This is a genomic window from Ectopseudomonas composti, from assembly GCF_900115475.1.
GTDB classification, from domain to species: Bacteria; Pseudomonadota; Gammaproteobacteria; order Pseudomonadales; family Pseudomonadaceae; genus Aquipseudomonas; species Aquipseudomonas composti.
Window position 1 is genome coordinate 227,319 of sequence record NZ_FOWP01000006.1, and the last position, 54,917, is coordinate 282,235.

The window sequence follows — 54,917 nt, forward strand, 5'->3', positions numbered from 1 at the left end:
GTACAGATCGTCGGCGTCGTCCGGGCTGTAGCCTGGTGTGGCCGAGCGCGAGGCGGCGGCCATGAAGTCGTAGCTGGTCGGTGACGACAGCTGGACGACGTGGAAGCCAGCGCCGTAGAACAGCTTCTTCAGGTACTCGGTAGTGCCGCTGGCATAGTGCGCACCGGTGCCGGAAATGATGAAGATCAGCGGCGCACGTCCGTTTTGCTGGGCCAGGCGATAGCGCAGCTTGGTCACTGGCCAGAAGTTGTCCAGCAGCTCGAACTCACGGTCCGGGCGCAGACGCACCGAGTAGTCGCTTTGTCTGATGTCGCCATCGGCCGGCAATTCGGGGCGCAGCTCCGGCGGCGTGGTCGCGATGGTCGCCTCGAACGGGTTGGCCAGTGGATAGCCATAGCTTTCCGCATCCACATCGGCGGCCATCGCGGAGGCACAGAAGACCAGGCCGCCGAGCAAGGCGGCGAGTCGGGCAAGGCTGGGCATGTATTAAGTCCCTTTGAATAAGAGAACGTCTGGATTGAACAGCTGGCTTATGACAGCAGCAAGCGGGGCAAAGTGCCAGACTATCCTGCCTTATCTCAGGGAAACATGCGTAGCTGTAATAAGAGATGCGCGCGCCCGATTGACCACAGGCTTTTTCAATCAGGCGTGATGATGCAGCCACGCATGCTTGGGGCGTTCTGTCGTGGGCTGTTGACGACGCTCGAAACGCTGCCAGACCTTCTCGTGGAAGTAGAAACCCACGGAGTTGCACAGAGGCTCGATGGCCGCCACCAGGCCACTGGCTGCGACACTGCCGGTCAGGGCGTAGGTGACGCCGAAGGCGATGCAGAAGTGCATGAGGGTGAAGGTCAGGGTCTTGAGCATGATGCACCTCGTTGAGAATCATTTCGTCTTGTATGAAAGGCTAGCCCTGTCCGTTCGAGTCGGGAAATGTGGCGTTTGCATGGCTTTGATAGTTGTTTTGAATTGATCTCTAGGTTTTTAGAGTATTTATCTATTTACTTGGTCCTTGGGCGGTTGCGATAAGGTGGCGCTCTATTCAGATGGAGGCGGTTCATGCAGATCAGTGATATTCCCTTCGGTGTGACGGACTGGGCTGCGATACCTGCGACCGAGCATCCGGGCGAACGTGGGGTGGCGCACTGGCGCACCTGCCAGTTTGGTTCGCTGCGTGTGCGCATGGTCGAGTATTCCGCGGGCTACCTGGCCGACCACTGGTGCCACAAGGGCCACGTGTTGTTGTGCCTGGAAGGTGAGCTGAGCACTGAACTGGAGGATGGCCGGGTATTCGTGCTCAAGCCCGGTATGAGCTATCAGGTGGCGGATGGTGCTGAGGCTCACCGCTCCTCGACGGCGTCCGGCGCACGCCTGTTCGTGGTGGACTGAGCACCGTGGGTTGGCGCCTGGCTGCCGATGCTTTGGTGGTGCTCCACCTGGGCTTCATTCTCTTCGTGCTGTTCGGAGGCCTTTTGCTGCTGCGCTGGCCGCGCTTGCTCTGGCTGCACCTGCCGGCCGTGGCGTGGGGCGCGACGGTGGAGTTCTTCCATCTGCTATGTCCGCTGACGCCCTGGGAAAACCAGCTACGGCAGCCGGCCGGTGATGCCGGCTATGAAGGCGGTTTCATCGAGCATTACCTGATTCCGCTGATCTATCCGGCCGGGCTCACGCCGCAGATCCAGCTTTGGCTGGGCGGGATCGTCCTGCTGATCAACGCCACGGTTTACGCCTATCTGCTGATACGTCGGTTTAAACGCACGTAGCAGTGATTTGCCCTGCTCATTCATAAGTCTGATGAAGGCGTTGGGCCTTTATGTCCTTCGCTACACTGGCAGCCATTGCAACCAAACACTGAAGGCAGGGCTGCTATGCAAAACCGCATGATGATCACTGGCGCGGGCTCCGGCCTGGGACGCGAAATTGCCCTGCGTTGGGCGCGCGAAGGCTGGCGCTTGGCGCTGGCCGATGTCAACGAAACCGGCCTGGCGGAAACCCTGAAGCTGGTACGCGAGGCCGGGGGCGATGGTTTCACCCGACGTTGCGACGTGCGCGACTACAGCCAGCTGACCGCCCTGGCGCAGGCCTGCGAGGAGCAGTTCGGCGGGATCGACATCATCGTCAATAACGCTGGTGTCGCGTCCGGCGGCTTCTTCAGCGAGTTGTCGCTGGAGGACTGGGATTGGCAGATCTCGATCAACCTGATGGGCGTGGTCAAGGGTTGTAAGGCGTTCCTGTCGTTGCTGGAGCAGAGCAAGGGCAAGATCGTCAACATCGCTTCGATGGCGGCGCTGATGCAGGGACCGGGCATGAGCAACTACAACGTGGCCAAGGCCGGCGTGGTAGCCCTGTCGGAAAGCCTGCTGGTGGAACTGCGCCAGTTGGAGATTGGCGTGCATGTGGTCTGCCCATCCTTCTTCCAGACTAATCTGCTGGATTCCTTCCGAGGCCCGACGCCGGCGATGAAGGCGCAGGTTGGCAAGTTGCTGGAAAGCTCGCCGATCAGCGCGGCGGATATCGCCAACTACATCCATGATGAGGTGGCCAAGGGCAGCTTCCTGATTCTGCCGCACGAAATGGGTCGTATGGCCTGGGCGCTGAAGCAGAAGAACCCGCAGGCGCTGTACGACGAAATGGCCAGCATGGCCGAGAAAATGCGCGGCAAGGCCAAACCTGCCAGCTGACCGCTGGGTCAGTTATTTGCACCTGCAGGCTTGCCTGGCGTGGCCTGCAGGGGTAGGGTGGCCGCCCCGGCCTGCCTGCCGTAATGACCTCGGATACCTCGTGAAACCAGTCCCTCGGGCCCTGCTGTTGGTGGCCCTGGTGCTGGCGGCGATCAATTTGCGCCCCGGCATCACATCCCTCGCGCCGCTGATCGAGCGCATCGCTGCGGAGCTCTCGCTGAGCCGCAGTTTCATCAGCCTGACTACCGCCTTGCCAGTGCTGTGCATGGGCCTGCTCGCGCCACTGGCACCGCGTCTGGCAATGCGTTGGGGGCTCGAACGCACCATCGTGCTCTGCCTCGGGCTGATCGGCCTGGCGCTGCTGGCACGTCTGGCTGCGCATCAGAGTGCGGTACTGATCGGCAGCGCCATTGCTTTGGGGGCCGCTATCGCGGTCGCCGGGCCATTACTGTCGGGTTTCATCAAGCGTCACTTCGCCAGCCAGATGGGCCGAGTGGTGGGTTGGTACTCACTGGGCATGGCCATCGGCGGTGCCGGTGGCGCGGTGCTCACTGCGCCGGCTACCGCACTGTTTGGGGATGCCTGGCACCTGGGCCTGGCGGTCTGGGCGACACCAGCGTTGCTCGGGGTCATGCTCTGGCTGTGGCTGCCCAATCAGGTGGGCGCTGCTGACGAGCAGGAAAGCGGTGGCTTGCCCTGGCGGCAGCCGCGCGCCTGGTTGATCAGCTGCTTCTTCGCCATTCAGGCGGGCTTGTTCTATGCCATCGCGACCTGGGCCGTGGCGCGCTATCACGAAGCCGGGCTGAGCATGCTGCGCAGTAACTCGTTGCTCAGTCTGGCCATGCTCATGGGGCTGCCCAGCTCGTTCCTGCTGCCCTGGCTGGCGCAGCGCTACAACGCACGTTATCCACTGCTACTAGCCTGTGGCGCGATTACCTGCGGTTGCCTGGCGATGGTCACCTTTGTGCCGCGTTTCGTTCCCGAATTGTGGGCGGTGATTCTGGGCTTTTCGCTGGGCGGCTCCTTCGCCCTGTCGCTGGTGCTGCCGCTGTACGAAGCCGGCTCGCCATTGGCGGTCAGCCGCTGGACGGCGATGATGCTGTTCACCGGCTACAGCCTGGGTTGTCTGACGCCGATTCTCACCGGCTTGGCGCGCGACCTGTCTGGCAGCTACCGCCTGCCGTTCGCGGTGCTCACTGCGTTGGCGCTGGTGATGACGCTGGTGGCCTGGTTGCTGGGGCGAAACCGTCGCCAGTCGCGCTAGCAGACTGTTGAAATACTACCCAGGCTTTGGCCTCCTGCATCCACGCAGTCTTCGCCTGCGGTTTTCAGCGGCCGGTTAGAAGATTTCGTGCCAGTTCCTTTCTTGCCCTGGCGTGCTGTGTTAGAAGGCTTTCTGCTTTTTCAGGAGTGCCGGTGTGGAGTCCGAATCCATCGTCTATGGCTGCATCCGCGACTGGCCCTCGGATGACCCCGAGCAGCGTCGTCTACGCCGTGAAACCAATCACGGCGTGCTGGCCGAATTACCATCGGGTGATCTCTGGCCCTTTCTTGGCCGCGAGATGTTCTCGTTCTGCGATCTGCCCGGTGCAGGCCTCTATCAAACTCAGGTGATCCACTTCGGCGCCAGCTACTGCGCGGTGGAATATGAGTGGAACCTGTGGATCGAAGCCTTCGAGGCGTTGCTCAAACGCCTGTATTGGGCCAGTGCCGTGGTTCATCTGGAAACCGAACTGGGCGGTATACACACCTTCCGTTGGGAGTCCGACAGCGGCTTCCACAGCCCGCAGGAGGGCGCACTACGCGTGCGCTGCGCCTGGGAGCGTGAGGGCGCCTTGCGCGGTTAGGGAGCGAGGATGATCAACTACCTATGGTTTCTGCTGGCGGCTCTGTTCGAGATCGCTGGCTGCTATGCCTTCTGGATGTGGCTGCGGCTGGATCGCAGTGTCTGGTGGGTGCTGCCGGGACTGTTGAGCCTCGCGTTCTTTGCCCTGATTCTGACTCGCGTCGAGGCATCCTTTGCCGGCCGTGCCTATGCCGCCTACGGAGGCGTGTACATCGTCGCTTCACTGGTGTGGCTGGCGCTGATCGAAAAGACCCGGCCAATGCTCAGCGACTGGTTGGGTGCGGCACTGTGCGTGGTTGGCGCCACCATCATCCTGCTGGGGCCGCGGCTGCATTCCTCCTGACCTGCTTATAAGCAGTGGAAGTAAAAAGTTCCGCTGTCATCAAATCTTTATATATCGGCAACTGCTCTGAAATAAGCCCTCGCCAAGATTCCCCCAGCACGAACGAGCCACTCGCTCGGGTGTTTTCAACACTTAAAGTCCAACAGGGGAATTTCTCGATGATCCGTAAGCACTTCGCCGGTTTCGTAGCCAGCGCCCTGGCTCTGGCCGTCTCCGCCCAGGCTTTCGCCGGTACCGTCAGCACTGACGGCGCCGACCTCGTGATCAAGACCAAAGGCGGCCTGGAAGTCGCTACCACCGACAAGGCCTTCAGCTTCAAGCTGAGCGGCAAGCTGCAGTGGGATGCCACTCAGTTCGATGGCCTGATGGCTGCCGATCAGAACAAGCCGTTCGACGATACCTTCAACACCTTCATCCGTCGCGGTGAGTTTGGTCTGGAAGGCACTGCCTACAGCGATTGGGACTGGGGTCTGCGCCTGAGCTACGACGAAGGTGATGACACCAGCGTCGACCGTGCCTTCATCGCCTACACCGGGCTGGATATCGGCACCTTCACCGTCGGCCGGTTTGGTGTCGACTACGGTCTGGAGAACTCCACCAGCTCCTCGTGGATCACCGCCATCGAGCGTCCGTTCATGTACGACTTTCTGAACGGCGACGAAGACACCCAGTTCGGCGTCAACTTCAAGCACTCCGGCGATAACTACGGCCTGATGGCTCAGGTTGCCACCTACGAAGGTGACAACAACTACAAGAGCGAAGACAACGACGAGCTGTACGGTTACACCTTGCGTGCCCACTGGGCGCCTTACCTCAATGGCACCGACGTCATTCACCTTGCTGCCAACTATCACAACAGCGAGTCCGACGATAACCGTGCCCGCGCTCGTACCCGCATGGGTATCCGTAGCGACAACGATTTCCGCCTGACCTTCGGCGACGTGCGCGTGGCTGACAAGGATGTTGAATGGGTGCTGGAGTCCGGTGCTCAGTTCGGTGCCTTCCGTGCTCAGGCCGAATACTTCCAGCGTCAGATTAGCGGCGAAAACCTGGCCGGTGCCAAGTCCGATGTCGACCTCAGCGGCTACTACGCCCAGGTTTCCTACATGTTCAATGGCGTGCGCCAGTACAAGGCTGCTGATGGCAAGTGGGACAAGCCGGACAACATGAAAGGCTCCTGGGAAATCTTCGCTCGTTACGAGAGCACCACCATCGACTCCGATGCCGGTGCCATTCCGGGCAACCTGGGTCTGGCCGGTATCGTCGCTGACGACGTCAACGACGAGTTCGAGACCAAGGCCATGGTGGTGGGTGTGAACTACTTTGTTACCCCGTCCGTGCGCACCAGTCTGAACTACGTCGATTACCAGGTGGACAACATCAACACCTCCAACCAGGTCGGTGGCAAGAGCGTGCAGGATGACGGCAAGGCCATCGTAGGTCGCCTGCAGTACGTGTTCTAAGTAACACCTTCATCCGTTGCTCCTGATTGAGCCCCGCCACTGGCGGGGCTTTTTTATCGCCAAATCCTTTGGAGATTCTTCGATGCGTCAAATCACCTTGCTACTGGTTGCGTTAGGGCTGAGTTCGGCCACCCTGGCTCAGGATTACAGTGCAGCCAAGCCCGGCGAGCTGCTTCAGGTGCCGCTGCAGGCATTGCATCCGACCCAGTCCGCGGTCGGTTACGACCAGATCTACTACAAGCTCGGCCGCTTTGCACAGGAGCGCAACAAGCTGTTCGACGAATACTGCGAGGCCAACGGGCAGGGCGAGAGTGCCAATGTGCCGGGTGACGCCGACCTGCATAAACCGGAGAGCTTCACCTGCCAGGACAAGGTCGGTGCTCGTGGCAGCGAGATGAAAACTGTGGTCATCGGTCCCGAGGGCAGGTTGTTCCTGACCGATGGTCATCACACCTTCACTGTGTTGTTGGAGCACCCCAAGGGCGGCGAAAACCTCAACATGTGGGTGCGGGTGACCGACAATTTCAGTGACAGCACGGACATGGCTAGCTTCTGGCAGCGCATGGCGCAGGCGCGCAAGGTCTGGCTCAAGGACGGCAACGGTCAGGTCATCGACCCCCAGCAGATACCGAGTCAACTCGGCTTGCAGCACTTGGCTAACGACCCCTATCGCGCACTGGTGTACTTCACCCGTGAGGTGGGCTACGACAAGCCACGCTCCGGCGAAGTGGCCCCGGAGTTCCTGGAATTCTACTGGGGCAACTGGTTGCGCTCGGTGCTGCCGCTGGATGGCTATGACTTGAGCGACCGTGGCGATTACCGCGATGCGGTCGAAGCGGCTGCGAAGAAGATGGTGGCGCTCGCGCCGGAAGACGAAGTCGGCAACAGTGGCTTCAAGGCCCGTGAGCTGGGTGGTTATTCGTCGATGGATCGCAAGGAGCTGAACAAAGTAGCCGGTCGCAAGCTGAACTATGCCACCAGCTACAAGAAGGCTCTGGCCGGGAAAAGTTGAAGGCTGTAATTGAAAAGGCCCAGCACTTGGCCGGGCCTTTTTCGCGGTTACTCAGTTGTTCTTCTTGTAGTTGTCGAGGGCCTTCTGAATCATCTGGCGGGCTTCGGCGGCGTTGCCATAGCCATTGAGTTCGACTTTCTTGCGGCCTTCTGGCAGTTGCTTGTAAACGCGGAAAAAGGCCTCGATGCGCTGGCGCTCGATCAAGGGCAGGTCATCGATGTCCTTGATGTTGTCGTAAGTCGGATCGATATCGCTGCTGGGCACGCCAATGATCTTCTCATCCGCTTCACCGCCGTCGATCATCTTCAGATAGCCGATCGGACGGAACTTGATGAGGACGCCTGGATGAAGAGGCTCGCGAGTTAGCACCAGGCCGTCCAGCGGGTCGTTGTCGCCACCCAGCGTGCGAGACAGCGAACCATAGTTGGCAGGGTAGACAACAGGCATGGACTGGAAGCGGTCGACGAAAACCAGGCCTTCTTCGTTGATCTCGTATTTGGTGAAGCTGCCTGCTGGAATTTCCACCGCCATGTGTACGTTGTTCGGTGCGTCTTCTGCCTGGCTCGCGTGAAAAGGATGAATGATCGACTGCTGGGCGATGGCAGTACCGCTGCCGAGCAGTAAGGCGATTCCGAGGGCGAGAAGGGACTTTTGCATGGGTAACTCCTTTACAGAGCTCAAAGTTATAAGGGTTGGCCTTCTCATATTGCGGGTGCATTGTTAGAGATATATTGCAGTCTGGCTTCTGGAACTCAGCTCATGTCCGTCACCATCATCGACTCCCTTCACGCAGTGTCAGCAGAGGCCTGGGATGCTCTGTTGCCGCAGCAACAGCCGTTCCTGCGACATGCCTTCCTCTCAGCGCTGGAGGACAGCGGCAGCGTTGGCGGGCGCACAGGCTGGCAGCCGTCGCACCGACTGTGGTGCGATGAGCAGGGCGAGGTGCACGCAGCGTTGCCGGCTTATCTGAAGCTGCACTCCTATGGCGAATACGTGTTCGATCACGCCTGGGCCGATGCCTGTCGGCGTGCCGGCATCGGCTACTACCCCAAGCTGCTGGGCGCCGTGCCTTTCTCGCCGGTCACTGGGGCTCGCTTGCTGGGTGATGCCCAGGCAGTCGGGCAACTGCTTGACGCCCTCACGGCAGAGTTGCCTGCACAAGGGCTGTCGAGTCTGCATATCAACTTCACCAGCCCGACCTGTGATGCGCTGATGACGCAGCGACAGGGCTGGCTGGAACGCCTCGGTTGCCAGTTCCACTGGCACAACCGCGGTTACCGTGATTTTCAGGACTTTCTCGATACGCTGAGTTCGCGCAAGCGCAAGCAGATGCGCAAGGAACGCGAACAGGTAGCGGCGCAGGGCATCGAATTCGACAGACGCCTGGGGCATGAGTTGAGCGAGGCCGACTGGGATTTCGTCTACCACTGCTACGCCAATACCTACCATGTGCGCGGCCAGGCGCCTTATCTGACGCGGGATTTCTTCAGCCTGCTGGCTGAGCGCATGCCCGAGATGATTCGTGTGGTCTTCGCTATCGAGCATGGTCGTCCGCTGGCCATGGCTTTCAGCCTGGTCGATGGCGACACCTTCTATGGCCGCTACTGGGGCTGTCTGGCCGAGTTTGATCGGCTGCATTTCGAAACCTGCTTCTATCAGGGCATGGAATTGGCCATCGACGAAGGGTTGCAGCGCTTCGATGCGGGGGCTCAGGGTGAGCACAAGCTGATCCGGGGTTTCGAGCCGGTGATTACCCACTCGTGGCATTATCTTTGCCACCCGGGACTGCATGCCGCGGTTGTCGAGTTTCTTGAGCAGGAGCGCTCTGGCGTGCGGGTTTACGCTGAAGAGGCGCGCAGTTATCTGCCTTTTCGTCAGGCCGGCAACGGCTGATCGAGTGATCAGATTATGCTCGGCAGGCCGAAACAGCTGTTTGCCGGAAGTTCCCCAAGTCGGAGATTTCTGCAAAAACTCCAGAGCTTTCAGCAAGAAGCTCGCTCGCCTCTGCCACTAAATTCCGCCCTTCACTTTCGTTACGACCGTTTTTGTCTGCATGGATTGGTCAGACCAGCATTGCTGGGCTAGACCGATAAGAGAGGTTCTTGCAGTCGAAACGTGGTGGTAACGCGATTCGGTGGCCGCGGGCGTAAGCCAGGGAGGTCAGGGAAAGTGCCCAGGTACTTGCCGATGCAGTGACGAGGTGGTGGAGATTTCACCGCGCCGGTATCTGCCCCTGATCGTGCCATCCGATGTCGGTGTGACGAGGAAGAGAGACCGGAGCCCGCATCCGCAAAAACGGGTGCACTTTGCCAATCAGGGCACAGTGCCCGAGAACAACAAACGAGAGGGGAGCCCCCCAATGACAGCTAGTACTCCAATGCTCGTCACCTTCGTGGTGTACATCGCAGCCATGGTGCTGATCGGCCTGATCGCCTATCTGCGTACCAAGAACCTTTCCGACTACATCCTTGGTGGCCGCAGCCTCGGTAGCTTCGTTACCGCGTTGTCCGCTGGCGCCTCCGACATGAGTGGCTGGCTGCTCATGGGCCTGCCAGGCGCGATCTTCGTCGCCGGCATCTCCGAAAGCTGGATCGCCATCGGCCTGGTGATCGGCGCCTACCTCAACTGGCTGTTCGTCGCCGGCCGCCTGCGTGTGCAGACCGAGCACAACGGCAACGCCCTGACTCTGCCGGACTACTTCACCAACCGTTTCGAAGACAACAGCCGCATCCTGCGCATCTTCTCGGCGCTGGTGATCCTGGTGTTCTTCACCATCTACTGCGCCTCTGGCGTTGTGGCCGGCGCCCGTCTGTTCGAGAGCACCTTTGGCATGTCCTACGAGACCGCGCTGTGGGCGGGTGCTGCGGCGACCATCGCCTACACCTTCATCGGTGGTTTCCTGGCGGTGAGCTGGACCGACACCGTGCAGGCCACGCTGATGATTTTCGCGCTGATTCTCACCCCGGTCGTGGTGATGATCGCCACCGGCGGTTTCGATCCGGCCATGGTCGCCATCGAGGCGGTCGACGCCACCAACTTCGACATGCTCAAGGGCGCCACCTTCGTTGGCGTGATCTCGTTGATGGCCTGGGGCCTGGGCTACTTCGGCCAGCCGCATATCCTGGCGCGCTTCATGGCCGCCGATTCGGTCAAGTCGATCCCGGCTGCCCGCCGCATCTCCATGACCTGGATGATCCTGACCCTGGCTGGTGCCGTTGCCGTTGGCTTCTTCGGTATTGCCTACTTCGCGGCACACCCGGAAGTCGCCGGCCCGGTAGGCGAGAACCCGGAGCGTGTGTTCATCGAGCTGGCCAAGCTGCTGTTCAACCCGTGGATCGCCGGTATCCTGCTGTCCGCCATTCTGGCCGCAGTGATGAGCACCCTGAGCTGCCAGCTGCTGGTGTGCTCCAGTGCCCTGACCGAGGACTTCTACAAGGCCTTCCTGCGCAAGGGTGCTTCGCAGACCGAGCTGGTCTGGGTCGGTCGTGGCATGGTGCTGCTGGTCGCACTGATCGCCATCGCCCTGGCGGCCAATCCGGATAACCGCGTTCTGGGTCTGGTGTCCTATGCCTGGGCCGGTTTCGGCGCGGCGTTCGGTCCGGTGGTGATTCTCTCGCTGCTGTGGAAGGGCATGACCCGTAACGGCGCCCTGGCCGGTATGCTGGTCGGTGCGGCCACCGTGATCGTGTGGAAGAACTGGATCGGTCTGGGTCTGTACGAGATCATTCCAGGCTTCATCCTCGCCACCCTGGCCATCGTGATCTTCAGCCGTATCGGCAACGGCCCGAGCCAGTCGATGCTGAATCGCTTCGACAAGGCCGAGAGCGAATACAAGTCGGCGTAACCCTGCTGGCTTGACCTGAAGGCGATGACTGCTTGGCAGTCATCGCCTTTTTTGTTGTTGGGGCTCTAAGATATGCCCACCACTTTTCGACGGATGCTTTCATGACCAGCAACGACCCGCTCCACGGCCTGACCCTGCAGGCGATTCTCACCGCTCTGGTGGACAGCATCGGTTGGGAGGGGTTGGCCCGTCAGGTCGATGTGCGCTGTTTCAAGCACGAGCCGAGCATCAAATCGAGCCTGACCTTTCTGCGCAAGACGCCCTGGGCGCGGAGCAAGGTCGAGGAGCTCTATGTACAGCAATTCAAGTCCTGAGGTGGCCCAGGCCATCAGTTGAGTTCGAGTCCCAGCGCTTGCAGCGCTTGCCGATAGCTATTACCGGCCATGCGCAGGCTGTTGTTGTGGTTGGCGCCGTCGATCAGCAGCAGCTGTTTGGGTTCGTTGGCCGCATCGAATAGCGCCTCGCTGAAGCGCGACGGTACGTAGCGGTCATCACGGCCATGAGCGATCAGCACCGGGATGCCGACCTCAGCGATCTTGCCCAGCGAATCGAATTCTTGCGACAGCAGCCAGCGCACCGGTAGCGAGGTGTTGGTGACCGCGGCCGCCACATCGCCCAGGTTGGTAAAGCTCGATTCGACGATCAGGCCGGCAGCTTGCGCGGCTTCCTCTTCACTTGCCAGTTCGTGCGCCAGGTTGACGGCCACGGCGCCGCCCAGTGAGTGGCCGTAGATGAAGCGCTTGTTCGCTTGTGGCTGCAGGCGCACCAGATGTTGCCAGGCGATCAGGGCGTCCTGGTAGACGCTGCGCTCGGAGGGCAGGGCGCCACGGCTTTCGCCGAAACCGCGGTAGTCCACCGCCAATACCGAGAAACCCATGGCGTGCAGCTGCTCGATGCGAAACAGCTGGCCGGTCAGGTTCCAGCGTGAGCCGTGCAGGTAGAGCAGCGTCGGGGCATCCTTGCGGGCGGCCGGCCACCACCAGGCATGCAGGCTTTCATCGGCCAAGAGGTCGGGGGATTGCAGTTGCACGCTCTCGACGCCGGCCGGCAGGCCGCTGAACCAGCGGGCGGTGCCGGACTCGATACGAAACACCAGCTCGCGTTCGGTCTGCTCCAGTTTGGCGCAGCCGAACGGCAGCAATACCAGCAGGCAGGCCATAAACATCAGGCTCAGGCGACGACGGCGCAGCAGGGCTAACCAGGATGAGGGCATTGGCGTACTCATGAACGGCAACGGATGATGCAGCCATGGACTGCACATCCGATGCCGGGTTTCGCCAGAGCCCGGCCGCTGTGGTTACCAGGTATTACCGCCGGCTGATCTGCGGTGCGCTCAGCGGCGTGTCACAGAGCGTGGCGCTGCCCGGTTCGAGGTAGGGCGCAAGGATGGGGGCCATGCCCTTGAGCACCTGCACCGGCAACGCCGAGGTGAAGGTGAACCGTTCGGCTTCGCGTCCTGGCACGAATGCGGTGAGGGTGCCGTAGTGCCGCGGGCCGAGGAAGAACACGAAGGTCGCCGTACGGTTCATCGCACGTGAGCTGATCACCCGGCCGCCAGGGCCGACGCTTTCGATGCGGTTGTCGCCGGTACCGGTCTTGCCGCCCAGCGTCAGGCTATGGCCATCCTGCAACTGGAAGGTACCTTGCAGGCGCCGCGCGGTGCCGCCTTCCACCACTTGCGAGAGGGCATTGCGCAATGCCGCGGCCACTTCGGATTGCATCACCCGCTTGCCGCTGCTGATCTCGCGTTCGACCCGTGTGTCATAAGGCGTGTCGGCGGCGAAGTGCAACTCGTCGATGCGCAGAATCGGCTGGCGAATCCCGTCGTTCTGGATGATGCCCATCAGCTCGGCCAGAGCCGCCGGCCGGTCGCCGGAACTGCCCAGCGCGGTGGCCAGCGAGGGCACCAGATACTGGAAGGGGTAGCCGAGGTTCTTCCAGCGTCGATGAATATCGGAGAAGGCTTCGACCTCGAGCATGATGCGGATGCGGCTGTCGCGGGCGCTTTTGTGCCGACTGCGGAACAACCAGCCATAGACTTCCTGGCGCTCGTCGATGCTGGCGGCCACAGTGTCGCTGAAGCTGGCCTGCGGGTTGCTGATCAGATAGCCCAGTAACCAGAGCTCCAGCGGGTGTACGCGGGCGATATAACCCTGGTCCGGCAGGCTGTAGGCGCCGGGGCCGTATTCCTGGTAGAGGCGGGCGATGCGTTGGTCTGTGAGTTTTTCCTGTGGCAGTTGCGCCCGTAGGAACGCAGCGAAGGTGGCTTCGTCGGCCTGTGGCAGCAGGTAACGATGCACGGCGCTCAGGCGCACTGAGGTTTGGCGCAGGCCGCTGATGAAGGTTTCCAGACGCTGCTGCTGTGGCTGGCCCTGGTACTTGCGCCAGAAGCGCAGAAGGAAGGTGCGCCCTTCCTGATCGGCGAAGCGCTGCAGGTATTCCTGGCGGCGCGGGTCCTTGTCGTCCTTGAGCAGTTCGGCGCTGTTCTGGTAGGTGCTGTAGCGCACCAGATCGCGCATCAGGCGGACGAAGGGTAGGTTGATCGACTCGCGCAAGGATTCGCGCAGCGTCGGGTTGCGGCCGTTGTCCTCGCGGCGGAAGTTGCCGAAGGTGTGCAGCCCGCCGCCAGTGAAGAAGCGCTCATTCGGGTTGGCCGAGTAGCGCCGCTCCAGCGCGGCGTCAAGCATGCTGGCCAGATCCGCCCCCGGGTTGGCTTGCAGGTAGCCCACAGCCCAGCGGCTCAGAGGGTCCTGCTCGGCGATATCCACTTGGCGCAGCTCGGCTGGATTCTTGCCAGCGTGGCGTTGGTACAGTTCGGCGATGATTTCCAGATAGGTGGCCAGCACGCGCAGTTTGGCGGTGGAGCCAAGCTCCAGCTTGCTGCCTTCGTTGATGTCGAAGGGCTGGTCGGTGCTGTCGGTCTGCACCCGCACCCGGCTACCGGTCGGGGTGCGTTCGAACAGGGTGAAGCTGTAGCGCACTTCCGCGGTTTTCTCGGGTGACAGCAGGCGCTCGCCGAACAGGCCGATCTTGCCGGCGAACTCCGGGTCGGCCAGGTTTTGCAGGTAGGTACTGGTCTGCTGTTGCAGGTCGCGCTGCAGGGTGCTGCGCGCGGACAGGTCGAGGCGATCGAGGTCGTAAAGTGGCATGCCCAACAGGTTGGACAGCCGCGAGCGCGCCACGCTGATGCCTTTGTCGCTTTCCACGGCGCGCAGGTTGGGCTCCTGTTGCCAGTCGCGGTACTGCGATTTCTGCGTGAGGGCGGCATCGCGCAGGTCGGCATCGATCAGACCGCCGCTGGCGAGCAGGCGGATGTGGCTTTCGGTCAGTGCCTCCATGTCGCGGCGCCCTTGTGCCAGGTAATAGGAGGGCCGGCGTTGGGCGATCATCAACGACAGCATCTGCCGCAGGGCCAGACCGCGCTCGGCAAGGCTGGCGTCGGGCGATCGACGCGGGTCGAGCAGGGCGTTACTGCGTTCGAAGTCGGCGCCGTACCAGATGCGCAGGCCGTCAGCCAAACCGTGCACTTCACCGTGACCCGGTGCGGCGGACAGCGGCACGCTATTGAGGTAGTCGCGGACGATGCGCTGACGCGCCTCGAGCGTTTCCGGGCCATGCTGATAGGCACGCACGCTGGCGGAAATCATCTGCCGCAGCTTTTCCCCGGCGGACAACGTCAACCCATCGGGGGAGTGACGGTACTTCTCCAGTTGCGTGGCCAGGGTGCTGCCTCCGGCGGACTGGTCCTGCACGTCGAGCATCTTGCCAAGCTGCGACAGCGCCGCCATGGCAAAGCGCGGCCAGTCCACCGCAGGGTTGGCCAGCGGTTGTGCGGGGTCGAGCAACTGACGGTTTTCGATGAACAACAGGCTGCTGACCACCAGCGGCGGAATGCTGGCGAAGTCGGCATAGCCCTGTTGCGGGTAGTAAAATTCGTAGAAGGGCGTGCCACGGCAATCGCTGATGCTCAGGCCGCTCTGGCTCTTCTCGGTGAATGGTGGGAACAGACCGCGGCGGCTGTAGGCCATCAGCTCCTCGGAGAAGCGTGACTGCTCGGTGACCTGGTAATCGCGCTGCTGCAGGCGCTCCAGCATCAGTGGCAGGTAGGCATAGCCTTGGCGTTTGTCGAAGGGGCCGTCGGTCGGGTAGATGATGCGCTCGCTGGGGCCTGGTTCGACCTTGTAAGTGAGGTCCGCGGCATAGCGGCTGAGTTCGCGCGACTGAAAGTGGGCGCTACGTGATTCGAATACCAGCAGTGCGGTGGCAACCAGTACCAACAGGACCAGCAACAGATAGACAGTCAGGCGCCAATGATGCCCGGCAGCAGCGGTTCTGCCCTGAGTGCCCGCCGAGGAGGCGAGGTCAGGTTGTTGCGGATTACGTTGCCATGATGCGCCCATAAATCACCAGCCTGTCAGCATCATTCAAAGCCGCGAGATGGCCTCTTGCCGGATACTGACCTTGGGCCAGCTGGGCTGCGGTCTTCTCGTCTGTCTCGTTATCAGCTTAGACGCTTGCGCGCCGTCTGGCAGGCCGTTTCTGCTCCGTGCTTGGGTTGTACCTGGATGTTGGGCATGCCTGCTAGACTCGCTGCAACGCACAAATGCAGGGAGTCGGCATGCAGCGCGACCACCGAGAACAGCTCCAGCAAAGCTGGCAGGCCAATGCCGATGCCTGGGCTGCCGCGGTGCGTGAGCAGCGCATCGAAAGTCGCCGCCTGGTAACCGATGCCGCGATCATCCAGGCCGTGCTGGCGCTGCAACCCAAGCGCGTGCTGGACATCGGGTGCGGCGAGGGTTGGCTGTGCCGTGGCCTGGCCGAGCATGGTATCGAGCCGGTCGGTGTGGACGCTTCTGCACCGCTGATCGAGGCTGCTCGCGCGGCGTGCGACGGGCGCAGTCAGTATCGCGTCTGTGGTTATGCCGAGCTGGAGGAGCATGCCGAGCAACTCGGCCGTTTCGAGGTGCTGGTCTGCAACTTCGCCCTGCTCGAAGAGCCGTTGCAGCCGATTTTGCGTAGCTTGCAAGGGTTGCTCGCACCCGGTGGCAGTTTGCTGATCCAGACCCTGCACCCGTGGCGCGCCAGCCATGGCGAGCCTTACCAGGACGGTTGGCGGGTGGAAGACTTCGTCGGTTTCGGCGAGGGCTTTCAGGCGCCCATGCCCTGGTTCTTCCGCACCCTGCAATCCTGGTTGGCGCTGATCGGTGAAACCGGCTGGCGGCTCGAATGGCTGCAGGAGCCGCTGCATCCGGAGAGCGTTCAGCCGGTATCCCTGCTGTTATTGCTCAAGCCACTCTGACCATGCAACTGCTGCTCAATCTCGACGTTCCCGATCTGCCAGCGGCGGTTGCCTTCTACCAGCAAGCGCTCGGCTTGAGCGTCGGGCGCAGATTGTTCGACGGGACCGTGGTGGAGATGCTCGGCGCTGCCGTGCCGCTCTATCTGCTGTGCAAGGCGGCTGCCACCCAGGCGTGCCCAGAGGCGCAGGTGCTGCGCGATTACCGTCGTCACTGGATGCCGCTGCATCTGGATCTGGTGGTCGATGATCTTGACGCTGCGTTGGTGCGGGCAATCGCTGCCGGCGCTCGGCAGGAAGGCGACATTCACGAATACGATTGGGGACGGCTGGTAACGCTGAGCGACCCCTTCGGCCACGGGCTGTGCTTCGTGCAGTGGCGTGGTGAGGGGTACGATCTGGTCACGATCCATAGAGGAGAAATTGATGCGCAGAATTGACTTGGCCGGCGTGCAGGTACCGGTGGTAGGCCAGGGGACCTGGCGCATGGGGGAAGATCGGCACCAGCACGCGCGGGAAGTGGCGGCGCTGCGTGAAGGCCTGGACCTGGGGTTGAGCCTGATCGACACCGCCGAAATGTATGGCGAGGGTGGCGCCGAGCAGGTGGTGGGGGAGGCTATTGCCGGGCGTCGTGATGAGGTATTTCTGGTCAGCAAGGTTTACCCGCATAACGCCAGCGCGCAGGGTGTTCAGGCAGCCTGTGAGCGTAGCCTGAAACGCCTGGGCTGCGAGCGTATCGACCTCTACCTGTTGCACTGGCGCGGCCGTTACCCGCTTGCCGAGACGGTCGAAGGTTTCGAGCGGCTGCGAGAGCAGGGCAAGATCGGCGCTTGGGGTGTTTCCAACTTCGACCTGGATGACCTGCTGGAGCTGGATCAGCCGGCGTGCCGCACCAACCAGGTGCTGTACAACCTGGAGGCGCGTGGTATCGAGTTTGACCTGCTGCCGTGGCAACAGCGCGCCGCTATGCCGCTAATGGCCTACTGTCCGCTCAGCCAGGCTGGGGCACTGCTGCACGAGCCGGCGTTGCTCGAGGTAGCCCAACGCCATGGCGTCACACCGGCTCAGGTCGCGCTGGCCTGGACGATCAGGCAGGACGGAGTGATTGCCATCCCCAAGGCCGTCGGTAGCGCGCATCTGAGCGACAACGTGGCGGCGGCCTCGCTAACCTTGAGTGCGGATGACCTGGCCCTGCTCGACACGGCTTTCCCGCCGCCGCGCCGCAAGCAAGAATTGCAGATGGTATAGCGAGCAACACCGCCCTGTAGGGTGCGCCGCACGCACAGGTTTCACGGAAGAGCTGAAGTCCTCCGCACCCACGACAGGCGCGTGCCGTTCGAATGGTTGCTGTGCATGGGCCAGACGGCCCAGCGGGAACCTACGGAGCCGGATGCACTCAGTTGGCTGGATCAGCAGCCAGACGCCCGGCATCCTTGAGCAGCGCCTTGAGGAAGGCATCCTGCAATTCAGGGTCGTTGCGCGTCAGTTCGATCAGGCTCTGTTCCAGCTCGCTGGCTTCCTCTTCCAGGCCCAGATCGGAAAGGCGCTTGACCCGGTGTACCCACTGGGCCACATCACCACCCTCGAGGTCGTCGAAGATCAGGTCATGTGCTTCGCGCAGCTTGCCGCGCAGGGTATGGCTGACCATAAGAGTCGTTTCTGCTCGTGCGACATCGTCACCGAGGCGGTCTTCGACGCTCAGCTGCAGCATGTTCAGGCGCGTGATGTCCTGCTCGGTGAAGGGGCTGTCCAGCAGATTGAGGCGCAGCACACCGGTGTTGTCAGTGAGCAGCTCGAACTGCTGATCGCTTGCCTTGACCTGCACCGGGCGCTCGGACCATGGCAGGTTGGTGTATTCCATGCGACGGTCGCGCTGCAGCTCCTCGATACTCGCCAGGTTCTGTTCCGCGCGACCATTGGACTCAACGTTCATGAACGGATTGAGGCCGGCCATGCCGTAGCTGATCCAGTCACGGGTCGCAGTTTCCGGCAGGCTACCGAGCAGCACCACGTTGAGGATGTTGGCCCCCACGCCGGCCACCACAGCGACCGCGCCCATCGGCACTTCGTAGATCTCGCGCCAGGGTTGGTAAGGCGTATAGCGGTCGTAGCGACGGGTCACTTCGAAGGCCGTGACCTCGTAGCTCTTCTGGTCATGCACACGCACACGGCGTTGCGGCAGCTCCAGCACCTTGGGTTCGCCGGCATCGATCTGCAACTGGTGATCCAGCAGTTTGCGTTCGATGCGCTCCTCATGCTCGCTGCGTTGCGGCAGCTGGTTGGCGCAGCCGCTGATCAAGAGGGCGCCGCACAGGGCGGCGCCGATGAGGCGAAAGTTGTTGCTCGTGTGCATGATGGCTCGGTAAGGCGTGATCAGCGGCTGATACGGGCTTGCAGGAAGGACAGGATCTCGGCCAGCGGCACGGCTTGCGGGTCGGTTTCGGCACGGCTCTTGTACTCGAGGTTACCCTCGGCCAGGCCGCGGTCGCTGACGACCACGCGGTGCGGAATACCGATCAGTTCCATGTCGGCGAACTTGATGCCGGGGCTGGTTTTCTTGTCGCGATCGTCCAGCAGTACTTCGTAGCCAGCAGCAGTCAGCTCGGCATACAGCTTGTCGGTGGCTTCGCGAACCTGCTCGGTTTCGTAGCGCAGCGGTACCAGGGCGATCTGGAACGGTGCCAGGGCATCGTTCCAGCGGATGCCGCGTTCGTCGAAGTTCTGCTCGATGGCGGCAGCCACCACGCGGGAAACGCCGATGCCGTAGCAGCCCATGGTCAGGGTCACCGGCTTGCCGTTCTCACCGAGCACCTGGCAGTTCATCGCCTCACTGTACTTGGTGCCGAGCTGGAAGATGTGACCGACTTCGATGCCGCGTTTGATTTCCAGGGTGCCCTGGCCATCCGGGCTGGGGTCACCGGCGACGACATTGCGCAGGTCGGCAACCTCAGGCAGCGGCAGATCGCGCTCCCAGTTGACGCCGAAGTAGTGCTTGTCTTCGATGTTGGCACCAGCAGCGAAATCGCTCATCAGCGCCACGCTGCGGTCGATGATACAGGGGATCGGCAGGTTGACCGGGCCCAGCGAGCCGGGGCCTGCACCGATGGCGGCGCGAATCTCGGCTTCATTGGCCATCTGCAGCGGGTTGGCGACCAGCTCCAGGTTGGCAGCCTTGATCTCGTTCAGCTCGTGATCGCCGCGTACGATCAGGGCGATCAGTTTGCCTTGTTCGGCCGCGTGCACCACCAGGGTCTTGATGGTTTTCTCGATGGCCAGGCCAAACCCCTGAACCAGCGCGTCGATGGTCTTGGTGTCGGGCGTGTCGACCAGACGCATGTCTTCGGTCGCAGCGCCGCGCGCGCTCTCGCGCGGGATGGCTTCGGCTTTCTCGATATTGGCCGCGTAGTCGGAAGCATTGCTGAAGGCGATATCGTCTTCACCGGAGTCGGCCAGTACGTGGAACTCATGCGAGCCAGTGCCGCCGATGGAGCCGGTATCGGCCTGCACCGGACGGAAGTTCAAGCCCAGGCGGCTGAATACGTTGCAGTACGCCTGGTGCATGCGGTCGTAGGTTTCCTGCAGGGACGCCTGATCGGCATGAAAGGAGTAGGCATCCTTCATGATGAACTCGCGACCACGCATCAGACCGAAGCGCGGGCGAATCTCGTCACGGAACTTGGTCTGGATCTGATAGAAGTTGATCGGCAGTTGCTTGTAGCTGTTCAGCTCGTTGCGGGCCAGATCGGTGATCACTTCCTCATGGGTCGGGCCGACGCAGAACTCGCGGTCATGACGGTCCTTGACGCGCAGCAGCTCGGGGCCGTACTGCACCCAGCGACCGGATTCCTGCCACAGTTCGGCCGGCTGAATGGCTGGCATCAGCACTTCCAGGGCGCCGGCGGCGTTCATTTCTTCGCGCACCACGTTCTCGACCTTGCGCAGCACGCGCAGGCCCATCGGCAGCCAGGTGTACAGGCCGGAGGCCAGCTTGCGGATCATACCGGCACGCAGCATCAGCTGGTGGCTGATCACCACAGCATCGGAAGGGGTTTCTTTCAGGGTCGAGAGCAGGAACTGACTGGTACGCATGTTTGGCCGTTCTGTCGGTTGCTAGGGCTTGGAATAGGCCGGCATTGTACGGTGCCTATACAGTGGCGTACAGGACGGGTGCAGGCGCGAAAGTGCCACCGAGTCTACCGGGAGGAACAAATAGTGGGATTGACTGCGCTTGAGGTTCAGACCCTGATCCGGGCTGGACTGCCGATGGCCGAGGATATCGATCTGCGGATCGACCGGCTGAACGAGGAGGGCGTGCTGGCACGCGTCCCCTTTCATGCCAAATTGGTGCGCCCAGGCGGCACACTCTCGGGCCCGACCATTATGGCGTTGGGTGATGCGGCGATGTATGCGGTTGTGCTGGGGCGTCTCGGCCGAGTGGAAATGGCGGTGACGTCCAATCTCAACATCAACTTTCTGGTCAAACCCAAACCGGTCGACTTGTTGGCCGAGGCGCGAATATTGCGTTTGAGCCGGCGCCAGGCAGTTTGCGAAGTTTCGCTGTATTCGGTTGGTAATGAGAATGAATTGGTTGCGCATGTGACGGGGACTTATGCGCTGCCGCTTTAAAATACTGAGGCACAAAATAAAGAAACCCGGCCAAGGCCGGGTTTCTTTTATACCGCTATCGAGTAGCGCTGAAGTTACAGAACGCTCAGCGGGTATTCGACGATCAGGCGCAGGTCGTTCACGTCGCCTTGAGCGTTATCGCGATAGAAGGCGTTACGAACGCGGAAGGACAGATCCTTGGCCGCACCTTCCTGGATTACGTACTTGGCTTCGATATCCAGTTCACGCTCGGTGTAGCTATCAGCAGCAGTACCACGGATGTAACGGGTCATGAAGCTCAGGCCCGGTACGCCGTAGGATGCCATGTTGATATCGTAGCGAGCTTGCCAGGACTTTTCGTCTTCCTGGTTGAAGTCGGAGTACTGAACCGAGTTGGCCAGCCAGATGGTGCCGCCGCCGTCTACGCCGTACTCGTAACCACGGTCGCCGGACGCACGTTGGTGAGCCAGGGTGAAGGTGTGAGCACCCAGCGAGTAGGCAGCTGCAAGGCTCCAGATGGTGTTGTCTTCGTCGCTAGCAGTGTTGGTGTACTGCTTGTCGTAGTCGGTCTTGTAGATGTTGAAGTCGAAGTTCAGAGCTTGTTCTTCAGCCAGCGCCAGGTTGTAGTTGACGTTGCCGTAGTACTTCTTCCAGTAATCTTCCACATCGGAGGCGTGGAAAGCTGCGCTCAGATCGTCAGTGAAAGAGTAGGAGGCACCCACGATGTTGGCGTACTTCAGGCCAGCTTCGCCTTTGCCGTTGATGTCATCACGGCTGGTTCCAGTTTGGCTGCTCATGGCAGTGAAGCGACCGGCGCTCAGTTCCAGGCCTTTAATCTCGTTGCTGACCAGATAAGTACCAGTAGCAACTTCAGGCAGGATGCGGCTATCGTCGGTGGAGAATACCGGGCTTGCCACGAACTGGCTGCCGTATTTCAGGACGGTATCGGAGATGCGAAACTTGATGGCGCCGCCGACTTCAGTTTGGGTGTCGTCTGCACGACCATCGTCAGTTTGGGAGAACAGGCCGTTACCAACGCGACCACGACCGCTATCAATTTTGATGCTGCTCAGGGAGTGAGCGTCAAAGCCGACACCTACGGTACCTTGGGTGAAACCAGACTCGTACAGCAGGCGGATGCCCAGACCTGTCTCTTCACGGTAACCGGCAGGATTAGCGGAAGTGCTGTTGCTGTTCGGGCCATTACGGAAATCGCGGTTCATGTACAAAGCGCGATTGAAGATGTTGAAGCTGCTGTCTTCGATAAAGCCATTCGACTCGGACTGGCTGGACGCCACGGCCATTTGGCTGGTGCCCGCGGCTACTGCCAGGGCGATTACGCTCCACTTCATCACTTGCATCGTGATTGCTCCTTGGGTTTAGAAGAGTTGCGCTGCCCACTGTTTTGTTATATGGGCGGCTCTTTCTTTTTGTGTCGGCGGTAACTTATAGCACGCAGCCAATATTGGCGATAGTTGCAGTCTATTCATTACGACTTCGTTCATGCTTGTGTCGCATCGCATTAGGAGGAATGTCGCAAATCTGTAGCTCTGTACTTGCGCTTCGTTATGCCAACGCTTTCGCGGCTCTGAGGTGCTTGGGCCGCTGTTATTGGTCGACTGCACGGCTCGCCGGCATTGTTCTCACAGATAGCAAAAGTCGTGCTCAAAACCCGAATTCCTCTCCAAAACCTTGATTTTCTGGCGCGCAATGCTCTGAATGGCAGCGCCGATCCCGCTTCCTGCGCGGGTTTGACTGAGCAATGCCTTGTTCTCGCGAGCAGTCGTCAAAAGGTGTCACCACTTCCGTTCAGATCGCTGCCACGGTAACGCTTGAGGGCGTCTATTACGGGAAGAAACAAAATGGTGCACGCCGGCGGTGCGTGTTGGGGTGGGGTGCCTTGCCTTGGTGCGCGGCGTGTCGGTGAATTGTCCACTGAGGCGGCGTATGCTGCGCGCCATCGCCTGGCGCCTCTTGGCGCTACGCTTGAGTGATCCGTTTATAAAGGAGAGCCTTCATGTTCGCTCTGGATTCACGTCTGCAGCAGGATTGCCTGCTGGTCGGGGACTTTCCCCTCTGTCACCTGCTGCTGATGAATGACGCCAGTTATCCCTGGTTCATCCTCGTGCCGCGCCGTGAAGATGTCAGCGAGTTGTTCCAGCTCGATGCCACCGACCAGCGTCAGCTCTGGCATGAGACCACGCTATTGGCTGAGACCTTGAAGGACACCTTCGCGGCCGACAAGATGAACGTGGCCACGCTCGGCAATGTCGTCAGCCAGTTGCATATGCATGTGATCGTGCGCCGACGTGAAGACGCTGCCTGGCCTGCGCCGGTGTGGGGGCGGCATCCGGCGCAGTCTTACAGCGAGCAACAGGTGCGGCAGATCATCGACAAGCTGCGTCTGGTGCTGACCGAAGATTTTCAGTTTGCCGGAGCTTTTGCATGAGCCTCGAGTCGCGGATCATGGAGCTGGAGAGTCGTCTGGCGTTTCAGGATGACACCATTCAGGCGTTGAGCGATGAGCTGGTCGAACAGAATCGGCGCATCGAGCGGATGCAGTTGCAATTGACGGTTCTGGCGCGACGTCAGGAAGAACTGGGTGGCCAGGCAGGTATTGCTGAAGACGAAGCGCCGCCACCGCATTACTGATATGAAAAAGCCCGGTTTCCCGGGCTTTTCTTTGCGCGCTGTTCAGCGTCGCAAGGGGGCGGCAGCGATCACATCTTCTGCCTGCAGGCCTTTGTCGCGCTGCATGACCGAGAATTCCACGCGTTGACCTTCGATCAATACGCGGTGGCCCTCGCCACGAATGGCGCGAAAGTGCACGAAGATATCCTCGCCCGAGTCGCGGGAAATAAAGCCGAAGCCCTTGGACGTATTGAACCACTTGACCGTGCCGGTCTCGCGGTCTTCCTGGGGCGCGCTGGAGCTGGTTTGCAGGAAGGGCTCCAGTTCCTGAGTGCGAGGCTGCGTGCCCAGTTGCGCTGCAAGGCTCAGGGCCACGGCAACGACGATGGTCAGCAGCGGCAGCCAGATGGCAGGCTGACCGCCAATGCTAGGCAGTGGGGCAAGCAGGATCAGGCTCTGTACCACGGTGGCCAGTATCAGCAGGGCAGAGGACAGGCCCAGTAGCTGCTGGCGCGCAACTGGCGCGTTCTGTTGCTGCGATGCGGCAAGCAGGTTGAGCAAACCGGTCAGGGCCAGGTAGATGGCATCCGGCGTGGTGAGAAACGAAGCGGAAAAACCGGGTACGACGGACAGCAGCAGGGCGGCGAACCCTGTCACGAGATGGGCAATTTTCAACATCTTTGATGAACTCACTGATTAAATGATGACTCAAGGTGCTGCGGAGGGAGCGCACTTTGCTGGTGGCCAGCTGAACGGCCATGGCGCGCGCCTGTAAACAAGGTTAATGGCGCCGCATGATGGTAACGCGGCGCGCGGGGCTATTTAACAGCAAAGCCGAGGGCTTCTCAAATCAAGCGCTTAGCATCGTTTCGCTGGCCATCGGGTGCACCTGATTACGCCCGGCTCGTTTGGCCTGATAGAGCGCATCGTCGGCGCGCGTAAGCAGGGATTCGAAGGTGTCGTTGGCTTCGGCCATGGCGCAGCCAAAGGAGGCGGTGATGCTATCGAGGACCTGATCGGTACGGCGTACCTTGACTCTCAGCGACTGGATCTTGTGGCGCAGTTGTTCGGCGAAATCGAGCACTTCGTTGAGATTGGCGCAATTGCGTAGCACCACGCAGAATTCTTCGCCACCGTAGCGCGCAGCGAAGGCTCCAGGTGGCAGGAGGTCACGCAGCAGCTGTCCGACATGTTGCAGCACGCGGTCACCCAATGGATGGCCATACTGATCGTTGAACTGCTTGAAGTGGTCGATATCCAGAATCACCAGCGCAAGGCCTTGCTGTGACTCGTTGAGCGCGCGTTCCAGCAGGCGGGTGAAGGCATGACGGTTGAAGACGCGGGTCAGGCTGTCGAGCGTGGCGGCTAGGTGCGCGCGTTCCAGCTGACTGCGCAGGTGAGTGATCTCCTGCTGCGCGGCGCGCAGGCGATAGAGGAACTTCTCCTGCTGATCCTGCATCAGCTGGGTGCTTTCCTGCAGCTCGCTGAGCACATTGGGCAGGTCGTCGATGATCGGCTCCTGCAGTGCGCTGAGGCCCTGGTTCAGGCTTTGCTGGTAGTGCTGGCTGCCAAGCACGCTACGTGACACATCGCCTTCGATATCGTCGACCAGCTCGATGACCTGCTGCTGCCCGGCGCGTGCTTCTTCCAGTTCGCCACGGATGATGTAGTCGCGAAACAGTCGGCTGGCGGTTTCCGGGGGGAATACGTCGAAATCCTCGACCACCTTGTCCAGGCGGCGATTGAGTTCTGGTTCGCTGCCTCTGCTATAGGTGTACCACAGCGCATAGTGCACGGGATTTGGCGGGATATCGTGACGCATCATCAGCGGCACAGCCTGTTTCAGGAGCTCGGCCGCTTCGCGGGTTTCCTCCGGATACAGTTCGATGATGCTGGTCGGTTTGGCTGGCTGACTCATGGATGTTGGAACTCACTGGCGAATGGCCAGAGCATAGATCAGGGCGGGGCTGCGTGCCTAATGAAAAGGCCCGGATAACCGGGCCTCTGAGTATCTCAAGCAGCGAGCAGGCTGCGCAGCATCCAGGCGGTTTTCTCATGCACCTGCATGCGCTGGGTCAACAGATCCGCGGTAGGCTCGTCGCTGACCTTGTCCAGCAGCGGGAAAATGCCGCGGGCAGTGCGCACAACGGCCTCCTGGCCCTGTACCAGTTGCTTGATCATATCCTCGGCGCTAGGCACGCCTTCCTCTTCTTTGATCGAGGACAGGCGGGCGTAGGCGGCGTAGGTACCCGGAGCCGGGAAGCCCAGTGCGCGAATGCGCTCGGCAATTGCGTCGACGGCCAGAGCCAGTTCGGTGTACTGACCTTCGAACATCAGGTGCAGGGTGTTGAACATCGGGCCGGTGACGTTCCAGTGGAAATTGTGGGTCTTCAGATACAGCGTGTAGGTGTCGGCCAGCAGGCGCGACAGGCCTTCGGCAATGGCGGCGCGGTCCTGTTCGGCGATTCCGATATTGATTTCCATGGTTTTTCTCCTTTCAGGTGAGCCCGGGGTGTCTGTCCCGCAGTGTTGGAGAGAGCCTAACACGCAGGGCTTGGTGATGATCTTGGCTTATATCAATGAAAGCGATGTTTAGAAGCTATTGATAACTTGCGGTTCAATTTTGGCCAGAAAATCTTACCGCTCGTCGAGGGCTTCAGCGGCGGGCCAGTGTCGGTCTTTGCTGCAGGGTGTGGTTGAAAATCTCTACCCAGCGGGCGCTGAATTGCTGGCCGGATAGGTTGTTGATCTCGAGAATGGCGCGCAGCAGCGGGCGCTTGCTCAAGGTCTGGTGCGCGCGCTCGTGAGTCCTTGCATCGAAGGTGTCGACGATATGCAGGATCAAGGCGCCGGGCGTGATCTCCGCTTCGCTGAGCCCTTTCGGGTAGCCACTGCCATCGGCGTGTTCCTGATGCTGCAGGATGATCTCCATGGCGGCTGACCAGCCGGGCATGCGTTTGAGCAGATCGCTGGCCAGGCGTGGGTGACCTTGCATCATGCGCCGTTCTTCGCGGCTGAAGTGGCTCTGTTTGTGCAAGAGCTCCAGTGGCAGAAACGCCATTCCCAGGTCATGCAGGCAGACTGCTGCGGCCAACTGCTCAGGCTGCTCGGCGTAATCGCCCGTGGCGTTGATGCTGAGTGACAGCTCCAGTAGGCGCCGAGTACGTCCTTGCCAGTAAGGCGAGCGCTGCTCGGCGGCCTCGGCAAGGGCGCAGAAGAATTGTAGGTCGGATGTGGCAGGGATGCTGTGGCGGGCCAGCAGTGCTTCTATATGACTGGGCTCTGCCGCTTCAGGTGTTTGCAGGCGAGTGCTTGGGTCCAGTTGCTGTAGCAGCACGCTACGCAGCTCGGTCTGTTCTGGCGGAGAGGCGATGGCCAGCGCTTGCAGTGCGCTGCAGAGTTGCCGGGTCTGAGAGTCGTCTGATGCCGAGTTGGAGCCAGCCAGTGCCTGGGCTACCAGCGCTCGCAGGTGGTCGAGGCTGAGCAGCAATATGTCGCCGAGCAGGCTGTCGAAGGCCATACGGCCCGAACGCAGGGCATCGAGCACATCCTCCATGGCTTGCGGTACTGGCATCAGCTCATTGAGGTCGACGTACCCGAGGTTGCCTTTGAGCGTATGGATAAGTCGAAACAGCTCGCGCAGACGTTCTGCACTTTTTGGCGCTCGCTCCAGCTCGATCAACAGTTGTTCGCAGCGGGGAAACTGCTCGGCGGCATCAAGGCGAAAATCTTCCAACAGATCGCTGGACAGGTCACTGCGATGGGGCTGGGTCATAGTCGTTCTCCAGGTAGGAGCCGCTCTTCATTATAGAAGCCATCTGCCGGGCGGCTGCGTCACGACGATTTACGCTATATAATCCCGCTCTTTATCGAAGCGCGGCGTGCGGTTGGACGTTCTCCGCGTTGTGGCTCCTGCCCAGGGCGTTGGGGGCTGCCTGACCTATCCAAGACCTTAGAGAAGCGAAACACGATCATGATGCGCAGCCACTATTGCGGCCAACTGAACGAGAGCCTGGATGGCCAGGAAATCACCCTTTGCGGCTGGGTACACCGTCGCCGCGACCATGGCGGGGTGATCTTCCTCGATATCCGTGATCGTGAAGGCCTGGCTCAGGTGGTATTCGATCCGGATCGCGCCGAGACCTTCGCCAAGGCCGACCGCGTACGCAGCGAGTACGTGGTCAAAATCACCGGTAAGGTACGTCTGCGTCCGGCCGGTGCAGTCAACCCGAACATGGCGTCCGGCGCCATCGAGGTGCTGGGCTACGAGCTGGAAGTGCTCAACGAGGCGGAAACTCCGCCGTTCCCGCTCAACGAATACACCGACGTCGGCGAAGAAACCCGCCTGCGCTATCGCTTCATCGACCTGCGCCGTCCGGAAATGGCCGAAAAGCTCAAGCTGCGTTCGCGCATCACCTCGAGTATCCGTCGTTACCTCGACGAGAACGGCTTCCTCGACGTCGAGACGCCGATCCTGACCCGCGCCACCCCGGAAGGCGCACGCGACTACCTGGTGCCGAGCCGTACTCATGCTGGCAGCTTCTTCGCCCTGCCGCAGTCGCCGCAGCTGTTCAAGCAACTACTGATGGTGGCTGGCTTCGACCGCTACTACCAGATTGCCAAGTGCTTCCGTGACGAAGACCTGCGTGCCGACCGCCAGCCGGAATTCACCCAGATCGACATCGAGACCAGCTTCCTCGATGAAAAAGACATCATGGACATCACCGAGACCATGGTGCGCAACCTGTTCAAGGAAGTCCTGGATGTCGAGTTCGGCGAACTGCCGCACATGACCCTGGCCGAAGCCATGCGCCGCTTCGGTTCGGACAAGCCGGATCTGCGCATCCCGATGGAACTGGTCGACGTTGAAGACCAGCTCAAGGATGTCGAATTCAAGGTCTTCGCCGGCCCTGCCAACGACCCGAAATGCCGCGTTACCGCGCTGCGCGTTCCGGGCGGAGCGAGCATGCCGCGCAAGCAGATCGACGACTACACCAAGTTCGTCGGCATCTACGGTGCCAAGGGCCTGGCCTACATCAAGGTCAATGAGCGCGCTGCCGGCGTCGACGGTTTGCAGTCGCCGATCGTCAAGAACATCCCGCTGGATAACATCAACGTCATCCTCGATCGCGTGGGTGCGGTCGATGGCGATATCGTGTTCTTCGGTGCCGACAAGGCCAAGATCGTCAGCGAAGCCCTGGGCGCGCTGCGTATCAAGCTGGGCCATGACCTGAACTTGCTCACCTGCGAGTGGGCGCCGCTGTGGGTCGTTGACTTCCCGATGTTCGAGGAAAACGACGACGGCAGCCTGACTGCCATGCACCACCCGTTTACCTCGCCGAGCTGCAGCCCCGAGGAACTGGAGGCCAACCCGTCCGCCGCGCTATCGCGCGCCTATGACATGGTGCTCAATGGTACCGAGCTAGGTGGCGGTTCGATCCGTATCCACGACAAGGCCATGCAGCAGACCGTGTTCCGCGTGCTCGGCATCAGCGAAGAGGAGCAGCAGGAGAAGTTCGGCTTCCTCCTCGACGCGCTCAAGTACGGCGCACCGCCCCATGGCGGTCTGGCCTTCGGCCTGGATCGCCTGGTGATGCTGATGACCGGTGCGCAGTCGATCCGCGAAGTGATTGCCTTCCCGAAAACCCAGAGCGCGGCCTGTGTCATGACCCAGGCGCCGGGTGTGGTGGACGGCAAATCGCTGCGTGAGCTGCACATCCGCCTGCGCGAGCAACCCAAGGCCGAATAAGCCTGTGCAAGAAGCCTGGATTTCCAGGCTTCTTCGTTATTGGGCGGAGAGACTCGAATTCTCACACCTGTGAACTTGAGTGTGTTCAGGTGGCACCTTTTACCGCCACTCCCGCGAAGGCCGGAGTCTAGGTGCTTCGAGATATCTGGATGTCCGCCTGCGTAGGGCAGCGCTTGCGCTGAACGCACTTCAGTGCGGTCTGAAGTAGGGCGGGCGCAGCGAGTAATGACGACTGTTTTAGATCATCCCCCGAAGTAGAAAACTGGAGTTGAATATGGCCGGTCATTCCAAATGGGCCAACATCAAGCACCGCAAGGGGCGTCAGGACGCCAAGCGCGGCAAGATCTTCACCAAGCTGATTCGTGAGCTGACGGTCGCCGCCAAGCATGGCGGCCCGATCCCGGCGGACAACCCGCGTCTGCGTCTGGCCGTCGACAAGGCGCTGACCAACAACATGTCGCGTGACGTGATTGACCGCGCCATCGCTCGTGGTGCCGGTAACAACGAAGCCGACAACGTCGTCGAGTTCAGCTACGAAGGGTATGCGCCGAGCGGCGTGGCGATCATCGTCGAGGTGATGACCGACAACCGCAATCGCACCGCCGCCGAAGTGCGCCATGCCTTCACCAAGTGCGGTGGCAACCTGGGTACTGACGGTTCGGTTGCCTACATGTTCGACCGCAAGGGGCAAATCAGCTTCGCGCCGGGTGTAGATGAAGATGCCCTGATGGAGGCCGCGCTGGAGGCCGGTGCTGATGACGTGGAAATGGGCGAGGACGGTTCGGGCCTGGTGTCCACCAGCTTCACCGATTTTCATGCCGTCAACGAAGCGCTGAGCTCGGCTGGTTTCAAGGCCGAGGAGGCGGAAATCGCCATGATCCCCTCGATCAGTGCGCCGATCACCGATCTGGAGACCGCGCAGAAGGTGTTCAAGCTGATCGACATGCTCGAAGATCTGGACGATGTACAGAACGTCTACCACAACGCTGAAATTGCCGACGAGATCATGGAGCAGTTGGGCTGAGGCTCGGGCCTCTAACGAACTGGATTCAGGATTCGACAAAGCCGGAAGCGCTGCATGGCGCTTCCGGCTTTTTTCATCAGGCGAGCGCGTGGCGGATGACGTTGCCGAGGGCGGCCCGTATACTCGCCAACTGGATAAATAGACAGTTGCTGATATGACCCTGATTCTAGGAATCGATCCAGGCTCGCGCATTACTGGTTACGGTGTGGTGCGTGACACCGGGCGTGGCTGCGAGTACGTGGCGTCGGGCTGCATTCGCACCGGCAACGGACCGCTGGCCGAGCGCCTGCAGATCGTCTTTCGCGGGGTCAGCGAGGTGATTCGCACCCATGGCCCGGTGACCATGGGTATCGAACAGGTGTTCATGGCGCGTAATGCCGACTCGGCGCTCAAGCTGGGGCAGGCACGTGGTGCCGCCATCGTCGCCGCCGTGGAGGCTGGGCTGGAAGTCAGTGAGTACACCGCCACCCAGGTCAAGCAGGCCGTGGTCGGTACGGGCGCGGCGGATAAACAGCAGGTGATGATGATGGTCATGCACCTGCTCAAGCTGGTGCAGAAACCGCAGATCGACGCCTCCGATGCTCTGGGTATCGCGTTGTGCCATGCGCACCACCGGCAGAGTCTCATTCCTCATGGGTTGGCCGGCGCCAAGCGGCGTGGCGGTCGTCTTCGTTTGTAATCGAATCAAAGGAAAACAGCGGTGATCGGACGTTTGCGCGGCACCCTGGCGGAGAAGCAGCCGCCGCATTTGCTTCTGGATGTGAATGGCGTCGGTTATGAGCTGGAAGTCCCGATGACCACCCTTTATCGTCTGCCGGCAGTGGGTGAGCCGTTGTCGCTGCACACCCACCAGGTGGTGCGTGAGGATGCGCATCTGCTGTATGGCTTCTTCGAAAAGCGCGAGCGCGAGCTGTTTCGCGAGCTGATCCGTCTCAATGGGGTTGGCCCTAAGCTGGCGCTGGCCTTGATGTCGGGGCTGGAAGTCGATGAGCTGGTGCGCTGCGTGCAGGCCCAGGACACGGCGGCGCTGGTCAAGGTGCCCGGTGTCGGCAAGAAAACCGCCGAGCGTTTGTTGGTCGAGCTCAAGGATCGCTTCAAGGCCTGGGAGTCGATTCCGTCCATTGCTCCCTTGGTGGTTGAACCTCAACTGGCTCAGGCAGTCTCAAGCGCGGAGAATGACGCCGTCAGTGCCCTCATCTCCCTCGGTTACAAGCCGCAGGAGGCCAGTCGAGCCGTTGCTGCTGTCAAGGAGGATGGTATGAGCAGTGAAGATTTGATCCGACGCGCCCTGCGCGGCATGGTTTAGTGGAACCCTATTGATGATCGAAGCTGATCGCCTGATCACCGCCAGCCCACGCGAGCGCGAAGAGCAGCAGGACAGGGCCATTCGTCCACTGCGCCTGGCCGACTACATCGGTCAGCCCGTCGTGCGTGAACAGATGGCGTTATTCATTCAGGCTGCACGGGGCAGGGCGGAAGCGCTCGACCATACGCTGATCTTCGGTCCGCCAGGTCTGGGCAAGACCACCCTGGCCCATATCATCGCCGAGGAAATGGGCAGCTCGATCAAGAGCACCTCCGGTCCGGTACTTGAGCGTCCCGGCGATCTGGCGGCGCTGCTGACCAACCTGGAAAGCGGCGATGTGCTGTTCATCGACGAAATTCATCGCCTTTCCCCGGTGGTCGAAGAAGTGCTGTATCCGGCCATGGAAGACTTCCAGCTCGACATCATGATCGGCGAAGGCCCTGCGGCGCGCTCGATCAAGCTGGATCTACCACCCTTTACCCTGGTTGGTGCCACTACGCGTGCCGGCATGCTGACCAACCCGCTGCGTGATCGCTTCGGCATCGTCCAGCGCCTGGAGTTCTACGGCATCGACGACCTGGCCACCATCGTCTCTCGCTCCGCCGGGATTCTCGGCCTGCCCATCGAGGCCAAGGGTGCCTATGAAATCGCCCGTCGCGCGCGTGGTACGCCGCGTATCGCCAACCGTCTGTTGCGCCGTGTGCGTGACTTCGCCGAAGTGCGTGGTAACGGTCATATCACGCAGTTGATCGCTGATCAGGCGCTGAATCTGCTGGACGTCGATGAGCGCGGTTTCGACCATTCCGACCGTCGTCTGCTGCTGGCCATGATCGAGAAGTTTGACGGCGGTCCGGTGGGGCTCGATAGCCTGGCGGCGGCCATTGGCGAAGAGCGTCATACCATCGAGGACGTGCTCGAGCCTTACCTGATTCAGCAGGGCTACATGATGCGCACGCCGCGAGGTCGCGTGGTCAATCGTCATGCCTACCTGCACTTCGGGCTGAATATCCCGAAGCGTGCCGGAGAGCAGCCAAGTGGCGATCATTTATCGGCAGGTGACGAATGACGAAAAAATTGTTACCAGCCCGGATTGGCAAGCAGCAGGCCGGGGACTAGAGTATGCGCGCGCCAAACGAAGTGCAGCCGTTCAGCCACCGCTGCCGGGTCTATTACGAAGACACCGATGCGGGCGGCATCGTCTACTACGTCAACTACCTCAAATTCATGGAGCGGGCTCGCACCGAGCGCCTGCGTGAGCTGGGTTATGCCCAGTCGACGCTTGCTGGTGAGGGCCTGTTGTTCGTTGTGCATTCTGCCGAGGCGCGTTATCACGCGCCGGCGCGTCTGGATGACGAACTGGTGATCAGCGCCGATGTGATCGAATTGAACCGTGCCAGCCTGCGTTTTCGTCAACAGGTCAGGCGGGCTGCGGATGATGTGCTGCTCTGTGAAGGGCAGTTTCTGGTGGCCTGTGTGCGCGCCGACAACTTGAAACCCCGGGCCATCCCCGACACCCTGCGACATGCGTTCGCCGGGACGCAGGCGCCGGGTTTAATTGCAGCAGGAGAGTAAGCGTGGAAGCTAACGCCGTTGACCATATGTCGATGTGGAGTCTGATCAGTAACGCCAGCTTCGTGGTGCAGTTGGTGATGCTGACCCTGGTGGCCGCTTCGGTCATTTCCTGGGTGATGATCTTCCAGCGCAGTAATTCGATTCGCGCCGCCAAGCGTGCCCTGGACAACTTTGAGGATCGTTTCTGGTCCGGCATCGACCTGTCCAAGCTGTATCGCCAGGCGGGCAGCAACCCTGATCCGGACTCCGGTCTGGAGCAGATCTTCCGTGCAGGCTTCAAGGAGTTCTCCCGTCTGCGTCAGCAGCAGGGCGTTGACCCGGATGCCGTGATGGACGGTGTGGCCCGTGCCATGCGTGTGGCCATCTCACGCGAGGAAGAGAAGCTGGAAACCGCGTTGCCATTTCTCGCCACTGTTGGTTCAACCAGTCCGTATATCGGTCTGTTCGGTACCGTATGGGGCATCATGAACTCCTTCCGCGGTCTGGCTCAGGTGCAGCAAGCCACGCTTGCCACCGTGGCACCGGGTATTGCCGAAGCGCTGATTGCTACCGCCATCGGTCTGTTCGCAGCGATTCCGGCTGTTATCGCCTACAACCGCTTCTCTGCCCGCAGCGAGATGCTGATCGGTCGTTACTACACCTTCGCCGACGAGTTCCAGGCCATCCTGCACCGCAAAGTGCACACCTCGGAAGACTAAGGCGAGCGAAGAGGACAGGTTTTAACCATGGCGAGAATTCGCAACAGACGCAAACCGGTCGCCGAGATGAACGTGGTGCCCTACATCGACGTGATGTTGGTACTGCTGGTCATCTTCATGGTCACCGCACCGATGCTCAATCAGGGGGTCAAGGTCGACTTGCCCAAGGTCAGCAGTGAAGCGCTGCCGCAGGACAACGACGCGCAGGTACTGACCATCTCGATCAAGGCCGACAAGACCTACTACTGGAACATGGGTAGCGAGGTCGACGTCGACACCGAACAGGAGCGCGCCTCCACGCTGCCGCAGATGACTCAGGCAGTTTCGGCGATCATTGCCGAGAATCGTCGTCAGGGTAAGAAGGTGCAAGTATTCGTGCGTGGCGACAAGTCGGTGGATTACGGCACCGTGATGGCGGCCATGGGTGGCTTGCAGCAGGCCGACGTCGGTAACGTCGGATTGATTACCGAGGCTCCCTGATGCAGCAAACCGAGCGTCCGCAATCGGAAAGCTATTTCTGGCCAATCGTCTGGGCCGTGGGTTTGCACGTCCTGATGTTCGCCATGCTGTTCGTCAGCTTCGCCTTCACCCCGGAACTGCCGCCAGCGCGCCCGGTGGTACAGGCTACCCTGTATCAGTTGCAGTCGCAGAGCCAGGCCACCACGCAAACCACGCAAAAGGTGGCGGGCGAAGCGCAGAAGACTTCTGCTCCGCAGTTCGAGACCGAAAGGCTGGAACAGAAGAAGGCTGAAGAGCAGAAGCAGGCTCAGGCCGAGGCACAGAAGGTAGCCGCGGCCAAGAAAGCCGAGGAACAAAAGCAGGCTGAAGAGGCTCGAAAGGCCGACGCAGCGAAGAAAGCCGAGACCGAGAAGGCCGCCGAGCAGCAGCGCCAGGCGGATATCGCCAAGAAGCGTGCCGAGGAAGAGGCGAAGAAAAAAGCCGCTGAGGACGCCAAGAAGAAGGCTGCCGAGGACGCGAAGAAGAAAGCAGCGGAAGAGGCCAAGAAAAAGGCTGCTGCCGAGGCTGCGAAGAAGAAAGCCGCCGAGGATGCCAAACGCAAGGCTGAAGATGCACGGCGCAAGGCCGCCGAGGATCAGAAGGCGGCAGCGTTGGCAGAATTGCTGTCGGACAACGTGCAGAACCAGCAGGCCCTGGCCGAGACGCATGGCGACCAGGTAGCCGGCAACCTTGATGATCTGATCATCAAGCTGATCACCGAGAACTGGCAGCGACCGATGTCGGCGCGCCGTGGCATGAGCGTCGAGCTGCTGATTCAGATGCTACCCGACGGCACCGTGACCAACGCCAGCGTATCGCGCTCCAGTGGCGATGCGCCGTTCGATAACTCGGCCGTGGCTGCAGTGCGTAACGTCGGGCGTATTCCCGAGATGCAACAATTGGATCGCGCTACCTTCGACCGTATGTACAGGCAGCGTCGCGTTATTTTCAAACCGGAGGATTGAGCTCTGTGAATACCCTGATTCGTATCGCCCTGCTGGGGCTGGTCATGCTGGTCGGTAGCGTCCAGGCGGCCGATCCGCTGGTGATTTCCCAAGGCGCTGACCGTGCCACCCCTATCGCCGTCGTGCCTTTCGGCTGGCAGGGTGGTTCGGTACTGCCCGAGGACATGTCGCAGATCATCGGCAATGACCTGCGCAACTCCGGCTACTTCGAGCCCATCCCGCGGCAAAACATGATCAGTCTGCCGACCCAGGCCGGCGAAGTCATTTATCGCGACTGGAAAGCACTGGGAGCCCAGTACGTGCTGGTGGGTAACATCGTGCCCAACGGTGGTCGCTTGCAGATTCAATATGCGCTGTTCAACGTCAACACCGAGCAGCAGGTCATGACCGGCAATGTCGGTGGTGGTACCGACCAACTGCGCGACATGGCTCACCATATCGCCGATCAGTCGTTCGAGAAGCTCACTGGTGTCAAGGGTGCGTTCTCCACGCGCATGCTCTACGTCACTGCAGAGCGCATGGGGACCAACAACACCCGTTATACCCTGCAGCGCTCCGACTACGATGGTGCTCGTGCGGTGACCCTGCTGCAGTCGCGTGAGCCGATCCTGTCGCCATCTTTCGCGCCCGATGGTCGTCGTATTGCGTACGTGTCGTTCGAGCAGCGCCGTCCGCGCATCTTCGTGCAGCACATCGATACCGGCCGCCGCGAGCAGATCACCAATTTCGAAGGTCTCAATGGTGCGCCCGCCTGGTCTCCGGATGGCAGTCGCCTGGCCTTCGTACTGTCCAAAGATGGCAACCCAGAAATTTATGTGATGGATATGGGCAGCCGGCAGACACGTCGAGTCACCAACCATTACGCCATCGATACCGAACCCTTCTGGGGCAAGGATGGTCAGACCCTTTACTTCACCTCGGATCGTGCGGGTAAACCGCAGATCTACAAGACCAACATCAATAGCGGGGCAGTGGAGCGAGTGACCTTCGTCGGTAACTACAACGCCAACCCGAAATTGTCGGCGGATGAGAAAACCCTGGTGATGATCCATCGCCAGGATGGTTTTACCGTGTTCAAGGTGGCTGCACAGGACCTGGAAACCAACCGTTTGCGCATACTTTCAGACACAAGTTTGGATGAGTCGCCCACTGTTGCGCCCAATGGCACCATGCTAATCTACGCCACCCGCCAGCAGGGCCGGGGAGTCTTGATGTTAGCGTCCACCAATGGACGTGTGAGGCTCCCTCTTCCTACCGCTCAAGGCGAAGTTCGAGAGCCTTCTTGGTCCCCTTACCTGAACTGATGCGGCGCTACACCTTTTTGCTTAACACAACTGGGGTTCATTAGGAGTTACATGATGGAAATGCTGAAATTCGGTAAGTTCGCTGCACTGTCCCTGGCTCTCGCCGTTGCCGTAGGTTGCTCCTCCAAAGGCGGCGACGCTGCTGGCGAAGGTGCTGTTGACCCGAACGCTGGTTACGGTGCCAACACTGGCGCTGTTGATGGCAGCCTGAGCGAAGAAGCTGCTCTGCGCGCTATCACCACCTTCTACTTCGAGTACGACAGCTCCGACCTGAAAGCCGAAGCCATGCGCGCTTTGGACGTACACGCCAAGGACCTGAAAGGCAACGGCGCTCGCGTCGTTCTGGAAGGCCACGCTGACGAGCGCGGTACCCGTGAGTACAACATGGCTCTGGGCGAGCGTCGTGCCAAGGCTGTTCAACGCTACCTGGTGCTGCAAGGCGTTTCCCCGGCTCAGCTGGAACTGGTTTCCTACGGCGAAGAGCGTCCGGTTGCCACTGGCAACGACGAGCAGTCCTGGGCTCAGAACCGTCGCGTAGAGCTGCGTAAGTAAGCTGCCATGCGAGATTGCCGTCGTATCCTGACCGTTCTGACGCTCGCCTTGCCGCTCGCGGCGATGGCGGAAGTTCCCGTACTGGAAAGCAGCTCCATGCAACAGGGCAGCAGCTATCCACCGGCGGGTTATGGTACGACCGGCTCCTCCGCCGGAGCGGGTGCGCAAGCGCCCGCTTCTGCGCAGGGTATGTTGTTCAACCAACTTGAGCAGATGCAGCAGGAAATTGCGCAACTGCGTGGCATGGTTGAAGAACAGCAAAATGAAATCCAGCGCCTCAAGCAGGAAGGTCTGGAGCGTTACCAGGATCTGGATCAACGTATTTCTTCCGGTGCTGCCGCCGGTGGAGCTCCCGCACAGAATTCAGCCGATGGTGCAGTAAGCGCCAATGGCACGCCGACGCCGCCTGCCGCGCAACAGCAGGGCAGCGCCGAGCCGGGTGATCCGGCCAAGGAAAAACTCTATTACGATGCCGCCTTCGACCTGATCAAGGCCAAGGACTTCGACAAGGCATCGCAGGCATTCGCTGCCTTTCTCAATCGTTATCCCAGCAGCCAGTACGCCGGCAACGCGCAGTACTGGTTGGGTGAAGTGAATCTGGCCAAGGGCGACCTGCAAGCCGCCGGTCAGGCTTTTGCCAAGGTCAGCCAGGCCTACCCAAGCCACGCCAAGGTGCCGGATTCTCTGTTCAAACTGGCCGATGTCGAGCGCCGCCTAGGTCACAACGACAAGGCCCGCGGTATTCTTCAGCAGGTCATCGCCCAGTATCCAGGCAGTTCGGCCGCTCAGTTGGCTCAGCGTGATCTGCAGCGCCTGTAAGCCTGAGTGTCATGAAAGAACCCGCGCCTGTCGCGGGTTTTTCTTTTCTGTCGTTCAGCCACTTCCATTAGAATGTGCGCTCGTGTGTGAGGCACGGTTTCAGCTCGGCTGACGTCCCTGCCTCCACGCTCTGTCGAATGCAGGCTCAGGCCTGTGTTCCTGTCTTTCAACGCAACGGAGGCGGATGGCCTGTTTCGTCATCACGCACGTGGCTACCATGCAAGAAACCCTGCGCATCACCGAGATTTTCTACTCGTTGCAGGGGGAGACGCGTACCGCCGGCTTGCCGACAGTATTCGTGCGCCTGACCGGCTGCCCCCTGCGCTGTCAGTACTGTGACACTGCCTACGCCTTCAGTGGCGGCGAGATCGTCACCCTGGACAGCATCCTTGACCAGGTAAGCGCCTATCGGCCGCGTTATGTCTGCGTCACCGGCGGCGAGCCGTTGGCCCAACCCAACTGCATTCCCCTGCTTACGCGTCTGTGCGACGCCGGCTATGAAGTGTCGCTGGAGACCAGTGGAGCGCTTGACGTATCCGCTGTCGACCCGCGGGTCAGCAAGGTGCTCGACCTGAAGACGCCAGGCTCGGCCGAAGTGCAGCGTAACCGCTACGAGAACATTCAGTGGCTGACCCGTAACGATCAGGTCAAGTTCGTCATCTGTTCGCGTGAGGATTACGACTGGGCGGTATCCAAGCTGATCGAGCATGGCCTGGCAGCCCGTGCCGACGAGGTGCTGTTCTCGCCCAGCCATCAGCAGGTCGACGCTCGGGCGTTAGCGGAGTGGATAGTGGTGGACAACCTGCCAGTACGTCTGCAACTGCAGTTGCACAAGATCCTCTGGAACGACGAGCCAGGACATTGAACATGAGCGAAAAGAACGCGGTCATCCTCCTTTCCGGAGGGCTGGATTCGGCCACTGTGGTCGCCATGGCCAAGGCCGAAGGCTATACCTGCTACAGCATGAGTTTCGACTACGGGCAGCGCCATCGCGCCGAGTTGCAGGCGGCCGAGCGTGTGGCTCGTCAGTTGGGCGTGGTCGAGCACAAGGTCATCGGCCTCAACCTCAATGGCATCGGTGGCTCAGCGCTGACCGACAGTCGTATTGCGGTGCCCGAAGCGCCCACCGAGGGTATCCCTGCGACTTACGTGCCGGCGCGCAATACGGTGTTTCTGGCGCTCGCGCTGGGTTGGGCAGAGGTGCTGGAGGCGCGCGATATCTTCATCGGCGTCAATGCCGTGGATTACTCGGGCTACCCGGATTGCCGACCGGAGTTCGTCGAAGCCTTCGAGCGCATGGCCAACCTGGCGACCAAGGCCGGCGTGGAAGGGCAGGGCTTTACCATCCGCGCGCCGCTGCAGCAGATGAGCAAGGGCGAGATTATCCAGGCCGGTATGCGTTTGGGCGTGGATTACGCGCTGACGGTTTCCTGCTATCAGGCCGATGATGACGGCCGTGCCTGCGGCAAGTGCGACAGCTGCCGTCTGCGCGCGGCCGGTTTCGCCGCTGCTGGCGTACCTGATGTAACCCGCTACTTCTAAAAAGTTTTCGCGAAGTGTTGATTTCCTGAATTAAATCAGTATCATGCGCCTCGCGTTGGGTCGTTAGCTCAGTTGGTAGAGCAGTTGGCTTTTAACCAATTGGTCGTAGGTTCGAATCCTACACGACCCACCAGATCGCAAAAGCCAGTCGTGAGACTGGCTTTTTTTTGCTCTCGGAAAAGCCCGCTGGCCGATGTTGCCCCGCCTGTGGCGATGGGCAACCAGGGGGTATACTCGCAGCTCGCTCAAGAGCGCCGCAGGTTCGATGACATGACGCAGATTTCCGAACGCCTTCTGGTTCAAGCCCACCTCGATGCCAAACAGCCCAAGCCGCTGACCGCCGAGGAAGAGGCCTTCTATCGCCGTGAAATCGCCGCCGAGCTGAAGAAGCAGAACGCGGTGCTGGTGGCGCACTATTACTGCGATCCGGTCATCCAGGCGCTGGCAGAGGAAACCGGTGGCTGCGTTTCCGACTCCCTGGAAATGGCCCGCTTTGGCAATCAGCACCCGGCGCAGACCGTGGTGGTCGCCGGGGTCAAGTTCATGGGCGAGACAGCGAAGATCCTCAACCCGGAAAAGCGCGTACTGATGCCGACTCTGGAGGCGACTTGCTCGCTTGACCTGGGCTGCCCGGTGGACGAATTCTCGGCCTTTTGCGATCAGCACCCGGAGCGTACCGTGGTGGTCTACGCCAACACCTCGGCCGCGGTGAAAGCGCGCGCCGACTGGGTGGTGACCTCCAGTTGCGCGCTGGAGATCGTCGAGAGCCTGATGGACAACGGCGAGACCATCATTTGGGCGCCAGACAAGCACCTGGGTAACTACATTCAGCGCGAGACCGGTGCCGACATGCTGCTGTGGGATGGCGCCTGCATCGTGCACGAGGAGTTCAAGTCCAAGCAATTGCTGGACATGAAGGCGCTGTACCCGGATGCCGCGATTCTGGTGCACCCCGAATCACCGCTGAATGTGGTTGAGCTGGCCGATGCAGTGGGCTCGACCAGTCAGTTGATCAAGGCGGCGCAGACCCTGCCGAACTCCACCTTCATCGTCGCCACCGACCGCGGCATCTTCTACAAGATGCAGCAGCTGTGCCCGGACAAGACCTTCATCGAGGCGCCGACTGCCGGTAACGGTGCCGCCTGCCGCAGCTGTGCGCACTGCCCGTGGATGGCGATGAACACCCTGGAGCGGGTGTTGAACGGCTTGCGTCAGGGTTCTGGCGAGATTCACGTCGACCCGGCGTTGATTCCCAAGGCGATCAAGCCGCTCAAGCGCATGCTCGACTTCACCCAGGCCGCTCGGATGAAAGTCGCCGGTAACGCCTGACAGGCATGCAGTCGAAAAGAAGCCCAGCTGATGCTGGGCTTCTTGCTTTATGTAGCCCGGATGCAATCCGGGAATGGCGAGAGGGCAATATCCCCGGATTGCATCCGGGCTACGGCAACGCGTCTGTTCAGGTTGCCCAATTTTTCGGCTCGTTGACCACATTGAGCAGCGCGCGCAAGCGACCATAGTCGCGTCCATTGAAAGCGAACGCCAGCCGGGTCAGGTGGCAGAGTTCCGGTTCGTCACGTTCCTGTTCGCAATAAGGCTGTTGGGTGAAGCCACCTTCCTTGCACAGGCTGGCGAAGTCGCTGTGCAGCTTCGCCAGAGTGGCCTCGTTGAGCGGATGGTTGAGGCGAATAACGAAGCGCTCCTTGAGCCAGCGGCTGGAGTGGAAGTTGCGGTAGAAGTTGGCGATTTCATCCACGGCTTCTTCGGCGCTGTAGACCAGGTGCATCAGGTTTAGGTCGGTGGGCAGGATGTAGCCGTTATCGCCGAGCTGCCGGCGGATAAAGTCCAGCGCGTCTTTCCAGTAGCTTCCGCCTGGTTGATCGAGCAGCACCACGGGTACCAGCGGGCTCTTGCCGGTCTGGATCAGCGTCAGTACTTCCAGCGCCTCGTCGAGCGTGCCGAAGCCGCCGGGGCAGAGCACCAGGCCATCGGCTTCCTTGACGAAGAACAGCTTGCGCAGAAAGAAGAAGTGAAACGACAGCAGGTGATGACTGCCGCGCATCGTGGCGTTGGCCGCTTGCTCGAAGGGCAGGGTGATATTGAACCCCAGGCTGTTTTCCGTGCCGGCGCCTTCGTGGGCAGCAGCCATGATGCCGCCACCAGCACCGGTGACTACCATCAGGTCGCGGTGTGCCAGTAGCGCGCCGAGCTCTCGTGCTTGCTGATACAGGGGGTGATCGGCAGGCGTGCGCGCCGAACCGAACACCGTGACCTTGCGTCTGCGTTTCAACTGCTCAAGCACGCCGAAGGCGCGCTCCATTTCGCGCAGGGTCTGCATCATGATCTTGGCGTCCCAGCGGTTGCGGTCTGCCTGGGCCATGTGGATCACGGTGGTGAGCATTTCGCGGTACAGCGACAGGTTGGGGCTGTTGCCCGGGGCTGCCAGCGCAACCAGCTCGTCCACCTTGCTGGTGAGGTCGACTTCGCTGGTTTGCACGTGGCGGGACAGATAGTCGTCCGGTTCAAAGGGCATGGAAACTCTCCTCTTCTTGGCTGGCAAAACGCTTGAAGCGTCTCGCCCTGGCCGGTTCCTTGATTATGGAGTGTTAAGCAGCTTGCCACAGGCAGGCTGCCGTTTCGTTGCGGCCTTTTCGTAAGCGTCGATTACAGGGCGATCTGTTCTCCTGGCTCGGGAATGTTGGCGATCCAGTTCAGGCGTTCGCGCAGGGCTTGTTGCAGAGCCTGCATCTTCTCCAGCTCGCCATGCACCAGATACAGCTCGGGGTGATGGGTGAACTGGCTGGCCCAGTCGAGCAATTGTGATTGCCCAGCGTGGGCCGAGAAGCCGCCGAGGGTATGCACCTTGGCTTTCACCGCGATGCGCTGATGCAGCACCTTGACTATTTCAGCACCGTCGACGATCAGCCGCCCGAGCGTGCCCTTGGCCTGGAAGCCAGGGAAAACCAGGTGACAGTTCTCGCGCCAGAGGTTGTGCTTGAAGTGATGGACGATGCGCCCACCATTGCACATGCCGGCGCCGGCGATGATGATCGCGCCGCTGTTGATCCGGTTGATCGCCATCGACTCTTCGGCTGTTGGTGTACAGCGCAGGATCGGCAGCCAGTCTTCGACGCGTTTTACCCCCTTGGCGGACAGTGTGGCGCGATCCTCGGCCGCAAACTGGTCGTGGAAGTGGCTGTAGATGGCATTGGCGCGGATGGCCATGGGGCTGTCGAGGAACACCGCCTGTTGCGGTAGCCGGCCCTCCTGGTAGAAGCGGCCGAGGTAGTAGATCAGGTCCTGGGTGCGGCCGACGGCGAACGACGGGATCAGCACGTTGCCGCCTTCCTTGTGAGCCTGCTGGAGAATCTCTGCCAGCTCTTCCAGGGTTTGTTCGCTGGGGCGGTGATCACGGTCGCCGTAGGTCGATTCCATCAGCAGTACATCGGCCTGCCTCAGTTGCACAGGTGCCTGCATCAGCGGTGAGCAGGTATTGCCCAGGTCACCGGAAAACACCAGATGGCGCTGCAGATGATGGTCTTGTACCTGAATCTCGACGATGGCCGAGCCAAGAATATGGCCTGCATTGTGGAAGGTGACCTGCACGCCCTTGGCCACCTCGACCATTGCACCATAGGCATGTGCGCGGCGCTGACTAAGGGCCTGTTCGGTATTGGCGACGGTATACAGCGGTTTGACCGCCGGCTTGCCCTGGCGTGCGCGCCAGCGGTTTTCCCACTCGGCGTCCTTTTCCTGGAGAAAGGCGGAGTCCAGCAGCATCAGCTCGAGCAGTTCGCAGCTGGCTTCGGTGGCATGAATCGGGCCGCGATATCCCTCGGCTACCAGGCGCGGTAGCAGTCCACTGTGATCGAGATGGGCGTGGGAGATGACCACGGCATCCAGCGTTTGGGGATCGAAGGGGAAGGCGGTGCGATTCTGATCCTCCTCCTGGCGACGGCCTTGGTGCATGCCGCATTCGAGCAAGACCTTGGCGCCATCACGGCTCTCTAGCAGATAGCAGGAACCCGTGACTTGTTGGATCGCGCCGATGAAGGTGAGCAGGGCCATGGTGCTGTCCTCGTCGTGATGAGGAGGTGAGTCTGCAGGTTCTGTCCGGTGCAGGCCTTGATGCAGATCAGCCGGCGCCTGGGGAGGTGTTCTCAGCATAGTCGCCTGTGGCTTGCCGTTCGTCTGAGCGGGCATGTTCTAGCCAGGTGTCTGATTTACTTGCACAGAGCAGGATGTGTTCAGTGGTGTGGCCAGCGGAGTGCAGCGCAAGGCGCTGGGCTCAGGCGACTGCAGGTGTTGCGCATCAATTGGCCATCAATGGCTGCTGAGGATTTTTGCTTGAGGCTGACGGGCGAAAGATGAATGGCCCCCGACAGGCAGGTGGAACCTCATCCGCCACGTCGAGTCTGCTGTGTGGTCAACAGGAAGGGAGGGGCAGGCATGCCCAGATTGATTCTGGAGATAGAAACGGATCTCTACCGCATGCTGCAACAGGCAGCGCGAACCAACCAACTGAGCTTGCAGGACGAATGTACGCGCCGCCTGGAGGGTGGTGTGCGGCGTTCACGCTACATGGAGGCCTTGCTCGCCGAACTGCGCGCCGATGACGCGCAGCGCCGAGCGGAAAGGGGCTGAGCTTAGCCCCGGCTCAGAGACCGCAGTCGCTCTTGTCGAAGACTTCGACGGTGACCGGGCGATTGCTGCGGTATTCGCTGAACTGGTAGCGCAGCTGTGCGCCCTGAGCCAGCAGGCTGCGGTAGCCCGGGTTGCGGCAGACGCTGGCGGCCAGTTGCGCACGCACGGTGTCGGGATTGCCGCGCATCTTCGCGGCATGCGCTTCACGCACGCTGAGGTGGTTGATCAGCGTGTGACCCTCCACGGTGTAGCCCTGATCGAGAATGTCCTCGTTGATCGCCCGTGGCGTACCTTCGCTGCTTTGCCGGGCGACCTGCTCCAGGGTGCGAGTCAGCTCCATTTCCTTCAGCGAAGCCGCCTGGGCAGTGGGAAGCATCAGGCTGAGCGCGAGAGCGGGAAGGATGTAACGCAACATGTAGGGTGACTCCTGAAAACGTGGACGAGGGTTGGACAGGGCTTCGGGGCGAATGTTCGCGCTGGTAGCCAATTGCCTGCCTGAAACAAAGTGTTACCGATGGGGACATGCTGGCCTCTGGCCGCCGTCCGTCACCACGACCAAAGGCCGGGGATCATCGGCCAAACCTGCACGTCACAGACATTGAGCCGCCGTTGCAGCCGGACGTTGCCCGCGCAGACCTGCCTGAAGTCTGTCGCGGGTGCTTGCCGTGCTGCGTGGTGTTCAAGCAGCGTGCAGGAGAATAACAATGACAATGCTCTTTCGGCGCTGGCCATCGCGGGTGATGGTCGGCAGTTTACTGGTTTTGCCTGTCGCACAGGTGCAGGCATCCGGTTATCACTTTGGTTCGCAGTCAGTGGCGGCGCAGGGTTCGGCGCATGCCAACGGTGCCGAGGCCGCCGACCCCTCGACCATTTTCTACAACCCGGCCGGCCTGGCCCGGCTCAAGGGCACGCAGGTGACCTCCGGCCTGACCGTTGTGCTGCCAGACGGCGATTACGAGGACAAGGGCAGCCGTGACGTATTCGGCAACCCGGTGTCGGGGGATGCGGGCGAGTTTCTGCCTGATGCGGCGGCTGCACCGAACTTCTATTTCTCTCACGAGATCAACGACCAGGTGACGGTCGGCCTCGGTATTTTCACCCCGTTCGGCGCCAAGCTCGATTACAAGGAGGACTGGGCCGGGCGCTATGGCATCCAGTCGGCCAGTCTGGAGACGGTGACCTTCAACCCGAGCATTGCCTTTCGCTTCAACGAACACCACAGCATTGGCTTCGGTGTCTCGGCGCAGTACATCAAGTCGGTGCAGCGCGGTGCAGCGGACGTCAAAGGTGCATCGAGGCAGTTGGCGGGGCAGTTCGTCAAAGAGAACCAGAGCCTGACCGAGCTGGCGGCCTCGCCACTTGGGCAGTTCGCCATCCCCTTGCTTTACGGCATCGATGTACCCAGTGAGATCAGTAATTGCAACGGTCAGACTGATGATGCCTTCGTCGACTGCGTGGCGAAGAATTTCTCCGACAACGTTCAGGGTGATGGCTACTTCCGGGTCAAGGGCGATGATTGGGGCTTTGGCTGGAATATCGGTTACATGTGGGAACCGACCGAATCGACGCGCTTTGGCGTGTCCTATCGCTCCAACATTCGCCACACCCTGGAAGGTGAGACCAAATGGAGCTTCGCCGGTGTGTCCGGCAGTGTGCCTTCGCCCGATACCGATCTGAGTGGTGGCATCGACCTTGGCATCATCACCTTGCCGCCAGCCGATGCCTTGGGCCAGGTGCTGGATCCAGACAACTGGATCAATCCCGGTGAATTCGCCGGCTCCAGGCTGCACCCCAACTCCAAGGCGAAGACCGCCATCGATACACCGGAGATGCTCTCCTTCAACGCCTTCCACCAGCTCAACGACAAGGTGGCGCTGATGGCAGACCTGACCTTCACCCGCCATTCGCGGCTCGACGAGGTGCGCATCGGTATCGATCAGGTGGCGGGCTATCCCTACTTCAACGGCGTGACCGAGGGCGATCTGAGCGTCAAACAGGACTGGAAGGACAGCTACAAGATTTCTCTGGGCATGAACTACCAGTACAGCGACGATCTGCTGCTGCGTACCGGTGTTGCCTATGACCGCTCACCGGTCAGCTCGCCGCAGTTGCGTCACCCGGCGTTTCCCGATGCCGATCGCTACTGGCTGTCGTTCGGTGCCAACTACAAGGTGACGCCCGATACCTCGGTGGATCTGGCCTACAGCTACGTGCAGTTCTCCAGCGGCAAGATGGATTACCGCGATGGCTGTTCACCTGCCGGCTGGGTGCCGGGCGCCGGTGGCCTGTATCAGGACAGCGGAGTGCGCTGCACCGGCAACGGCGGCAACTACACCGGTGAGTACGAGACCCGTATCCATTTCATCGGCCTGGCCTTGAACCACACGTTCTGAGCGCCAGAGCAGCGAATGGGGGTGGTAGAATCGCGCCCCCGTTCGTTGTCGCGCCCTCCATGACCCATCCAGCCCCACATGCCGTTGCCCGCCTGCGTACCGAACGTCTGGCGCGCAGCCTGAAACCTTTCGTCGCCCGCGGCTCACGTGCCGAGCGCTGCCCGCATTGCCGGGTGCAGCCGACGCATTGCCTGTGCGCCTGGCGCCCGCAGGTCGAAGCCAATGCCGCAATGTGCCTGGTGATGCACGATATCGAGGCACTGAAACCGAGCAATACCGGTTGGCTGATCGCTGATGTGGTGCCTGAAACTCACGCCTTCGGTTGGACACGCACTGCTGTCGAGCCAGCGTTGCTGGCACTGTTGGCCGATCCGAAATGGCAGCCTTATCTGGTCTTTCCCGGTGAGTACGTGGCGCCGCAGCGCGTGGTCGAGGAGGTGACGCTGGCCCCTGGCAAGCGGCCGCTGTTCGTGCTGCTCGATGCTACCTGGACCGAGGCGCGCAAGATGTTTCGCAAGAGCCCCTATCTGGATGCGCTGCCGGTGTTGAGCCTGACGCCGGCGCAGCTATCGCGCTATCGCCTGCGTCGTTCCACTCGCGGCGAGCACCTCTGTACTGCCGAAGTGGCCGCCATGTGTCTGGAGCTGGCTGGCGATCTGCGCGCCGGTGAGGCGCTGGATGATTACCTCGACGTTTTCAGCCAGCACTACCTGGCGGCCAAGCGCCGTTTGCCGCTGGATCTCAACGACGCTCTGCACCAGCGTTTGCAGACGTACCGCTGAGTTCACTGGGCAGTGGCTTGGGCCACAGCTGAGCCAGCAGCATGCCGCCAAACATCAGTGCGCAACCCAGGTAGCCGCGTATTGCCAGCACTTCGCCCAGCAGCAGAGCACCGGCGATGGCCGCGAACACCGCTTCCAGCGAGAGAATGATCGCTGCATGCGAGGCGATGGCATGCTGCTGCGCTACCACTTGCAGGGTGAAGCCCACCGCCACGCCGAACAGGCCGCCGTAGAGGATGGCCGGGCCGGCAGCCAGGATGCCGGCCAGCGTTGCCGTCTCGAACAGCGCTGCCAGCAACAGGCTGATCACCGCGCAGGTGGCGAACTGGATGAATGCCAGGCGTAGCGGATCGTGGCGGCTGGCGAAGAACCCCACCAGCAACACGTGAATCCCCCAGACGAAGGCGCCGGCCAACTGCAGCCAGTCGCCGGAGGCTACGCTGAAACCTTCGCCGACGCTGAGCAGGAACATGCCGATCACTGCCAGGCTGGCGCCCAACCAGATGCCCGCGCTGCTGCGCTGGCCGATCAGCAGGCCGAGAATCGGCACCACGATCACGTACAGGCCGGTGATGAAACCGGAGTTGGTCACCGTGGTGAACAGCAAGCCGACCTGCTGCAGGTTGATCCCCAGTGACAGCGCCAGACCCATGACCACGCCGCCCAGTAACAGGTTGCGATTCAGCGCGGCGGCAGGGCGTTGCTGGCGGCGCTGCAGCAGGGCCAGCACTGGCAGCAGCACCAGGCAGGCGAGGGCGAAGCGCAGGCCGGTATAAAGAAAGGGGCCGATATTATCCATGCCCAGACGCTGGGCGACGAAGGCACTGCCCCAGATCATCGCGGTAATCAGCATCAACAGGTCGGCGCGCAGGGCCTGGCTTCGCATTGGCAGCGTCTCGGCGGGAAAGCTGCGCATCCTGCCGCAAAGCATTGCGCTTGACCACCCCGTCACAGCTCGGCATGCTGAGCGCCGCCGTCGGTCCGAGTGGGGAGTCTGTGATGCTGAATGAGCAGGCTTGAGCGGGTCTTCAGGCGAAAAGCACTGCCATACTTACCTCAGTGCCACTCATAACAAGAACAGGATCTGCCAATGGCTGCCTACGAAATCCTGATTGCCGACGACCACCCGTTGTTTCGCAGCGCGCTACAACAAGCACTGACTCTGGGGCTGGGGCCTGAAGTGCGCTTGGTAGAAGCGGCCAGCATCGCCGAACTCGAAGGCCACCTGGCCACCAAGGGCGATTGGGACCTGGTATTGCTCGATCTCAACATGCCTGGTGCCTACGGTTTCTCTGGGCTGGTGTTGTTGCGCGGTCAGTATCCGCATATTCCGGTGGTGATGATCTCTGCTCAGGAAGAGGCTTGCGTGGTCAACCGCTCCCGCGAGTTCGGGGCCAGCGGCTTCATTCCCAAATCCAGCCCACTGGAAACGCTGCAGCAAGCCGTGCGCCAGGTACTCGATGGTGACACCTGGTGGCCGGCGTTGGCCGAGAAGGGCGCGCCAGTTTCCGAAGAGGCCAAGGCCGCCAGTGCCGGTCTCGCCAGCCTCACGCCGCAGCAATTTCGTGTGCTGACCATGGTCTGCGAAGGCCTGCTGAACAAGCAGATCGCTTACGAGCTGAGCGTCTCCGAGGCGACGGTCAAGGCGCATGTCACGGCGATTTTCCGCAAGCTCGGCGTGCGTACTCGTACCCAGGCGGCGTTGCTGCTGCAGCAGATGGAATCGATTCCCACGCAGTGAGAACCCATCGACGATCGCTGCGAGTGGGTGTTGCAGTGTTGAAAGTAAGCTCGGAAAGCCGCTAGTTGCGGCGACCGCCCTGCAGAGCGGCCCGGGTCCGAACGAAGTGATTTTGCAGCTAGCAAACTCCACATCCTGACTTATTTTCGCCCTGTCTCGTTGGCGCTCGCGATCTCGTATATAGGTTCTCGCGCAGCAGATGCAGTAAGCTGCGCGCCTCTTCCTGCAGGGGTGAGGCGCATGTCGCCATTCAAGGGTCAAACCGGCCTGAAACGTATCCTCAATGCCGCCAGCTATTCGCTTGATGGCCTGCGCGCGGCATTTCTCGGTGAGGCGGCCTTTCGTCAACTGGTGCTGCTGAATCTGGTGCTGATTCCGTCGGCCTTTGTCCTCGACGTCAGTCGAGGCGAGCGTGCGCTGATGGTCGCCGTGTGTCTGCTGGCATTGATCGTCGAACTGCTCAATTCAGCCATCGAGGCAGCCATCGACCGCATTTCCCTCGAGCGCCATCCGCTGTCGAAGAACGCCAAGGACATGGGTAGCGCCGCGCAGTTCGTGGCGCTGGGCATGATCGCCTCGGTCTGGGCGGTCATTCTCCTTGGCTGAGATGCTCAGACGATCGGCGGCAGTACGATCTGATCACTGCGACTGACTCCGGTAGTCAGCGCGCGACACTGTTCGAGAAACTCGCGCATGGCCGCCGTCTGGTACTTCTGCTTGTGCCAGATGAAGTAGAACTGCCGGCGCAGGTCCAGCTCCGGGGTTTCCACCGGCATCAGGCTGCCACGGCGAAAGGCGTCGCGCAGCGCCAGGCGCGAGATGCAACCGATGCCCAGGCCGGATTCCACGGCACGCTTGATCGCTTCAGTGTGTTCGAGCTCCAGACGAATATTCAGATTGCGTGGGTGATGACGCATGGCCTGATCGAAGGTCAGTCGCGTGCCTGAGCCTTGCTCTCGCAGGATCCAGGCTTCGTGCGTCAGCTCTTCCAGGCTGGCACTGCCGCGCTGGGCCAGCGGGTGCTGCGGCGCGCAGAACACCACCAGCTCGTCCTCGACCCAGGGTTGCACCTCGATATCCGGGTGCTGGCAGTCGCCTTCGATCAAGCCGAGGTCCAGCTCATAATGCGCGACTTGTTGCACCACATGAGCCGTGTTGTGCACTTGCAGCTTCACCCGGCATTCGGGGTGATGCTGCATGAAGCTGCCGATCAGCAAGGTCGCCAGGTAGTTGCCCACGGTCAGCGTGGCGCCGACGTGCAGCGAGCCATAACCGCTTTTGCCGCCGAGCAAACGCTCGATCTCGCGAGCCTGATCGATCAGGGCCACTGCCTCGGGCAGCAACTGCCGACCCAGGGCGTTGAGCGCCAGGCGTTTGCCGGCGCGATCGAACAGCTGGCAGTCGGATTGGCGTTCCAGTTCGGTCAGCGAAGTGCTGGTCGCAGACTGCGACAATGCGAGCGATTGCGCGGCGCGCGAGACGCTTTCATGCTGCGCCACGGCAACGAACACCTGAAGTTGTCTGAGAGTAAATCGCATATCTATATAACCGATAACCTATATCTTGATAATCCACTTAACAGATATTGTTGCCGCGAATAGAATGCCGCGCAATCGCGCCTTCGGCGTCGCAGTTTTTCGAGGAAATCATCATGAGCAATATGAACGTCGAGCGTGTGCTCAGCGTCCACCACTGGAACGATACGCTGTTCAGCTTCAAGTGCACCCGTGACCCGGGCCTGCGCTTCGAGAATGGCCAGTTCGTGATGATCGGCCTGCAGCAGGATAGCGGTCGCCCGCTGATGCGCGCCTATTCCATCGCCAGCCCGAACTGGGAAGAGCACCTGGAGTTCTTCAGCATCAAGGTGCCGGACGGCCCGCTGACCTCGCAGTTGCAGCACCTCAAGGAAGGCGACGAGATCATCATCAGCAAGAAGCCTACCGGTACCCTGGTGCTCGATGACCTCAATCCGGGCAAGCATCTCTATCTGCTCAGCACTGGCACCGGCCTGGCGCCTTTCATGAGCGTGATCCAGGACCCGGAAACCTATGAGCGCTTCGAGAAGGTGATCCTGGTCCACGGCGTGCGCTACGTGAACGAAGTCGCCTACCGCGAATTCATCACCGAGCATCTGCCGCAGAACGAATTCTTCGGTGATGCGCTGAAGGACAAGCTGATCTACTACCCCACCGTGACTCGCGAGCCGTTCGAGAATCAGGGGCGTCTGACCGACCTGATGCGCAGCGGCAAGCTGTTCGCCGATATCGGCCTGCCGCCGATCAATCCGCAGGACGACCGCGCCATGATCTGCGGCAGCCCGAGCATGCTCGACGAGACCAGCGAAGTGCTCGACAGCTTCGGTCTGAAGATCTCCCCGCGCATGCGTGAGCCGGGTGATTACCTGATCGAGCGCGCCTTCGTCGAGAAGTAAGCACCGCCGTTAAACGACAAAGCCGCCCAATGGGCGGCTTTGTCGTTGTAGGAGCGAATTTATTCGCGATGCGTATTGGCCAATCGCGAATGAATTTGCTCCTACAGGCGCTTGGCGTCGATGATCAGCACTGGTTCGCGCGGTACGTTCTGGTGCATGCCGCGGTTGCCAGTGGGCACCTGGGCAATCTTGTCCACCACGTCCATGCCGCGGGTCACCTTGCCGAAAACGGCATAGCCGAAGTCGCGCGAGCTGTGATCGAGGAAGGCGTTGTCCTTGTGGTTGATGAAAAACTGGCTGGTGGCCGAGTCACGCACCTGCGTGCGGGCCATGGCCAGGGTGCCGCGAACGTTGTGCAGGCCGTTGTCGGCCTCGTTCTTGATCGGTGCGTTGGTGTCCTTCTGGCGCATGTCGGCATCGAAGCCGCCGCCCTGAACCATGAACCCCGGAATCACGCGGTGGAACTGGGTGCCGTTGTAGAAGCCACTGTCGACGTATTTGAGAAAGTTCTGCGTGCTGATTGGCGCCTTGTCGGCGGCCAGCTCCACTTCCACTTCACCCAGGCTGGTGGTCAGCAGGACCTTGGGGTTGTCGGCGGCCAGAAGGCTGGAGGACAGCAGCAGGGCGCCAGTGGCGAGAACGAGTTGCTTGAGCATGATGGTCAGTTTTCCTTGTTGGCAGTCTCGCCGAGGAAGGCGAGCAGGGCGTTGTTAAAGCGTTCCGGTTGATCCAGTGGTGTGGCGTGGCGCGAGTTTTCGATGACCAGTAGGCGAGCATTGGGCATTTCTGCCACGTATTCGCGCTTGCGTTCAACTGGCGTGTAGTCGCGATCGGCAGTGATCACCAGGGTAGGACAGGTGATGCGTTTGAGGCGTTCCCGCACGCCCCAGCCGATGATCGCGTCGAGGCTGGCGAGGTAGGCGCGCTTGTCGTTCTGTGGCCAGCGTTCTTCGACCTTGCGCCGCAGCTCGGCCTGTTCCGGCTTGGGGAACAGCAGCTTGGCCAGCGCTTTGGCGATGGTCTCCAGGCTCAGCAGGCGCGACAGCGTCCAGCGCTTGCCGATTTCCAGCCAGTCGCGCGCGCTCTTGGCCTTCACCTCCGGGCCGCTGTTGACGATGGTCAGGCTGCGCAACAGCTCCGGGTGGTCGACGCCAAGCTGGAAGCCGATCATCCCGCCCATGGAGATGCCCACCAGGTGCACGGGGGCTAGTTGCAGGTGTTCGATCAGGGCGGCGACATCCTCGGCGAAGTCGGCAATGCGGTAAGCCTCGCGCGGTTTGTCCGAACGGCCGTGGCCGCGTACGTCGAGGGCGATCACCCGGTAGTGCTGGGCGAGTACCGGAATCTGGTATTCCCAGTCGCGCGTGCTCGAGCCCAGGCCGTGGACCAGCAGCAATGGCGCGCCGTGGCCGTAATCCTCGTAATGCAACTGGCAGCCATCGTTGTCGAAATAGGGCATGGCAGGGCTCTCAGTTGGTCGACTGCGGTGCGGCGAAGGGCGCATCCAGAGGGGCAGCGTCGAAGTTCTTGATCAGCTCGATGAGAATTTGCGTGGCCGGGCCCAGTACACGGTCCTTGTTGCTGTAGAGGAAGAAGCGCGGATTGCGGATGGCGCCCTGGCCCAACGGCAGGGGTTTGAGCAGGCCCTCCTGCACTTCGCGGACGATCAGGTGGCGTGGCAGCCAGGCGAAGCCCAGGCCGCTACTGACGAAGGTGCGTGCGGTCGGCAGGCTGCCTACCGTCCAGCGCTGTTCCGCGCCCAGCCAGCCGGCGTCGCGTGGTTGCAGGCGGCCGGAGTCACGGGTGACCACCTGCATATGGCCTTCCAGGTCCTGAAAACTCAGCTCACGTTGCAGGCGGTGCAGCGGATGTTCCGGGTTGGCGACGGCGACGAATTCCACTTCGCCCAGCTCGATGCCGAGGTGGCCGGTGATGTTCAGGGCACTTATCGCAAGGTCGGCAGTGCCTTCGAGCAGCACTTCCTCGACCCCGGACAGCACCTCTTCGCGCAGGCGTACGCGGCAGCCGCGACTCTGCGGCATGAAGGCGGTTAGGGCGCGAACGATATTGGCGGTGGGGTAGGCGGCATCCACCACCAGGCGTACTTCGGCTTCCCAGCCCTGTTCCATGTGATGAGCTAGGTCTTCCAGCTGGCTGGCCTGTTTGACCAGTTGCCGCGAGCGGCGCAGCAGCACGTCGCCAGCCTCGGTGAGCACGGCCTTGCGGCCGTCGATGCGCAGCAGCGGTACGCCGAGTTGTTCCTGCATGCGTGCCACGGTATAGCTGACCGAGGACTGCGAGCGGTGCAGCACGTCGGCGGCCTGGGCGAAGCCGCCCTGATCCACCACGGCCTGCAGCGTGCGCCATTGATCCAGGGTTACGCGAGGAGCTTTCATTACATCATCCTGCCTGAGTCGGCTGTTATCGCCGACGATCTCCACCTACACTGGCGATCCCATGTTGGAGAGCACCGATGAAAAAAATAATCTGCTTGCTGTTCGCCTGTGTGCCGTTGGCTGCCCATGCCTACCCCATCGAGGTGGAAAAACAGTTCAATGGCGCCGAGGTCTCCGCCACCACCCAGGAAATCGACCACAACATGGCGGCGCTGATGCTCTACAACTACGGCCAGAGCGAAGCCGAGTGCAGTGCCGTGTTCCAGAATGGCCCCGAGGCACCGCGCATCCGGCGTACCGTGTTGGCGCCTGGCGCCAGCAACAACATGGCGGTCAAGTTCACCCGTAGCGTGATTCGTCTGCGGATCAAGCTGACCTGTAACCTGAAGTGATGAAAGCCTAGATGCGACCAGTCGATAAATCAAATTAGTCGATATATGTAAGCGGATATTTACGCTTTTTAATCGAAAGTAGCATCTCTATTCTTTGCTCCATCGACTCTTGTTCACCTCGATGGAGCCTCAGACATGTCCCGTATTCTCGTAATCGAAAGCAGCGCCCGCCAGCAAGGTTCGGTCTCCCGCGAGCTGACCCAGCAATTCATCGCCAATTGGCAGACTGCGCACCCGGCTGACCAGATCCAGGTACGTGACCTGGCGGCTGAGCCGGTGCCGCACCTCGACGCCACCCTGCTGGGTGGCTGGATGACCCCGAGCGAGCAGCAGAGCGACGCCGAGAAAGCTGCCCTGGCGCGTTCCAATCAACTGACCGATGAGCTGCTGG

60 protein-coding genes and 1 tRNA gene (2 of these 61 cut by a window edge) are annotated in these 54,917 nt (G+C 61.0%); 41 read left to right on the plus strand and 20 right to left on the minus strand.

Annotation, left to right across the window (positions count from 1 at the left end):
• Together BM059_RS13495 and BM059_RS13500 are read right to left on the minus strand one after the other, a co-directional pair.
• Positions 1–483: the beginning of an alpha/beta fold hydrolase family protein gene (locus tag BM059_RS13495; protein WP_037003664.1), read on the minus strand. 816 nt of this gene lie to the left of the window's left edge; the window shows 483 of its 1,299 coding nt (coding positions 1–483); its start codon is at positions 481–483; its stop codon lies off the left edge, out of view.
• Between the two features lie 159 nt (positions 484–642).
• Positions 643–867, minus strand: a complete 225-nt coding sequence (locus tag BM059_RS13500) for a DUF2061 domain-containing protein (RefSeq protein WP_037003665.1) — start codon at positions 865–867, stop codon at positions 643–645.
• 192 nt (positions 868–1,059) lie between these two features.
• Between BM059_RS13500 and BM059_RS13505 the strand changes: the two genes are divergently transcribed.
• From BM059_RS13505 to BM059_RS13540, 8 genes are all read left to right on the plus strand, one after another.
• Positions 1,060–1,389 carry a DHCW motif cupin fold protein gene (locus tag BM059_RS13505; protein ID WP_074939254.1) on the plus strand — a complete coding sequence of 110 codons (330 nt, stop codon included), beginning with the start codon at positions 1,060–1,062 and terminating at the stop codon, positions 1,387–1,389.
• Between the two features lie 5 nt (positions 1,390–1,394).
• Positions 1,395–1,763: a DUF2784 domain-containing protein gene (locus tag BM059_RS13510; RefSeq protein ID WP_074939256.1), complete on the plus strand. Its 369-nt coding sequence runs from the start codon at positions 1,395–1,397 to the stop codon at positions 1,761–1,763.
• Between the two features lie 105 nt (positions 1,764–1,868).
• Positions 1,869–2,681, plus strand: a complete 813-nt coding sequence (locus BM059_RS13515; RefSeq protein WP_074939258.1) for an SDR family oxidoreductase — start codon at positions 1,869–1,871, stop codon at positions 2,679–2,681.
• Positions 2,682–2,781: 100 nt separating this feature from the next.
• Positions 2,782–3,945 carry an MFS transporter gene (locus BM059_RS13520; RefSeq protein ID WP_074939260.1) on the plus strand — a complete coding sequence of 388 codons (1,164 nt, stop codon included), beginning with the start codon at positions 2,782–2,784 and terminating at the stop codon, positions 3,943–3,945.
• A gap of 154 nt (positions 3,946–4,099) precedes the next feature.
• Positions 4,100–4,528, plus strand: coding sequence for a hypothetical protein (locus tag BM059_RS13525; protein ID WP_037003670.1), 429 nt, complete (start codon positions 4,100–4,102; stop codon positions 4,526–4,528).
• Between the two features lie 9 nt (positions 4,529–4,537).
• Complete coding sequence (locus BM059_RS13530) at positions 4,538–4,870, plus strand: YnfA family protein (protein WP_037003671.1); 333 nt, start codon at positions 4,538–4,540, stop codon at positions 4,868–4,870.
• 158 nt (positions 4,871–5,028) lie between these two features.
• The gene (locus BM059_RS13535) at positions 5,029–6,333 is read left to right on the plus strand and encodes an OprO/OprP family phosphate-selective porin (protein WP_037003672.1); all 1,305 of its coding nucleotides are present in this window, start codon (positions 5,029–5,031) and stop codon (positions 6,331–6,333) included.
• Between the two features lie 82 nt (positions 6,334–6,415).
• Complete coding sequence (locus BM059_RS13540) at positions 6,416–7,345, plus strand: ParB/Srx family N-terminal domain-containing protein (protein WP_074939262.1); 930 nt, start codon at positions 6,416–6,418, stop codon at positions 7,343–7,345.
• A 51-nt stretch (positions 7,346–7,396) separates the two neighbouring features.
• On the opposite strand, the gene BM059_RS13545 is transcribed toward BM059_RS13540, so the two are convergent.
• A complete protein-coding gene (locus BM059_RS13545) occupies positions 7,397–8,002 on the minus strand; it encodes an inorganic diphosphatase (RefSeq protein WP_037003675.1) in 606 nt (201 codons plus the stop codon).
• Between the two features lie 102 nt (positions 8,003–8,104).
• Here BM059_RS13545 and BM059_RS13550 point away from each other — a divergent pair, with 102 nt between their 5' ends.
• The 3 genes from BM059_RS13550 (at position 8,105) to BM059_RS13560 (ending at position 11,503) form a co-directional block, all read left to right on the plus strand.
• On the plus strand, positions 8,105–9,238 hold the full coding sequence (locus BM059_RS13550) for a GNAT family N-acetyltransferase (RefSeq protein WP_074939264.1): 1,134 nt from the start codon (positions 8,105–8,107) through the stop codon (positions 9,236–9,238).
• 466 nt (positions 9,239–9,704) lie between these two features.
• Entirely contained in the window at positions 9,705–11,189 is a 1,485-nt protein-coding gene (putP, locus tag BM059_RS13555) for a sodium/proline symporter PutP (protein ID WP_122950765.1), read from the plus strand.
• A 101-nt stretch (positions 11,190–11,290) separates the two neighbouring features.
• Positions 11,291–11,503, plus strand: a complete 213-nt coding sequence (locus BM059_RS13560; RefSeq protein ID WP_037003681.1) for a VF530 family protein — start codon at positions 11,291–11,293, stop codon at positions 11,501–11,503.
• Between the two features lie 14 nt (positions 11,504–11,517).
• On the opposite strand, the gene BM059_RS13565 is transcribed toward BM059_RS13560, so the two are convergent.
• Both BM059_RS13565 and BM059_RS13570 read right to left on the minus strand, forming a co-directional pair.
• Positions 11,518–12,402, minus strand: a complete 885-nt coding sequence (locus BM059_RS13565) for an alpha/beta hydrolase (RefSeq protein ID WP_074939266.1) — start codon at positions 12,400–12,402, stop codon at positions 11,518–11,520.
• Between the two features lie 94 nt (positions 12,403–12,496).
• The gene (locus tag BM059_RS13570; RefSeq protein ID WP_074939267.1) at positions 12,497–15,589 is read right to left on the minus strand and encodes a transglycosylase domain-containing protein; all 3,093 of its coding nucleotides are present in this window, start codon (positions 15,587–15,589) and stop codon (positions 12,497–12,499) included.
• Between the two features lie 218 nt (positions 15,590–15,807).
• On the opposite strand from BM059_RS13570, the gene BM059_RS13575 reads away from it, so the two are divergent.
• The 3 genes from BM059_RS13575 to BM059_RS13585 are packed head-to-tail and all read left to right on the plus strand — an operon-like array spanning position 15,808 to position 17,733.
• A complete protein-coding gene (locus tag BM059_RS13575; protein WP_074939269.1) occupies positions 15,808–16,488 on the plus strand; it encodes a class I SAM-dependent methyltransferase in 681 nt (226 codons plus the stop codon).
• Between the two features lie 2 nt (positions 16,489–16,490).
• Positions 16,491–16,925: a VOC family protein gene (locus tag BM059_RS13580; RefSeq protein ID WP_037003688.1), complete on the plus strand. Its 435-nt coding sequence runs from the start codon at positions 16,491–16,493 to the stop codon at positions 16,923–16,925.
• Positions 16,912–17,733, plus strand: a complete 822-nt coding sequence (locus BM059_RS13585; RefSeq protein ID WP_074939271.1) for an aldo/keto reductase — start codon at positions 16,912–16,914, stop codon at positions 17,731–17,733. Before BM059_RS13580 ends, BM059_RS13585 begins: the two co-directional genes overlap by 14 nt.
• A 148-nt stretch (positions 17,734–17,881) precedes the next feature.
• Here the strand turns inward: BM059_RS13585 and BM059_RS13590 are convergent, their stop codons facing one another.
• Both BM059_RS13590 and BM059_RS13595 read right to left on the minus strand, forming a co-directional pair.
• Positions 17,882–18,838 carry a hypothetical protein gene (locus BM059_RS13590; protein WP_074939273.1) on the minus strand — a complete coding sequence of 319 codons (957 nt, stop codon included), beginning with the start codon at positions 18,836–18,838 and terminating at the stop codon, positions 17,882–17,884.
• 20 nt (positions 18,839–18,858) lie between these two features.
• Positions 18,859–20,574: a proline--tRNA ligase gene (locus BM059_RS13595; RefSeq protein WP_074939275.1), complete on the minus strand. Its 1,716-nt coding sequence runs from the start codon at positions 20,572–20,574 to the stop codon at positions 18,859–18,861.
• 129 nt (positions 20,575–20,703) lie between these two features.
• On the opposite strand from BM059_RS13595, the gene BM059_RS13600 reads away from it, so the two are divergent.
• On the plus strand, positions 20,704–21,111 hold the full coding sequence (locus tag BM059_RS13600; RefSeq protein ID WP_139220740.1) for a PaaI family thioesterase: 408 nt from the start codon (positions 20,704–20,706) through the stop codon (positions 21,109–21,111).
• Between the two features lie 74 nt (positions 21,112–21,185).
• On the opposite strand, the gene BM059_RS13605 is transcribed toward BM059_RS13600, so the two are convergent.
• Positions 21,186–22,451, minus strand: a complete 1,266-nt coding sequence (locus tag BM059_RS13605; RefSeq protein ID WP_074939277.1) for an OprD family porin — start codon at positions 22,449–22,451, stop codon at positions 21,186–21,188.
• Between the two features lie 656 nt (positions 22,452–23,107).
• Here BM059_RS13605 and BM059_RS13610 point away from each other — a divergent pair.
• Both BM059_RS13610 and BM059_RS13615 read left to right on the plus strand, forming a co-directional pair.
• On the plus strand, positions 23,108–23,539 hold the full coding sequence (locus tag BM059_RS13610) for an HIT family protein (protein ID WP_037003698.1): 432 nt from the start codon (positions 23,108–23,110) through the stop codon (positions 23,537–23,539).
• Positions 23,536–23,742: a SlyX family protein gene (locus BM059_RS13615; RefSeq protein ID WP_037003699.1), complete on the plus strand. Its 207-nt coding sequence runs from the start codon at positions 23,536–23,538 to the stop codon at positions 23,740–23,742. Before BM059_RS13610 ends, BM059_RS13615 begins: the two co-directional genes overlap by 4 nt.
• A 42-nt stretch (positions 23,743–23,784) precedes the next feature.
• Here BM059_RS13615 and BM059_RS25825 read toward each other — a convergent pair whose 3' ends face one another.
• The 4 genes from BM059_RS25825 to BM059_RS13635 form a co-directional block, all read right to left on the minus strand.
• On the minus strand, positions 23,785–24,399 hold the full coding sequence (locus tag BM059_RS25825) for a cold-shock protein (RefSeq protein WP_074939279.1): 615 nt from the start codon (positions 24,397–24,399) through the stop codon (positions 23,785–23,787).
• 172 nt (positions 24,400–24,571) lie between these two features.
• Entirely contained in the window at positions 24,572–25,639 is a 1,068-nt protein-coding gene (locus tag BM059_RS13625) for a GGDEF domain-containing protein (protein ID WP_037003702.1), read from the minus strand.
• 95 nt (positions 25,640–25,734) lie between these two features.
• The gene (locus tag BM059_RS13630) at positions 25,735–26,205 is read right to left on the minus strand and encodes a Dps family protein (RefSeq protein WP_037003703.1); all 471 of its coding nucleotides are present in this window, start codon (positions 26,203–26,205) and stop codon (positions 25,735–25,737) included.
• 172 nt (positions 26,206–26,377) lie between these two features.
• Complete coding sequence (locus BM059_RS13635; RefSeq protein WP_074939281.1) at positions 26,378–27,496, minus strand: HD domain-containing phosphohydrolase; 1,119 nt, start codon at positions 27,494–27,496, stop codon at positions 26,378–26,380.
• 198 nt (positions 27,497–27,694) lie between these two features.
• Between BM059_RS13635 and aspS the strand changes: the two genes are divergently transcribed.
• The 16 genes from aspS to nadA all read left to right on the plus strand — a co-directional run bounded on the left by aspS (position 27,695) and on the right by nadA (position 41,079).
• Positions 27,695–29,470 (plus strand): aspartate--tRNA ligase, encoded by a 1,776-nt coding sequence (gene aspS, locus BM059_RS13640; RefSeq protein WP_037003708.1) that lies wholly within the window; start codon positions 27,695–27,697, stop codon positions 29,468–29,470.
• 274 nt (positions 29,471–29,744) lie between these two features.
• Positions 29,745–30,494: a YebC/PmpR family DNA-binding transcriptional regulator gene (locus BM059_RS13645; protein WP_074939283.1), complete on the plus strand. Its 750-nt coding sequence runs from the start codon at positions 29,745–29,747 to the stop codon at positions 30,492–30,494.
• 154 nt (positions 30,495–30,648) lie between these two features.
• The gene (gene ruvC, locus BM059_RS13650) at positions 30,649–31,173 is read left to right on the plus strand and encodes a crossover junction endodeoxyribonuclease RuvC (RefSeq protein WP_037003712.1); all 525 of its coding nucleotides are present in this window, start codon (positions 30,649–30,651) and stop codon (positions 31,171–31,173) included.
• 21 nt (positions 31,174–31,194) lie between these two features.
• Positions 31,195–31,800 (plus strand): Holliday junction branch migration protein RuvA, encoded by a 606-nt coding sequence (gene ruvA / locus BM059_RS13655; protein WP_037003714.1) that lies wholly within the window; start codon positions 31,195–31,197, stop codon positions 31,798–31,800.
• Positions 31,801–31,813: 13 nt separating this feature from the next.
• Positions 31,814–32,866, plus strand: coding sequence for a Holliday junction branch migration DNA helicase RuvB (gene ruvB / locus BM059_RS13660; RefSeq protein WP_074939285.1), 1,053 nt, complete (start codon positions 31,814–31,816; stop codon positions 32,864–32,866).
• A 53-nt stretch (positions 32,867–32,919) separates the two neighbouring features.
• A complete protein-coding gene (gene ybgC / locus BM059_RS13665) occupies positions 32,920–33,372 on the plus strand; it encodes a tol-pal system-associated acyl-CoA thioesterase (RefSeq protein ID WP_074939287.1) in 453 nt (150 codons plus the stop codon).
• Between the two features lie 2 nt (positions 33,373–33,374).
• Positions 33,375–34,070 carry a protein TolQ gene (tolQ, locus tag BM059_RS13670; protein WP_037003717.1) on the plus strand — a complete coding sequence of 232 codons (696 nt, stop codon included), beginning with the start codon at positions 33,375–33,377 and terminating at the stop codon, positions 34,068–34,070.
• A 27-nt stretch (positions 34,071–34,097) separates the two neighbouring features.
• On the plus strand, positions 34,098–34,550 hold the full coding sequence (tolR, locus tag BM059_RS13675) for a protein TolR (protein WP_037003719.1): 453 nt from the start codon (positions 34,098–34,100) through the stop codon (positions 34,548–34,550).
• Positions 34,547–35,533, plus strand: coding sequence for a cell envelope integrity protein TolA (gene tolA, locus BM059_RS13680; protein ID WP_241766150.1), 987 nt, complete (start codon positions 34,547–34,549; stop codon positions 35,531–35,533). The genes tolR and tolA overlap by 4 nt, the downstream gene beginning before the upstream one ends.
• Positions 35,534–35,538: 5 nt before the next feature.
• Positions 35,539–36,837 (plus strand): Tol-Pal system beta propeller repeat protein TolB, encoded by a 1,299-nt coding sequence (gene tolB / locus BM059_RS13685; protein WP_037003721.1) that lies wholly within the window; start codon positions 35,539–35,541, stop codon positions 36,835–36,837.
• Positions 36,838–36,891: 54 nt separating this feature from the next.
• Positions 36,892–37,389, plus strand: a complete 498-nt coding sequence (gene pal / locus BM059_RS13690; RefSeq protein WP_003241687.1) for a peptidoglycan-associated lipoprotein Pal — start codon at positions 36,892–36,894, stop codon at positions 37,387–37,389.
• A 6-nt stretch (positions 37,390–37,395) separates the two neighbouring features.
• Positions 37,396–38,208 carry a tol-pal system protein YbgF gene (gene ybgF, locus BM059_RS13695; RefSeq protein WP_074939289.1) on the plus strand — a complete coding sequence of 271 codons (813 nt, stop codon included), beginning with the start codon at positions 37,396–37,398 and terminating at the stop codon, positions 38,206–38,208.
• Between the two features lie 217 nt (positions 38,209–38,425).
• Positions 38,426–39,073: a 7-carboxy-7-deazaguanine synthase QueE gene (gene queE, locus BM059_RS13700; protein ID WP_074939377.1), complete on the plus strand. Its 648-nt coding sequence runs from the start codon at positions 38,426–38,428 to the stop codon at positions 39,071–39,073.
• A 2-nt stretch (positions 39,074–39,075) separates the two neighbouring features.
• Positions 39,076–39,750: a 7-cyano-7-deazaguanine synthase QueC gene (gene queC, locus BM059_RS13705; protein WP_074939291.1), complete on the plus strand. Its 675-nt coding sequence runs from the start codon at positions 39,076–39,078 to the stop codon at positions 39,748–39,750.
• 57 nt (positions 39,751–39,807) lie between these two features.
• Positions 39,808–39,883 (plus strand) — tRNA-Lys (locus tag BM059_RS13710).
• 137 nt (positions 39,884–40,020) lie between these two features.
• The gene (gene nadA / locus BM059_RS13715; protein ID WP_037003726.1) at positions 40,021–41,079 is read left to right on the plus strand and encodes a quinolinate synthase NadA; all 1,059 of its coding nucleotides are present in this window, start codon (positions 40,021–40,023) and stop codon (positions 41,077–41,079) included.
• 127 nt (positions 41,080–41,206) lie between these two features.
• Here the strand turns inward: nadA and BM059_RS13720 are convergent, their stop codons facing one another.
• Both BM059_RS13720 and BM059_RS13725 read right to left on the minus strand, forming a co-directional pair.
• The gene (locus BM059_RS13720) at positions 41,207–42,280 is read right to left on the minus strand and encodes an LOG family protein (RefSeq protein WP_037005039.1); all 1,074 of its coding nucleotides are present in this window, start codon (positions 42,278–42,280) and stop codon (positions 41,207–41,209) included.
• A 131-nt stretch (positions 42,281–42,411) separates the two neighbouring features.
• Positions 42,412–43,815 (minus strand): MBL fold metallo-hydrolase RNA specificity domain-containing protein, encoded by a 1,404-nt coding sequence (locus BM059_RS13725; protein WP_074939295.1) that lies wholly within the window; start codon positions 43,813–43,815, stop codon positions 42,412–42,414.
• 381 nt (positions 43,816–44,196) lie between these two features.
• On the opposite strand from BM059_RS13725, the gene BM059_RS13730 reads away from it, so the two are divergent.
• Positions 44,197–44,391, plus strand: coding sequence for a hypothetical protein (locus BM059_RS13730; RefSeq protein ID WP_037005036.1), 195 nt, complete (start codon positions 44,197–44,199; stop codon positions 44,389–44,391).
• A gap of 13 nt (positions 44,392–44,404) precedes the next feature.
• Here the strand turns inward: BM059_RS13730 and BM059_RS13735 are convergent, their stop codons facing one another.
• Complete coding sequence (locus tag BM059_RS13735) at positions 44,405–44,806, minus strand: quorum-sensing-regulated virulence factor family protein (RefSeq protein WP_037005034.1); 402 nt, start codon at positions 44,804–44,806, stop codon at positions 44,405–44,407.
• 289 nt (positions 44,807–45,095) lie between these two features.
• On the opposite strand from BM059_RS13735, the gene BM059_RS13740 reads away from it, so the two are divergent.
• Together BM059_RS13740 and BM059_RS13745 are read left to right on the plus strand one after the other, a co-directional pair.
• Positions 45,096–46,784 (plus strand): OmpP1/FadL family transporter, encoded by a 1,689-nt coding sequence (locus tag BM059_RS13740; RefSeq protein ID WP_083413278.1) that lies wholly within the window; start codon positions 45,096–45,098, stop codon positions 46,782–46,784.
• Between the two features lie 59 nt (positions 46,785–46,843).
• Positions 46,844–47,566, plus strand: coding sequence for a tRNA-uridine aminocarboxypropyltransferase (locus BM059_RS13745; RefSeq protein ID WP_074939299.1), 723 nt, complete (start codon positions 46,844–46,846; stop codon positions 47,564–47,566).
• On the opposite strand, the gene BM059_RS13750 is transcribed toward BM059_RS13745, so the two are convergent.
• Positions 47,526–48,452, minus strand: coding sequence for a DMT family transporter (locus BM059_RS13750; protein ID WP_074939301.1), 927 nt, complete (start codon positions 48,450–48,452; stop codon positions 47,526–47,528). The two genes, BM059_RS13745 and BM059_RS13750, sit on opposite strands and share 41 nt — an antisense overlap.
• Positions 48,453–48,656: 204 nt before the next feature.
• Here BM059_RS13750 and erdR point away from each other — a divergent pair, with 204 nt between their 5' ends.
• Both erdR and BM059_RS13760 read left to right on the plus strand, forming a co-directional pair.
• Positions 48,657–49,307 carry a response regulator transcription factor ErdR gene (gene erdR / locus BM059_RS13755; RefSeq protein ID WP_074939303.1) on the plus strand — a complete coding sequence of 217 codons (651 nt, stop codon included), beginning with the start codon at positions 48,657–48,659 and terminating at the stop codon, positions 49,305–49,307.
• A 240-nt stretch (positions 49,308–49,547) separates the two neighbouring features.
• Positions 49,548–49,913: a diacylglycerol kinase gene (locus BM059_RS13760; protein ID WP_037005024.1), complete on the plus strand. Its 366-nt coding sequence runs from the start codon at positions 49,548–49,550 to the stop codon at positions 49,911–49,913.
• A gap of 5 nt (positions 49,914–49,918) precedes the next feature.
• Here the strand turns inward: BM059_RS13760 and BM059_RS13765 are convergent, their stop codons facing one another.
• Positions 49,919–50,845 carry a LysR family transcriptional regulator gene (locus BM059_RS13765; protein ID WP_037005022.1) on the minus strand — a complete coding sequence of 309 codons (927 nt, stop codon included), beginning with the start codon at positions 50,843–50,845 and terminating at the stop codon, positions 49,919–49,921.
• Between the two features lie 113 nt (positions 50,846–50,958).
• Here BM059_RS13765 and fpr point away from each other — a divergent pair, with 113 nt between their 5' ends.
• Positions 50,959–51,738, plus strand: a complete 780-nt coding sequence (gene fpr / locus BM059_RS13770; protein ID WP_037005020.1) for a ferredoxin-NADP reductase — start codon at positions 50,959–50,961, stop codon at positions 51,736–51,738.
• 101 nt (positions 51,739–51,839) lie between these two features.
• Here the strand turns inward: fpr and BM059_RS13775 are convergent, their stop codons facing one another.
• The 3 genes from BM059_RS13775 to BM059_RS13785 are packed head-to-tail and all read right to left on the minus strand — an operon-like array spanning position 51,840 to position 54,134.
• Positions 51,840–52,394, minus strand: coding sequence for a peptidylprolyl isomerase (locus tag BM059_RS13775; RefSeq protein WP_037005019.1), 555 nt, complete (start codon positions 52,392–52,394; stop codon positions 51,840–51,842).
• A gap of 5 nt (positions 52,395–52,399) precedes the next feature.
• Positions 52,400–53,197, minus strand: a complete 798-nt coding sequence (locus BM059_RS13780) for an alpha/beta fold hydrolase (protein ID WP_074939305.1) — start codon at positions 53,195–53,197, stop codon at positions 52,400–52,402.
• A 10-nt stretch (positions 53,198–53,207) separates the two neighbouring features.
• The gene (locus BM059_RS13785; protein ID WP_037005014.1) at positions 53,208–54,134 is read right to left on the minus strand and encodes a LysR family transcriptional regulator; all 927 of its coding nucleotides are present in this window, start codon (positions 54,132–54,134) and stop codon (positions 53,208–53,210) included.
• Positions 54,135–54,211: 77 nt separating this feature from the next.
• On the opposite strand from BM059_RS13785, the gene BM059_RS13790 reads away from it, so the two are divergent.
• The gene (locus tag BM059_RS13790) at positions 54,212–54,526 is read left to right on the plus strand and encodes a 3-phosphoglycerate kinase (RefSeq protein WP_074939308.1); all 315 of its coding nucleotides are present in this window, start codon (positions 54,212–54,214) and stop codon (positions 54,524–54,526) included.
• A gap of 135 nt (positions 54,527–54,661) precedes the next feature.
• A protein-coding gene (locus BM059_RS13795; protein WP_074939309.1) for an FMN-dependent NADH-azoreductase crosses the window boundary here: on the plus strand, positions 54,662–54,917 show its 5' end (the start). 344 nt of this gene lie beyond the right edge of the window; 256 of the gene's 600 nt are visible here — the first part of the coding sequence; its start codon is at positions 54,662–54,664; the stop codon falls past the right edge of the window.

Coding starts and splice junctions, on each gene's coding strand:
- BM059_RS13790 (WP_074939308.1), top strand. CDS start 54,212: ATGAAAAAAATAATCTGCTTGCTGTTCGCCTGTGTGCCGTTGGCTGCC.
- putP (WP_122950765.1), top strand. CDS start 9,705: ATGACAGCTAGTACTCCAATGCTCGTCACCTTCGTGGTGTACATCGCA.
- BM059_RS13595 (WP_074939275.1), bottom strand. CDS start 20,574: ATGCGTACCAGTCAGTTCCTGCTCTCGACCCTGAAAGAAACCCCTTCC.
- queC (WP_074939291.1), top strand. CDS start 39,076: ATGAGCGAAAAGAACGCGGTCATCCTCCTTTCCGGAGGGCTGGATTCG.
- BM059_RS13720 (WP_037005039.1), bottom strand. CDS start 42,280: ATGCCCTTTGAACCGGACGACTATCTGTCCCGCCACGTGCAAACCAGC.
- fpr (WP_037005020.1), top strand. CDS start 50,959: ATGAGCAATATGAACGTCGAGCGTGTGCTCAGCGTCCACCACTGGAAC.
- BM059_RS13535 (WP_037003672.1), top strand. CDS start 5,029: ATGATCCGTAAGCACTTCGCCGGTTTCGTAGCCAGCGCCCTGGCTCTG.
- ruvC (WP_037003712.1), top strand. CDS start 30,649: ATGACCCTGATTCTAGGAATCGATCCAGGCTCGCGCATTACTGGTTAC.
- BM059_RS13785 (WP_037005014.1), bottom strand. CDS start 54,134: ATGAAAGCTCCTCGCGTAACCCTGGATCAATGGCGCACGCTGCAGGCC.
- BM059_RS13570 (WP_074939267.1), bottom strand. CDS start 15,589: ATGGGCGCATCATGGCAACGTAATCCGCAACAACCTGACCTCGCCTCC.
- BM059_RS13745 (WP_074939299.1), top strand. CDS start 46,844: ATGACCCATCCAGCCCCACATGCCGTTGCCCGCCTGCGTACCGAACGT.
- BM059_RS25825 (WP_074939279.1), bottom strand. CDS start 24,399: ATGTTGAAAATTGCCCATCTCGTGACAGGGTTCGCCGCCCTGCTGCTG.
- ruvB (WP_074939285.1), top strand. CDS start 31,814: ATGATCGAAGCTGATCGCCTGATCACCGCCAGCCCACGCGAGCGCGAA.
- BM059_RS13740 (WP_083413278.1), top strand. CDS start 45,096: ATGACAATGCTCTTTCGGCGCTGGCCATCGCGGGTGATGGTCGGCAGT.
- BM059_RS13635 (WP_074939281.1), bottom strand. CDS start 27,496: ATGACCCAGCCCCATCGCAGTGACCTGTCCAGCGATCTGTTGGAAGAT.
- BM059_RS13505 (WP_074939254.1), top strand. CDS start 1,060: ATGCAGATCAGTGATATTCCCTTCGGTGTGACGGACTGGGCTGCGATA.
- erdR (WP_074939303.1), top strand. CDS start 48,657: ATGGCTGCCTACGAAATCCTGATTGCCGACGACCACCCGTTGTTTCGC.
- BM059_RS13530 (WP_037003671.1), top strand. CDS start 4,538: ATGATCAACTACCTATGGTTTCTGCTGGCGGCTCTGTTCGAGATCGCT.
- BM059_RS13645 (WP_074939283.1), top strand. CDS start 29,745: ATGGCCGGTCATTCCAAATGGGCCAACATCAAGCACCGCAAGGGGCGT.
- pal (WP_003241687.1), top strand. CDS start 36,892: ATGGAAATGCTGAAATTCGGTAAGTTCGCTGCACTGTCCCTGGCTCTC.
- queE (WP_074939377.1), top strand. CDS start 38,426: ATGCAAGAAACCCTGCGCATCACCGAGATTTTCTACTCGTTGCAGGGG.
- tolR (WP_037003719.1), top strand. CDS start 34,098: ATGGCGAGAATTCGCAACAGACGCAAACCGGTCGCCGAGATGAACGTG.
- BM059_RS13515 (WP_074939258.1), top strand. CDS start 1,869: ATGCAAAACCGCATGATGATCACTGGCGCGGGCTCCGGCCTGGGACGC.
- BM059_RS13780 (WP_074939305.1), bottom strand. CDS start 53,197: ATGCCCTATTTCGACAACGATGGCTGCCAGTTGCATTACGAGGATTAC.
- BM059_RS13550 (WP_074939264.1), top strand. CDS start 8,105: ATGTCCGTCACCATCATCGACTCCCTTCACGCAGTGTCAGCAGAGGCC.
- nadA (WP_037003726.1), top strand. CDS start 40,021: ATGACGCAGATTTCCGAACGCCTTCTGGTTCAAGCCCACCTCGATGCC.
- ybgF (WP_074939289.1), top strand. CDS start 37,396: ATGCGAGATTGCCGTCGTATCCTGACCGTTCTGACGCTCGCCTTGCCG.
- BM059_RS13750 (WP_074939301.1), bottom strand. CDS start 48,452: ATGCGAAGCCAGGCCCTGCGCGCCGACCTGTTGATGCTGATTACCGCG.
- BM059_RS13590 (WP_074939273.1), bottom strand. CDS start 18,838: ATGCACACGAGCAACAACTTTCGCCTCATCGGCGCCGCCCTGTGCGGC.
- BM059_RS13630 (WP_037003703.1), bottom strand. CDS start 26,205: ATGGAAATCAATATCGGAATCGCCGAACAGGACCGCGCCGCCATTGCC.
- BM059_RS13615 (WP_037003699.1), top strand. CDS start 23,536: ATGAGCCTCGAGTCGCGGATCATGGAGCTGGAGAGTCGTCTGGCGTTT.
- BM059_RS13575 (WP_074939269.1), top strand. CDS start 15,808: ATGCAGCGCGACCACCGAGAACAGCTCCAGCAAAGCTGGCAGGCCAAT.
- BM059_RS13545 (WP_037003675.1), bottom strand. CDS start 8,002: ATGCAAAAGTCCCTTCTCGCCCTCGGAATCGCCTTACTGCTCGGCAGC.
- BM059_RS13775 (WP_037005019.1), bottom strand. CDS start 52,394: ATGCTCAAGCAACTCGTTCTCGCCACTGGCGCCCTGCTGCTGTCCTCC.
- BM059_RS13730 (WP_037005036.1), top strand. CDS start 44,197: ATGCCCAGATTGATTCTGGAGATAGAAACGGATCTCTACCGCATGCTG.
- BM059_RS13765 (WP_037005022.1), bottom strand. CDS start 50,845: ATGCGATTTACTCTCAGACAACTTCAGGTGTTCGTTGCCGTGGCGCAG.
- BM059_RS13735 (WP_037005034.1), bottom strand. CDS start 44,806: ATGTTGCGTTACATCCTTCCCGCTCTCGCGCTCAGCCTGATGCTTCCC.
- BM059_RS13580 (WP_037003688.1), top strand. CDS start 16,491: ATGCAACTGCTGCTCAATCTCGACGTTCCCGATCTGCCAGCGGCGGTT.
- BM059_RS13725 (WP_074939295.1), bottom strand. CDS start 43,815: ATGGCCCTGCTCACCTTCATCGGCGCGATCCAACAAGTCACGGGTTCC.
- BM059_RS13585 (WP_074939271.1), top strand. CDS start 16,912: ATGCGCAGAATTGACTTGGCCGGCGTGCAGGTACCGGTGGTAGGCCAG.
- BM059_RS13610 (WP_037003698.1), top strand. CDS start 23,108: ATGTTCGCTCTGGATTCACGTCTGCAGCAGGATTGCCTGCTGGTCGGG.
- ybgC (WP_074939287.1), top strand. CDS start 32,920: ATGCGCGCGCCAAACGAAGTGCAGCCGTTCAGCCACCGCTGCCGGGTC.
- BM059_RS13605 (WP_074939277.1), bottom strand. CDS start 22,451: ATGCAAGTGATGAAGTGGAGCGTAATCGCCCTGGCAGTAGCCGCGGGC.
- BM059_RS13560 (WP_037003681.1), top strand. CDS start 11,291: ATGACCAGCAACGACCCGCTCCACGGCCTGACCCTGCAGGCGATTCTC.
- aspS (WP_037003708.1), top strand. CDS start 27,695: ATGATGCGCAGCCACTATTGCGGCCAACTGAACGAGAGCCTGGATGGC.
- BM059_RS13500 (WP_037003665.1), bottom strand. CDS start 867: ATGCTCAAGACCCTGACCTTCACCCTCATGCACTTCTGCATCGCCTTC.
- BM059_RS13565 (WP_074939266.1), bottom strand. CDS start 12,402: ATGCCCTCATCCTGGTTAGCCCTGCTGCGCCGTCGTCGCCTGAGCCTG.
- BM059_RS13625 (WP_037003702.1), bottom strand. CDS start 25,639: ATGAGTCAGCCAGCCAAACCGACCAGCATCATCGAACTGTATCCGGAG.
- BM059_RS13760 (WP_037005024.1), top strand. CDS start 49,548: ATGTCGCCATTCAAGGGTCAAACCGGCCTGAAACGTATCCTCAATGCC.
- BM059_RS13540 (WP_074939262.1), top strand. CDS start 6,416: ATGCGTCAAATCACCTTGCTACTGGTTGCGTTAGGGCTGAGTTCGGCC.